Source organism: Haloarcula sp. CGMCC 1.6347 (genome assembly GCF_037078395.1).
GTDB lineage: Archaea > Halobacteriota > Halobacteria > Halobacteriales > Haloarculaceae > Haloarcula > Haloarcula amylolytica.
The window spans coordinates 1,334,874-1,391,830 of sequence record NZ_JAYMGX010000001.1; the positions used below are offsets into that span (position 1 = coordinate 1,334,874).

52 protein-coding genes and 1 pseudogene (2 of these 53 cut by a window edge) are annotated in these 56,957 nt (G+C 64.6%); 19 read left to right on the forward strand and 34 right to left on the reverse strand.

Going from position 1 to position 56,957, the window contains the following annotated elements:
* Together VI340_RS07070 and VI340_RS07075 are read left to right on the forward strand one after the other, a co-directional pair.
* Nucleotides 1-454, forward strand: partial view of a polysaccharide deacetylase family protein gene (locus tag VI340_RS07070; RefSeq protein WP_336358075.1) — the 3' portion only. Its footprint begins 404 nt before the window's first position; 454 of the gene's 858 nt are visible here — the last part of the coding sequence; its start codon lies beyond the left edge, outside the window; its stop codon occupies nt 452-454.
* Nucleotides 451-1,473, forward strand: coding sequence for a lysylphosphatidylglycerol synthase transmembrane domain-containing protein (locus tag VI340_RS07075; RefSeq protein ID WP_336358076.1), 1,023 nt, complete (start codon nt 451-453; stop codon nt 1,471-1,473). The genes VI340_RS07070 and VI340_RS07075 overlap by 4 nt, the downstream gene beginning before the upstream one ends.
* A 36-nt stretch (nt 1,474-1,509) precedes the next feature.
* Here the strand turns inward: VI340_RS07075 and VI340_RS07080 are convergent, their stop codons facing one another.
* The 3 genes from VI340_RS07080 to VI340_RS07090 form a co-directional block, all read right to left on the reverse strand.
* Nucleotides 1,510-3,297 carry an ArnT family glycosyltransferase gene (locus VI340_RS07080; RefSeq protein ID WP_336358077.1) on the reverse strand — a complete coding sequence of 596 codons (1,788 nt, stop codon included), beginning with the start codon at nt 3,295-3,297 and terminating at the stop codon, nt 1,510-1,512.
* 42 nt (nt 3,298-3,339) lie between these two features.
* Nucleotides 3,340-4,026, reverse strand: a complete 687-nt coding sequence (locus VI340_RS07085; RefSeq protein ID WP_008309091.1) for a glycosyltransferase — start codon at nt 4,024-4,026, stop codon at nt 3,340-3,342.
* A 70-nt stretch (nt 4,027-4,096) separates the two neighbouring features.
* Nucleotides 4,097-5,446, reverse strand: coding sequence for an MFS transporter (locus VI340_RS07090; RefSeq protein ID WP_336330409.1), 1,350 nt, complete (start codon nt 5,444-5,446; stop codon nt 4,097-4,099).
* 74 nt (nt 5,447-5,520) lie between these two features.
* On the opposite strand from VI340_RS07090, the gene VI340_RS07095 reads away from it, so the two are divergent.
* A complete protein-coding gene (locus VI340_RS07095) occupies nt 5,521-5,748 on the forward strand; it encodes a ribbon-helix-helix domain-containing protein (RefSeq protein ID WP_004518043.1) in 228 nt (75 codons plus the stop codon).
* On the opposite strand, the gene VI340_RS07100 is transcribed toward VI340_RS07095, so the two are convergent.
* On the reverse strand, nt 5,745-6,065 hold the full coding sequence (locus tag VI340_RS07100; protein WP_336358078.1) for a hypothetical protein: 321 nt from the start codon (nt 6,063-6,065) through the stop codon (nt 5,745-5,747). The genes VI340_RS07095 and VI340_RS07100 overlap by 4 nt on opposite strands.
* Nucleotides 6,066-6,120: 55 nt before the next feature.
* The gene (locus VI340_RS07105; protein WP_008309085.1) at nt 6,121-6,666 is read right to left on the reverse strand and encodes a hypothetical protein; all 546 of its coding nucleotides are present in this window, start codon (nt 6,664-6,666) and stop codon (nt 6,121-6,123) included.
* A gap of 163 nt (nt 6,667-6,829) precedes the next feature.
* On the opposite strand from VI340_RS07105, the gene VI340_RS07110 reads away from it, so the two are divergent.
* Both VI340_RS07110 and VI340_RS07115 read left to right on the forward strand, forming a co-directional pair.
* Nucleotides 6,830-7,219 carry a DUF2237 family protein gene (locus VI340_RS07110; RefSeq protein WP_336358079.1) on the forward strand — a complete coding sequence of 130 codons (390 nt, stop codon included), beginning with the start codon at nt 6,830-6,832 and terminating at the stop codon, nt 7,217-7,219.
* A 69-nt stretch (nt 7,220-7,288) separates the two neighbouring features.
* Entirely contained in the window at nt 7,289-10,081 is a 2,793-nt protein-coding gene (locus VI340_RS07115) for an AAA domain-containing protein (RefSeq protein WP_336358080.1), read from the forward strand.
* On the opposite strand, the gene VI340_RS07120 is transcribed toward VI340_RS07115, so the two are convergent.
* A complete protein-coding gene (locus VI340_RS07120) occupies nt 10,082-11,767 on the reverse strand; it encodes a PH domain-containing protein (RefSeq protein WP_336358081.1) in 1,686 nt (561 codons plus the stop codon).
* Complete coding sequence (locus VI340_RS07125) at nt 11,764-12,225, reverse strand: PH domain-containing protein (RefSeq protein WP_336358082.1); 462 nt, start codon at nt 12,223-12,225, stop codon at nt 11,764-11,766. Before VI340_RS07125 ends, VI340_RS07120 begins: the two co-directional genes overlap by 4 nt.
* A 149-nt stretch (nt 12,226-12,374) precedes the next feature.
* Here VI340_RS07125 and VI340_RS07130 point away from each other — a divergent pair, with 149 nt between their 5' ends.
* On the forward strand, nt 12,375-13,442 hold the full coding sequence (locus VI340_RS07130) for a hypothetical protein (RefSeq protein WP_008309077.1): 1,068 nt from the start codon (nt 12,375-12,377) through the stop codon (nt 13,440-13,442).
* Nucleotides 13,443-13,464: 22 nt separating this feature from the next.
* Here VI340_RS07130 and VI340_RS07135 read toward each other — a convergent pair whose 3' ends face one another.
* A complete protein-coding gene (locus VI340_RS07135; RefSeq protein WP_336358083.1) occupies nt 13,465-16,215 on the reverse strand; it encodes an ATP-dependent helicase in 2,751 nt (916 codons plus the stop codon).
* A 97-nt stretch (nt 16,216-16,312) separates the two neighbouring features.
* Between VI340_RS07135 and VI340_RS07140 the strand changes: the two genes are divergently transcribed.
* Both VI340_RS07140 and VI340_RS07145 read left to right on the forward strand, forming a co-directional pair.
* A complete protein-coding gene (locus VI340_RS07140; RefSeq protein ID WP_336358084.1) occupies nt 16,313-17,185 on the forward strand; it encodes a dihydrodipicolinate synthase family protein in 873 nt (290 codons plus the stop codon).
* A gap of 148 nt (nt 17,186-17,333) precedes the next feature.
* Nucleotides 17,334-18,158 carry an ArsR/SmtB family transcription factor gene (locus VI340_RS07145; RefSeq protein ID WP_336330781.1) on the forward strand — a complete coding sequence of 275 codons (825 nt, stop codon included), beginning with the start codon at nt 17,334-17,336 and terminating at the stop codon, nt 18,156-18,158.
* 23 nt (nt 18,159-18,181) lie between these two features.
* Here VI340_RS07145 and VI340_RS07150 read toward each other — a convergent pair whose 3' ends face one another.
* Nucleotides 18,182-18,796: a class I SAM-dependent methyltransferase gene (locus VI340_RS07150; RefSeq protein ID WP_336330780.1), complete on the reverse strand. Its 615-nt coding sequence runs from the start codon at nt 18,794-18,796 to the stop codon at nt 18,182-18,184.
* Nucleotides 18,797-19,070: 274 nt separating this feature from the next.
* Between VI340_RS07150 and VI340_RS07155 the strand changes: the two genes are divergently transcribed.
* On the forward strand, nt 19,071-19,823 hold the full coding sequence (locus VI340_RS07155; protein ID WP_336358085.1) for an MBL fold metallo-hydrolase: 753 nt from the start codon (nt 19,071-19,073) through the stop codon (nt 19,821-19,823).
* Here the strand turns inward: VI340_RS07155 and VI340_RS07160 are convergent.
* From VI340_RS07160 to VI340_RS07200, 9 genes are all read right to left on the reverse strand, one after another.
* Entirely contained in the window at nt 19,820-20,977 is a 1,158-nt protein-coding gene (locus tag VI340_RS07160; RefSeq protein ID WP_336358086.1) for a sensor histidine kinase, read from the reverse strand. The genes VI340_RS07155 and VI340_RS07160 overlap by 4 nt on opposite strands.
* Nucleotides 20,978-21,096: 119 nt before the next feature.
* Nucleotides 21,097-22,164, reverse strand: a complete 1,068-nt coding sequence (locus VI340_RS07165; RefSeq protein ID WP_004592649.1) for an mRNA surveillance protein pelota — start codon at nt 22,162-22,164, stop codon at nt 21,097-21,099.
* A gap of 76 nt (nt 22,165-22,240) precedes the next feature.
* On the reverse strand, nt 22,241-22,939 hold the full coding sequence (locus VI340_RS07170) for a DUF4013 domain-containing protein (RefSeq protein WP_008309068.1): 699 nt from the start codon (nt 22,937-22,939) through the stop codon (nt 22,241-22,243).
* Nucleotides 22,940-23,088: 149 nt separating this feature from the next.
* Entirely contained in the window at nt 23,089-24,120 is a 1,032-nt protein-coding gene (locus tag VI340_RS07175) for an AIR synthase family protein (protein WP_336358087.1), read from the reverse strand.
* Nucleotides 24,121-24,162: 42 nt separating this feature from the next.
* The gene (rqcH, locus tag VI340_RS07180; protein ID WP_336330776.1) at nt 24,163-26,316 is read right to left on the reverse strand and encodes a ribosome rescue protein RqcH; all 2,154 of its coding nucleotides are present in this window, start codon (nt 26,314-26,316) and stop codon (nt 24,163-24,165) included.
* A gap of 36 nt (nt 26,317-26,352) precedes the next feature.
* Nucleotides 26,353-27,387 carry an NAD(P)/FAD-dependent oxidoreductase gene (locus VI340_RS07185; protein WP_336358088.1) on the reverse strand — a complete coding sequence of 345 codons (1,035 nt, stop codon included), beginning with the start codon at nt 27,385-27,387 and terminating at the stop codon, nt 26,353-26,355.
* Between the two features lie 89 nt (nt 27,388-27,476).
* Nucleotides 27,477-28,988 (reverse strand): hypothetical protein, encoded by a 1,512-nt coding sequence (locus VI340_RS07190; protein ID WP_336358089.1) that lies wholly within the window; start codon nt 28,986-28,988, stop codon nt 27,477-27,479.
* Nucleotides 28,989-29,102: 114 nt separating this feature from the next.
* Nucleotides 29,103-32,588, reverse strand: coding sequence for a CARDB domain-containing protein (locus VI340_RS07195; RefSeq protein ID WP_442905117.1), 3,486 nt, complete (start codon nt 32,586-32,588; stop codon nt 29,103-29,105).
* Between the two features lie 379 nt (nt 32,589-32,967).
* A complete protein-coding gene (locus VI340_RS07200) occupies nt 32,968-34,623 on the reverse strand; it encodes a tRNA uridine(34) 5-carboxymethylaminomethyl modification radical SAM/GNAT enzyme Elp3 (RefSeq protein ID WP_008309056.1) in 1,656 nt (551 codons plus the stop codon).
* A gap of 107 nt (nt 34,624-34,730) precedes the next feature.
* On the opposite strand from VI340_RS07200, the gene VI340_RS07205 reads away from it, so the two are divergent.
* Together VI340_RS07205 and VI340_RS07210 are read left to right on the forward strand one after the other, a co-directional pair.
* Nucleotides 34,731-34,865 (forward strand): hypothetical protein, encoded by a 135-nt coding sequence (locus tag VI340_RS07205; RefSeq protein ID WP_336358091.1) that lies wholly within the window; start codon nt 34,731-34,733, stop codon nt 34,863-34,865.
* 148 nt (nt 34,866-35,013) lie between these two features.
* Nucleotides 35,014-36,906, forward strand: a complete 1,893-nt coding sequence (locus VI340_RS07210; protein ID WP_008309052.1) for a methyl-accepting chemotaxis protein — start codon at nt 35,014-35,016, stop codon at nt 36,904-36,906.
* A 3-nt stretch (nt 36,907-36,909) separates the two neighbouring features.
* Here the strand turns inward: VI340_RS07210 and VI340_RS07215 are convergent, their stop codons facing one another.
* From VI340_RS07215 to glmS, 7 genes are all read right to left on the reverse strand, one after another.
* A complete protein-coding gene (locus VI340_RS07215; protein ID WP_008309050.1) occupies nt 36,910-37,398 on the reverse strand; it encodes a cupin domain-containing protein in 489 nt (162 codons plus the stop codon).
* Between the two features lie 40 nt (nt 37,399-37,438).
* Nucleotides 37,439-39,637 (reverse strand): DHH family phosphoesterase, encoded by a 2,199-nt coding sequence (locus VI340_RS07220; protein ID WP_336358092.1) that lies wholly within the window; start codon nt 39,635-39,637, stop codon nt 37,439-37,441.
* A gap of 64 nt (nt 39,638-39,701) precedes the next feature.
* Nucleotides 39,702-39,965 carry a hypothetical protein gene (locus VI340_RS07225; protein WP_336358093.1) on the reverse strand — a complete coding sequence of 88 codons (264 nt, stop codon included), beginning with the start codon at nt 39,963-39,965 and terminating at the stop codon, nt 39,702-39,704.
* Between the two features lie 26 nt (nt 39,966-39,991).
* Nucleotides 39,992-40,624 (reverse strand): YIP1 family protein, encoded by a 633-nt coding sequence (locus tag VI340_RS07230; RefSeq protein WP_336330767.1) that lies wholly within the window; start codon nt 40,622-40,624, stop codon nt 39,992-39,994.
* A gap of 152 nt (nt 40,625-40,776) precedes the next feature.
* Complete coding sequence (locus VI340_RS07235) at nt 40,777-41,355, reverse strand: NADPH-dependent FMN reductase (RefSeq protein ID WP_008309043.1); 579 nt, start codon at nt 41,353-41,355, stop codon at nt 40,777-40,779.
* A gap of 109 nt (nt 41,356-41,464) precedes the next feature.
* Nucleotides 41,465-41,626, reverse strand: a complete 162-nt coding sequence (locus tag VI340_RS07240; protein WP_008309042.1) for a hypothetical protein — start codon at nt 41,624-41,626, stop codon at nt 41,465-41,467.
* Nucleotides 41,627-41,762: 136 nt separating this feature from the next.
* Nucleotides 41,763-42,209: a methylaspartate mutase subunit S gene (gene glmS / locus VI340_RS07245; protein WP_008309041.1), complete on the reverse strand. Its 447-nt coding sequence runs from the start codon at nt 42,207-42,209 to the stop codon at nt 41,763-41,765.
* 248 nt (nt 42,210-42,457) lie between these two features.
* Here glmS and VI340_RS07250 point away from each other — a divergent pair, with 248 nt between their 5' ends.
* On the forward strand, nt 42,458-42,997 hold the full coding sequence (locus VI340_RS07250) for a GNAT family N-acetyltransferase (protein ID WP_336330766.1): 540 nt from the start codon (nt 42,458-42,460) through the stop codon (nt 42,995-42,997).
* Between the two features lie 103 nt (nt 42,998-43,100).
* Here VI340_RS07250 and VI340_RS07255 read toward each other — a convergent pair whose 3' ends face one another.
* The 3 genes from VI340_RS07255 to VI340_RS07265 all read right to left on the reverse strand — a co-directional run bounded on the left by VI340_RS07255 (nt 43,101) and on the right by VI340_RS07265 (nt 47,083).
* Complete coding sequence (locus VI340_RS07255; protein WP_008309039.1) at nt 43,101-44,108, reverse strand: sodium:calcium antiporter; 1,008 nt, start codon at nt 44,106-44,108, stop codon at nt 43,101-43,103.
* A 47-nt stretch (nt 44,109-44,155) separates the two neighbouring features.
* A complete protein-coding gene (locus VI340_RS07260) occupies nt 44,156-45,091 on the reverse strand; it encodes an A/G-specific adenine glycosylase (protein WP_336358094.1) in 936 nt (311 codons plus the stop codon).
* A gap of 126 nt (nt 45,092-45,217) precedes the next feature.
* A complete protein-coding gene (locus VI340_RS07265; RefSeq protein ID WP_336358095.1) occupies nt 45,218-47,083 on the reverse strand; it encodes a sensor histidine kinase in 1,866 nt (621 codons plus the stop codon).
* 158 nt (nt 47,084-47,241) lie between these two features.
* Here VI340_RS07265 and VI340_RS07270 point away from each other — a divergent pair, with 158 nt between their 5' ends.
* The gene (locus tag VI340_RS07270) at nt 47,242-47,568 is read left to right on the forward strand and encodes a hypothetical protein (RefSeq protein ID WP_008309033.1); all 327 of its coding nucleotides are present in this window, start codon (nt 47,242-47,244) and stop codon (nt 47,566-47,568) included.
* Nucleotide 47,569: 1 nt separating this feature from the next.
* Nucleotides 47,570-47,788 (forward strand): annotated as a pseudogene (locus tag VI340_RS07275) (histidine kinase N-terminal 7TM domain-containing protein); the annotation flags it as partial.
* Between the two features lie 105 nt (nt 47,789-47,893).
* Here VI340_RS07275 and VI340_RS07280 read toward each other — a convergent pair.
* Nucleotides 47,894-48,169 (reverse strand): PadR family transcriptional regulator, encoded by a 276-nt coding sequence (locus tag VI340_RS07280; protein ID WP_004518082.1) that lies wholly within the window; start codon nt 48,167-48,169, stop codon nt 47,894-47,896.
* Between the two features lie 185 nt (nt 48,170-48,354).
* On the opposite strand from VI340_RS07280, the gene VI340_RS07285 reads away from it, so the two are divergent.
* Nucleotides 48,355-48,720 (forward strand): amphi-Trp domain-containing protein, encoded by a 366-nt coding sequence (locus tag VI340_RS07285; protein ID WP_336358096.1) that lies wholly within the window; start codon nt 48,355-48,357, stop codon nt 48,718-48,720.
* 177 nt (nt 48,721-48,897) lie between these two features.
* Here the strand turns inward: VI340_RS07285 and VI340_RS07290 are convergent, their stop codons facing one another.
* Nucleotides 48,898-49,044: a hypothetical protein gene (locus tag VI340_RS07290; RefSeq protein WP_004961170.1), complete on the reverse strand. Its 147-nt coding sequence runs from the start codon at nt 49,042-49,044 to the stop codon at nt 48,898-48,900.
* 59 nt (nt 49,045-49,103) lie between these two features.
* Here VI340_RS07290 and VI340_RS07295 point away from each other — a divergent pair, with 59 nt between their 5' ends.
* Nucleotides 49,104-49,823 carry a DUF7117 family protein gene (locus VI340_RS07295; RefSeq protein ID WP_336358097.1) on the forward strand — a complete coding sequence of 240 codons (720 nt, stop codon included), beginning with the start codon at nt 49,104-49,106 and terminating at the stop codon, nt 49,821-49,823.
* Nucleotides 49,824-49,827: 4 nt separating this feature from the next.
* Here the strand turns inward: VI340_RS07295 and VI340_RS07300 are convergent, their stop codons facing one another.
* The 4 genes from VI340_RS07300 to glyA all read right to left on the reverse strand — a co-directional run bounded on the left by VI340_RS07300 (nt 49,828) and on the right by glyA (nt 53,201).
* Complete coding sequence (locus VI340_RS07300; RefSeq protein ID WP_336330762.1) at nt 49,828-50,310, reverse strand: NUDIX hydrolase; 483 nt, start codon at nt 50,308-50,310, stop codon at nt 49,828-49,830.
* On the reverse strand, nt 50,311-51,204 hold the full coding sequence (locus VI340_RS07305; protein WP_008309025.1) for a bifunctional methylenetetrahydrofolate dehydrogenase/methenyltetrahydrofolate cyclohydrolase: 894 nt from the start codon (nt 51,202-51,204) through the stop codon (nt 50,311-50,313).
* Nucleotides 51,205-51,279: 75 nt separating this feature from the next.
* A complete protein-coding gene (locus VI340_RS07310; RefSeq protein ID WP_023843272.1) occupies nt 51,280-51,870 on the reverse strand; it encodes a hypothetical protein in 591 nt (196 codons plus the stop codon).
* Nucleotides 51,871-51,953: 83 nt separating this feature from the next.
* On the reverse strand, nt 51,954-53,201 hold the full coding sequence (gene glyA / locus VI340_RS07315) for a serine hydroxymethyltransferase (protein ID WP_336358098.1): 1,248 nt from the start codon (nt 53,199-53,201) through the stop codon (nt 51,954-51,956).
* A 153-nt stretch (nt 53,202-53,354) separates the two neighbouring features.
* Here glyA and VI340_RS07320 point away from each other — a divergent pair, with 153 nt between their 5' ends.
* The 3 genes from VI340_RS07320 to VI340_RS07330 all read left to right on the forward strand — a co-directional run.
* A complete protein-coding gene (locus VI340_RS07320; RefSeq protein ID WP_336358099.1) occupies nt 53,355-55,442 on the forward strand; it encodes a hypothetical protein in 2,088 nt (695 codons plus the stop codon).
* Nucleotides 55,443-55,813: 371 nt separating this feature from the next.
* Entirely contained in the window at nt 55,814-56,632 is an 819-nt protein-coding gene (gene tbsP / locus VI340_RS07325) for a transcriptional regulator TbsP (protein ID WP_008309020.1), read from the forward strand.
* 31 nt (nt 56,633-56,663) lie between these two features.
* Nucleotides 56,664-56,957: the 5' end (the start) of a YcaO-like family protein gene (locus VI340_RS07330; RefSeq protein WP_336358100.1), read on the forward strand. Its footprint extends 1,416 nt past the window's final position; 294 of the gene's 1,710 nt are visible here — the first part of the coding sequence; its start codon is at nt 56,664-56,666; the stop codon falls past the right edge of the window.

The window sequence follows — 56,957 nt, forward strand, 5'->3', positions numbered from 1 at the left end:
TGGGTACACGTACGACTCGAGCGTCGTCTCGAGCCGGTCGATTCCGGGGTGGTACGGCGGCGAGTACGACGTCCACGAGCCGGTTCCAGCGACGGCGGTCCGTCCGAACGCGCCGGACACCATTACGGAGTTCCCGGCGAGCGTCATGCCCGGCCTGCAGTTGCCCCTCACCGGGACCTGGCTCCGGTTTTTCGGCCCGCGGTACACGGTTCTGGGCATGAAGCTGCTGGCCCGCCGGGGCATCACGCCGATGCTGTACGTCCACCCGTGGGAACTGGTGGACCTGCCGGCTGTCGAGGGAGTGCCGACACGGGTGTACGTCAGGACCGGCGACTGGATGCGACGGGCCGTCGAGCGGATATTGCAGCAGGACTTCGAGTTCACGACCGCGCGGGCGGTGCTGGCGGATGGCGAAACGGTCGCGACACGGCTACACAGGGGCGAGACGCCGTGACGAGCCGGGCTCGTGATCTGGGGGTCACGGTCGCCCAGTACGGTCTCGCCGTCGTTGCGCTGGCGTGGCTGCTCACCCAGTTCGACATCGCCAGCGCGGTCGACCTGCTCGCCGGTGTCGATAGCGAGACGGTCCTCGCTATCCTTGCTATCAGCGTCCTCGGCATCTGTGGCCGGGTCTACTCGTGGTACGCGGTGATCACCCCGCTCGCACCGGTTCAATTCCGGACAGCCGCCGGGACGACGCTCATCGTGAACTTCGTCAATCAGTTGCTCCCCTCGCGGCTCTCGGGACGGCTGGCCGCGCCGTTCGTCCTCCGGAGCCAGACCGGAATGGCCTACAGCGACGCCGCCGCGGCGTCGGCGCTTCACACAAGCATCTTCGCGATCTACTACGGTGTCGCGGCGACTGCAGGCCTTATTTTGGCGATTCCACTGCTCCGGCTCGAACTAATTTTGCTATTGGCGCTTGCGACAAGTCTCTACTTCGCGGCCGGCCTCGCGATACTGTTTGGCGGCCTCAATCTCTCCTATCTGGATCGGCTCATCGGCTGGCTGTCGGGAGTCGCGGTCCGGGTTCCACGCGTCGGTGAGGGACTCGCGGCGCGGCTCGACGGCCTGCTCGAATTTACTGACAGTTCGACCACGACGTTTCGGTCGCTCGCGAGCGAGCCGGCAGTGTGGCTCCGCTACGCGGTCGGCTGGGCCGTCGACCTCGTGCTCGCGCCCGGCGTCCGCGTCGGCCTGCTGCTGGGGAGTTTCGGCGTCGCGTTCGAACCGCTGGTCGCGTTGCCGCTGTATCTCCTGGTCGCATACACCGTGACGCTCCTGCCGCTGACGCCCGGCGGCATCGGCATCACCGAGGCGACGGCGACGGCGGTGTTCGTCGCGCTGGGCATTCCGGCGGAGGTCATCATCCCCATCATCTTCGTCGACCGGTTCCTCAGTATTTACCTACCCTCGCTCGCGGGCTGGTATCCCTCCGTTCGACTCGATGTTACGTCATTGACGACGGAGTAGTCGGCGGAAAACGGAGCGGGAAGTCGAGAAAACGGCTCAGAACGGCGGATGCCGGCTCGTGTCGCACTCGCCGTCACGTTCCAGAATGAGAGTGTACTGGTTCGCCGCGAGTTCCTGCTCGTCGGCGAACTGGTCCGTGTGCGGGACGACGCCGAGTCGGAGCAGGTCGGTGAACGAGCCGGGAGTCGGTCGCTGTGGCACGAAGTTCGGCGGCCGTTCCCCGAACTCGGCGGCTATCCTGTAGTTGTACTCCTCGTTCAGGAGGGCCCGGAGGTAGGTCGCCTGTGCGTCGCCGTTCCGGTAGTAGGTGTCCTCCTTGAGATACAGCAGGTCCCGATATCCGACCTGAATGTATCGCGGACACGCCATCGCCTCCTCCGCCTCCGAGTCCTGGCCGGCGACGTGTCGGGCGGTCAGCGAGTGCGGGATGGCAGTGTCTTGGATGTGGACGCGATACGTCTCCACCACGTCGCCCTCGTCGCTGTTGTCTTCGAGCCACGCCGTCGCCTCGTCTCGGGGCATCGACGCGAATTGGGCCGTCCCGATGCCGGCGTAGACGGCCGTCGTCACCAGCAGGACGGCCATCACCGGCCGAGCCAGAGACGACGAGCGCTCGCGGAGTTGCACCAGTCGGCCCCCGACGAGTAAGGCGATGAGCGGGAACGTCGGCAGGAGGTGGTGCACGCGGAAATCGTGCCACTGGGAGAACATCGCGATGTAGGCCACCAGTCCCGTCAGAACGAGGACGGTGCCGTGGAAGGCGGAACCGCGGTCGCGCAACGTGGCGACGGTCGCCACGACGCTGGCCGCGGCCGCGGCAACCAGCGGCAGTCCCAGCGCGCTGAAGTAGCCACGGAGGAACCACCACCACATCGGGGCGTCGGGGCCCGTCGGATGGCTCATCCGCGAGGTCGAGCCGCCGAACACCCGCTCGATGAACGGTTCGGCCCCCGCCACGAGCGCGGTCGGGAACCCGAGTATGATCATGACGAACCCGAGCAGTGCGCCACTCAGCAGGAGCTTCGGCCGGTACAGCGTCTGCATCAGCGGTGCGTCGGCGGCATGGGCACGCAACAAGAAGGCGACGCCGATGAGGAGGATGACCGGCGCGGCCGTCAGCTTGAACGCGATGGCGACGCCGCCGGCCGCGCTCGCCGCCAGAAACAGCGTCCCGTCGTCCGTCTGGACGTAGCGGACCAGCAGGTACAGCGCCAGCAGGACGAACGCGAGCGCCGGCATGTCCTCGCCGGCCTCCTTCGAGATGGTGAGGAAGCCGAAGGTCAGCGAGAGCACGACGGCCGACAGCCGGCCGGCGTTGCGGCCCTCGATTGCAACGCCGAGGCGGTACGTGAGGTAGACGGCACAGAGTGCGGCAACGACGTTGGTTAGTCGGATGAAGACCAGACTCCATGTCCATATCCACTCGGGCGTGGCGGCCCAGACTTCGTAGTGGCCGAACTCCCAGCTAGGGAAGGCAATCGTGGTGAATGCGCCCAGGTCGCCGGTGATGGCGGCGACGAGCACGACGGGGAGGATAGCCAGCGCATAGAGGTACAGCGTCGCGCCGAAGGGGGCCCGGCCCCACTCGACGCCGGCTTTGAGCCCCTCGAAACTCGGTTCTTCGAGGAGCGAGCCGTAGACGACCATCGCGTCGAGCAGACGGCTGTACTCGTCACGGGTCGCGAAGTTTGGGATGCGGTGCCAGAACCAGAACCCGACCATAACAGTCGACAGCAGGAGCACGTAGCGGAGATAGGGGTCGTCCCGGAAATCCGACCGTACCTGTTCGACAGCACGTCGGGACAGTGACCGCCAGCTACTCATCGTGTCACTGCTCCGGGGTGTGCGTTGAAAAGGCTACCCTTCTCAGAAGTAGTCGGCATCGAACTCCCGACGGAGGATGTAGTGGTTCGCGTACCCGCGGACGTACTTCGCAAACAGCGAGAGATATCCCTCGTCGGCCTCTCTGCGGGCCGACGTAGCGACACAGGAGTCGGCGTCGTAGACGATTCGGCCGTACTCTTTCATCCGCAAGGAGAGCTCCGTGTCCTCCATGAACGGGATGTCCTCGTCGAAGCCGCCCGCGGCCTCGAAGGCGTCGGCCCGGAAGCTACAGTTGAAGCCCGGTTGCTGGACGAAGCCCAGCGGCCACGAGACGCGATACCAGTAGTCCGACAGCAGTTTGAACAGCACGCGGTGTTTGAGGCTGTCTTCGAGCGGGCGTGCGGGGCCGCCGACGCCGACCACCTCGTCGTCGGTGTAGTGCCTGAGATGCAGGCGGACCCAGTCCTCGGGGACGACTGTATCGGCGTCGGTAAACAGCAGAATCGGCGCTGTCGCGGCCGCCGCTCCGCGGTTTCGGGCAATTCCCGCCCCGCCCTCGTCGCACCGAACGACAGTATCGACGAAGGGCGTGTCACGGGCCACCTGTTCTGTGCCGTCGTCGCCGCCGACCACGACGACCAGTTCCACGGGCTGTGACTCGAAGGGAGCCAGACAGCGGGCCAGCGACTCCGCCTCGTTGTAGGCCGGGACGATGACTGCGGCGTCCATCTGAGAGGCAGGTACATCGCACAGACAGAAATAGCAAGCGATGCGACGGCCTGTCCCCGGTCTCAGGCAGTCACGAACGCCGCGCGAGGGCGGTTCCCGCGAGGACGGCGACAAGGGCGATGCCGGCGAGCGTCCCGAACAGCGCCGTCGCGTTCGCAACGGCCAGAATCGACCCGGCCAGCCCGCCGCCGAGCGCGCCGACGCCGAACACGCCCAGATACGTGTAGCCGTACGAGAGTCCGCGCGTGCCGGCGGGCGTGTACTCCGCGACTGCGGCCTGATACATCGGCTGAACGACGAAGAGGGCGACGCCCAGAAGCGCACCAAGCACCGCTAACGGACCGAATCCCATGGCAGACACCGGAACGAACAGCACTGCAAGGAGGGCAAGCACCAGGAACGAGCCGGCGATACCGTACTCGACGGGAATTCGGTCGCTCAGTTTCCCGCCGGCGTACTGGCCGAACACGCCGATGAGCAACAGGCCGGCGTAGAAGTAGTCCTGTGGCTTGAGCGTCTGGCCCGTTCCGGCCTCGATACCGAGCGCCGACAGGACGCCGGGCGGCAACAGCGTCTCTATCGGGATCGGTTCGAAGCCCGGCAGGTCCCGCAGGAGTTCCGGGAGGAAGGTGAGGACGCCGCGGTAGTACAGCCCCGAGCACATGACGACGACGAACACGAGCAGGAAGCTCCCTGTCAGCAGGTGCTTGCTCTCCGTGAGGAACTCCCCGAGCGAGTCGATACCGCTGCTGGCTTTCGACCCGCCGTCAGTTGCGGCCGTCACCGCCGCCGTCTCGTCGAAACTCGCTCGCGAGGCGTAGACGGCGGCGAGCAACGCGGGAACGCCAAGGACGAGCGCGACCGTCCGCCACTCGGCGACCAGCAGAAGAATCGCGGCGACGAGCGGGCCGAGGCCGATACCGAGGTTCCCGGCGACGCCGTGGTAGGCCAGCCCGGTTCCGCGCTGTTCGACGCCTTTGCTGATGAGCGAGAGCCCCGCTGGATGGTAGACGCTGGCCGAGAGGCCCCAGAGGACCAGCGCCAGCGCGATAACGACCATACTCGGGGCCAGTCCGAGTAGGATGTACGAGCCCCCCATACCGAGCAGACAGCCCGTGATGAGCCGGCGGGAGCCGATACGGTCGACGACGATACCGCCCGGGAGCGCGCCGGCCCCGAACAGGCCATAGCCCAGCGTTACGATGACGCCCACGGTCGCCGTCGTCACGTCGAACTGGGCGATGCCGAGGTTGATGAGGTCGAACTCGGTGAGCCAGATGACGACGAATATCGGGACCGCCATCTCGTAGGTGTGGACGAGTCCGTGTGCGAGCATGACCAGCGCGGTGATCGCTCGGTCGTTCGCGTTCACACTCTGGTTCGTGTCGGCCGCCGGCAAGTGTGTGACGGTTCCGCGCATCTGCGCGTGCGCCTTTTTCACCCCTCCCAAAACCAGGGGTGGGTTTTTATGTCCGAACAGTATAGGCGGCAAGTGTGAGCAAGATCAAGGTGTCACTTCCGGACCAGGTGGACTCGGACATCCAGCGACTCGTCGAACAGGGCGAGTTCCTCAACCGCGACCAGGCCGTCGAAGACCTCCTGAAGCGAGGGATTTCGGCCTACAACACTACGACGGAAGAGACCGAGACACTCGACGAAGAGATTTTCGACCAGACGGCATCCGAACAGCAGGACCCCGCGATGCAGGACGATTTCCTCTAGTCGCGGTTCTGTGAGAGTCGGCCGTCGTCCTCGGATGCCCGCTGTCCGGAGCCGTCGTTTTCCTGCCGACGTTGCTTCATTTTTGCGCCGGGTTTCGGACCCCTGTCGAACGACTCGTACGGCGTTTCCGCGATGCTCTCCGGGATGATGTACCACGCGAGCGCGCCGCCGGCAGCGGTTCCGCCGACGAAAATCCCGAGTACGGTCAGCAGTTCGGCACCGCCGTACATCGTCACCAGCCCCATCGAGACGCCGATCAGAAGTGCGAATCCGACCTGCGTGTATCTGAGAAAGCGTCGCCGGTCGGCGTCCGTCATCGAGGGGCCGACCATTAGCGCCCCCCGAAACCGGTGGCGCGCGTCGGTTCGGCCATCAGTAGAAGCCCCGCGCTACGTCTTCCTCGATGACGTCCTCGAACTCCGCGTCGAGTAGTTCCTCCGCTTCCTCGAACGTCTCCGTGAGTTCGGTCATCTGGTCGGGCCGGTCGTGGTGGTCGAACTCCATCGGGCCGTAGGCCGGGGAGTCCATCGCGTCCATCATGTCCTCAAGCAGCGCTTGCGGCGACGTGGGTGCGTCCGCGTGGGTTTCGAGTACCGTTTCGAGGTTCTTGGCCTTCTCCTTGGCGTCGTCCTCGTCTGCCGGTCCCTGCTGGACGCCGAAGATGCCCGACCCGTCGTTCGGAAACAGCGGGTCGATGTCGTCGTCGATACGGCGGGCCACCTGGGACCCGACGCCCTGTACCTCGAAGGGGTTCTTCGCGTAGGTCTTGAGCTGGTAGACACCGGCGTCGGGGTGACCGAAGTAGATGTCCTCGCCGATACCGTTCGCGCGGTCGCCCCCGACGGCACGCCAGTCCCCCGGATTGGCATTGCTCTCCATCACGTCTTCGAGAATGTCCTGCCAGTCACGAACGCGCATTGTCAGTTTCCCGTTCGGCCTGGGCCAGAATGAACCCATCGGTCCTGACTGCCACAGATGCCGGACGATGGCTACCGAGAACGGCGACGAAGCAGCGGCGCGAAAGTCGGTGAACGAGCCCCGCAGGCGAACGGCTTTACCCTGCGGAACAGCCAGACGTAGTATGGAAAGCGAACGCAACGTCCTCGGCGGGGAGCTGGCCCGCTGCTCGATGGACCCGGAGACGGGGTTCATGCGCGACGGCTACTGCTACCCGCTCCAGCGCGACCCGGGCCGGCACGAGATCTGTGCCGTGATGACGGCGGAGTTTCTGGAGTACAGCAAGGCCCAGGGCAACGACCTCGTGACGCCGCGGCCGGAGCTGAATTTTCCGGGTCTGGACCCCGGCGACCGCTGGTGTGTCTGTGTCCCGCGCTGGATAGAGGCCCACGAGGCCGGGCGTGCCCCGCCGGTGAACCTCGACGCGACGAGCGAGGACGTGCTCGAAGACGTCGACCTGGAGACGCTGAGAGAGTACGCTGCTGACTCAGATGTCGATGCGACCGGCGAGTGACCTGCGGCGCGAACGACTTTTGAGGGTCCGCCCCCTCGCTTGGGCCGTGCAACAGGGGAGGGCCAACCCGTGAGCGCGGACCGCGTTCGCGGCGTCGTCGTCGACATCGAGGAGCCGAAGACGGTGAACACCCAGTACGGCGAGAGCGATCTCTGTGAGGTGACGATTCGGCCCGACCGCGGGGCCGGCGAGCCCACGACGGTGACGCTCTGGGGGAAATGGACCGAGAACGCCGCCGTCATCGAGACGGGGATGGAGATCGCCGTCTACAACCCCGACGAGCGGGAGTACCAGGGCGAGCAGCAGTACTCCGTCGGCGGCGACGCCACCCTCGTCGTCCAGCCGGATTTCCTCGTCGACGTGACCGACATCCGGGCGTGGGTGCAGTGCCCGCGGATGTACTACCTCCGGAAGCTCGACGGCGCGGAGCACGCCTATCCGCTGGTGAAAGGGACCGTCGTCCACGAGGTGTTCGGCGACCTGCTCCGTGGTCGGGACCTCGACACCGCTATCGAGGAACAGGTCGACGCCGCGGGGCTAGACATCGGCCTGCTCGGCCGGGAGGCCAACGAGGTGGCCGGCGACGTGCGCGACCACGCGTCGGCCATTCAGGGGTGGCTCCAGCAGGGGACGCTTACAGAAACCGATGAATGGCGCTCCGAGATGACGCTCATCTCTGAGCGATTCGGCATGAAAGGGCGGGCCGACGCGGTCCGACGCGGGATGCCCGTCGAACTCAAGACTGGCAAAAACACCAAGCGGGAGCCACGGTTCCAGGACAAGATTCAGGCGACAGCCTACGCGCTGATGCTTGGGGAGCGCGCGGCCGGTGCGGGCAGCGCTGTCGACGCCGCGCCGGACACGGGCACGCTCCTCTACACCAAGAACGCCGCCGTCGACCGAAACGAGGAGAGCGGCGACCTCTCGCCGGCCAAGGAGTTCTCCATCGGGAGCGGCCTGCTGAACTACGTCGTCCGGACCCGCAACGCGATTGCGGCGCTGGAGTACGACTCGGGCGTGCCGACAGGCTACGAGGCCAACGCGAAATGCGAGTACTGCTTCGAGCAGGACACCTGCATGGCCGTCTCCGGCCGACTCGATCAGGAATCCAAGGCCGGAACGGTCGGCCGAGCGGTGCCGGAGGAGGAACTGGACTACTTCGAGCGGTTCTACACGGCAATCGAGGCCGAGCGCCGTGCTGTCCACCGGGAGTACGCGAAGCTCTGGGAGCAGACGCCCGAGGAGCGGGCCGACAACGACCGGGCGCTCATCGACCTAGAACCGACCGGTCGCCGGGAACTCGACGGCGGCCGCTGGGAACTCCGGGCGACCGGGACGGGAGCCGTCTCGAAGATCCGCGAAGGCAATCTCGTGCTCGCCAGCGACGGCGACCCGGTGACCGGCAACGCCGAACTGGCCCGCGTCGAGCGACTGGGCAACGAGGCACCACGCGCTTCGGATAGCGGGAACGGCACCGCCGTGAACGAGGAGATCGTCGTCACGGCCGACGAGCCGCTGGACCTCCGCCGGCTGGACGTGTATCCCTCCGAACTGACGACCGACCGGCTCCAGAACGCGCTCCACGACGCCGTCCTCCTCCAGTCGCCCGAGCAGAAGGACGTGCTGTTCGGCCGGCGAGAGCCGGAGTTCGATCCGGTCGCGGAGACCTTCATCGACAACAACGCCGCCCAGAACGAGGCCGTCCAGCTAGCCGTCGGCGCTGAGGACTTCGCGCTCGTCCACGGGCCGCCGGGGACCGGAAAAACGTACACGCTGGCGCGGATGGTTCGTGCCTTAGTCGAGGGAGCGGGGCAGCGCCCCGCCGAACAGGCGAGCGGGGAGCAGGGCGACCCGCGAGACCGAGGCGACCGCGTCCTGCTCTCGGCGTTCACCAACCGCGCCGTCGACAATCTGCTGGAGGCGCTGGAGGACCAGGGCTACACCGACATCGTCCGCGTCGGGACGAAGAGCGGCGTCCGCGAAGATATGCAGAAATACCGACTGGAGACCAGCGGCGACCCCGGCGAATGTGCGAGTCGGCTCCAGAGCGCGCAGGTCGTCGCGGCGACCACGGCCACCTGCGGCGGGAGCACGCTCCAGACCCAGGAGTTCGACGTCGCGGTCGTCGACGAGGCCGGCCAGCTGACCGAACCGGGGACGCTCGCGGCGACGACGCTCGCCGACCGATTCGTGCTCGTCGGCGACCACCAGCAGCTCCCGCCGGTGGTCCAGTCCGAGGACGAGACGCTGACGACATCGCTGTTCGAGCGGCTCATCGACGCCCACCCGGACGCTGGCGTGATGCTCGACCGCCAGTACCGGATGGCCCAGCACATCCAGGCCTTCGCCTCGCGGGAGTTCTACGACGGTCAGTTGCGGCCGGCGACCGGCGAGGTGGCCGCCCAGCGACTCGACGACCTCGACGGCGTCTCGACGGCAAGTTTGCCCGAGTGGCTCCGGGACCGCGTGGCCTTCGTCGACCCGGACGGAAGCCAGGTCGGCAACACCAACCCCGACGAGGCCGACCGGATCGCCGACATCGTCGCGTCGTATCGGTCCGCGGGGGTTCCGGCCGACGACATCGGTGTCATCGCGCCGTACCGCGCCCAGGTCGCGGAGATTTCGAAACGGCTCCCGGACGTGACCGTCGACACGGTCGACCGGTTCCAGGGGTCGAGCAAGGAGGTCATCGTCATCTCTTTCGTCGCCACCGGGACGCTCGACAGCCCCATTTTCGAGGATTACCGGCGCATCAACGTCGCACTCACGCGAGCGAAGAAGGCGCTCGTTCTCGTCGGCGACGGCGACGCGCTGGCGACCGACGAGGTGTACGGCCGGATGGTCGAGTGGGCGCGGGGCTGACTACGCGTCCGCGTCGCCGGCCCTATCGCCCGTCCGCAGCCCTGCAACGTGTGCGGTGAGGCGCTCCCGAAGCGTGTCTCTGAGTTCTTTTGCGGTGTCTTCGTCGATGTCGTACACCCGAGCGACGCCGCCGAGAAGGCTCGACGAACTCGCCGTGTCGGCCCCCACAGTCGCCAGGTCGCGGCGCCGCTGGAACGGCGACCGCGTGACGAACACCGTCTGGAGCCGGTAGTACGGGACGATGCGTGTCGTTCGCCGCCAGAACCCGCTTCGGGTCGCCAGCACGGACTCGCCCAGATCGAACCCACGGTGTCGCCAGCGGAGGTGGGCTGCCGGCGCAACTGTGAGGAAGAGGAGGGCGGCGACCCACCAGTAGCCAGTCTCCAGCAGCAGTGTGTCGAGGGCGTAGGCGACTGCGGTGAGGCCGGCCGCGGCCAGCGAAAAGCGGGCGAGATACCGTCGACGGGCGCGTTTCGGCGACCGGTCGAAGTCGAGGTCGCCGAAGGGCTCGATATCGCGGGCCAGTTCGTACACTTCTTCGCGGGGCGCGAGCGGGACGGCGACGCCCTGCGTGGACTGCTGGTTCCCGCCGCTGTAGCCGGCCGTCTCGACGGCCAGCGTCGCGTAGCCGAACCGCCGCATCAGGACGTTCTCGCGGATGGTAACCGTCTGGACCTTCTCCAGCGGGATGTTGCCGCTGTAACGCCGCAACAGTCCACGCTCGTACCGGAGGTCGTCGTCGGCCTGCGTGAGCTGGAAGCCGTAGTATTCGATGACTGTCAGCGCCACGCTGACGACCAGTGCGAGCAGGAGGAACTGGACGACGGAGAGCGCAGCAAAGACCGCGAGCCGCGTGGTTTCCGGTGAGCCGGTCAGCCAGCGAACTACCGGCCCGCTCAGCGATGCGCCGGCAAGGGTCGCATTGAACCGCAGAACCGCCCAGACGACGTCCATCCCAAGCGGGAGTGACGCCAGCGTCAGGACCGGCGCGGCCGGCCGAACGGAGACGAGCGCGTACGTCAGGAGTTCGCGCTGGGTGAACGCGAACAGCAGCGACCCGTCCGGCTGGTCGCGTTCCGCCGTGTCCGATTCGGAAACCGGTTCCCCGAGGTCATTCCTCGCCTGAGTGTCGCCAGCGTGTGTCGGTTTGGGGCCGGTCACGCCGGGCAGATCGGCGTGGGCCGACCGGCCAGGTGTCGCAGCTTCGGACACCGCGTCGGCGGTGGCTGTCTCTGCCTGGGCGGCCTGGTCCCGGTCGTGGGTCCGCACGTAGTTCCGCAGGCGTTTGACCTCGGCCTCGTCGACTGCGTCCAGCGTAGCCTCCGTCGCGCTGCCACCGGCCGTCTCGAAGCGGACGATTGCGAGTCCGAGCAGGCGGTTGAGGATGTTCTGCTCGACGTCTAAGTTCTGGACGCGGCCCAGCGGAATCTGGCGGGACTGCCTGGCGAAGACGCCGGATTCGACAGTAAGCGTGTCGCCGTCGAGTTCGTACTGAAAACGGAAATAGCGCGCCAGCGCGTAGCCGCTAAACGTCAGCGCGCCGAGCAGGCCGAGTAACGGAACCGCGAACGCTGGCAGTCCGAACATTCCGGTTCCCAGTGACCCGCCAAAAAAGCCGAAGAAGCCGCCTTGCAGCGCTGCTCGGGCGACTCGCAGGACGGCACTTCGGGGGTGGAGCCGATTCATACCGCGTCCGTGGCCTCGCTCTCGTTCGCGAGGTCACGGAGCTGCTCACGCAGTTCGGTGGCTCGTTCGGGCCGCAGTCCGGGAATCGTGATGTCCGCGCCGCGGGTCCCAGCGGTGTAGACGACGACGCTCGCCAGCCCGATAGCGCGCTCTATCGGGCCGCGCGTGGTGTCGACGTGCTGGACGCGGACGTAGGGGACCGACGTGTCGGTCCGGGTCACGACACCGCGGAGGAGAAAGAGTGCGTCGTCCTGCAGGTCAAAGCGCCAGATTCGGTGGGCAGCGATTGCGTGGACGATACCCAGCACCACGAGCACGACCCAGCCGCCGACGACCACCGTCTGTGGCAGTGAGACCGCGAACCGGTCGACGAGATAGGCGATAACACCGAGTACCGACGCCTGGATGACTGTCGACAGAACCCACAGCAGTCTCACCCGCGGGTGGAGCGACTCCATGTCTCACCCGTGGGGCCGGCCGCGGATTAACGGTTTGGCTCAGGGGCGAAATTGGAAGAATTTTGACCGAGACACTGGGTCGAGTAGGGCCTGAATTGTCCGAAACTTCCAAAAATCTCCTTGTATAGTCCCGACGCCGGACAAAGCGTATGTCACGAACCCGACGGACGTTTCTGACGACGCTCGCTGCTGCAGGTGTCACGCTCCCGCTCGCGGGCTGTACGGGAAGTGACGACGGCGGCGGCGCAAGCACCGAGGCAATGACCGAATCGATGACAGCGGAGGACGCGATGACCGAGGGCGATGGCGAGTCAATGGGAGCGGAAACTGACGCGATGGACGAGGAGATGACTGAATCGATGGACAGCGAGATGAGTCCGACCGACCCCAGCGAGGCGCCGCGGGCCAGCATTGACCGGTTCAGCGACAGCGCCGGGATGTTACACCGGCGCAGCCAGAACGACGCGCTGCCCGGCCCCGACGAACCGATCGACTTCGATTCGCTGTTTCTGACGCAAGGATATGGCCCAGGCGGGGACGGCATCGAGTACTACGACTTCGACGTGCAGTCGACCCAGCCAGCGCCCATCTACGCCCTCTTCTACGAGAACGGCGATCCCGTCGAGGGACAGTTGAACATCGTCGACGTAGTCCCTGGCGACGAGGGGTACAACGACTTCTGGCAGGTCCACATGGTGACTGTCCCCGACGACTACGAGGCCAACACGGTGACGAGCGTCGATGAGATTCAGGCTGCCGGCTTCGATATCTCGCCGACGAGCACAGTCAAGAACTGTCCAATCGTTCCCGACGGGTCAACGGCGTCGATGCGTCACAGCGCGGATGAAAGTCCCGCGTCGCCTGTTGAGGGCTGGTACGAGGGCGAAGTCGTCTCGTACTTCCTGTTCGAGGAAGCCAGCCTCTCGCTGCGTGACGGCTCCGTTCCGCTGTCCCCGATTTACGTGAGCTTCAACACGAACCCCGGCGAGGACGGTGGTGGCCCGGCCTCCGGATTCATGTCCGAGGAAGGCAACGACCAGACACACAACGTCACGGCGACGGTGCCCGGCGACGACGCATACTCGCCGCTGTGGTCGGTGAACATCTACGACAACGCCGATTTCGCCGCCGTTTCCGACCTCGACTCGGCCAGTTCGGCGACTGTCCTGAACGCCGGCGCAGCCACCGTCAACTGTCCGGTCGTCTCCGAAGAGTGAACGCGACCCGGGCCCTCTTTCGTCAGTCGTCGGTCGCAACGACTCCGTCGTCGGCGTCTCCGTCCGCAATTTCGTTCAGCACTCGCTGGTGGAACTCCTGTAAGACGGCCGACTCGTCCTCGGCGAGCACCACGTCGCTGGCCATCAGCGTCGCGAGGCCGAAGGCGCGCGGCGACGGCGAATCGACGCGGGTCCGGACCACGTCCACGTCGCCATCCTGTATCGCACGCAGAACCGTCTCGATGCCGTCGACGTTGAGCTTGTCTTCCAGAATCTCGCGGTAGGTCTCCTCGACGACGGCGAAGTCCCCGAGGTCCTCGGCGAACCCCAGCAGCATCTCCGAGGACACCTGCTGTTCGCTGGCCGACTTCTCGTACCCCTTGTAGCGTTTGAGTATCATCAACGACCGTGTGGCGTTGATGCGGAAGTACCGCTGGAGGAGGTCGGTCCCGTCGAGGCTGGCCCGCAGGTCCTCGCGGGCCGTCTCCGGGTCCAGGTCGTCGACGATCCGCGCGATATCGACTTTGCGGTTCAGCGGCATCGAGAGCGTGAAGCCGTTGTCGGCGACGGCGACCTGGACGTTCGCGCTGGCCGCCTGCGCGATGTGATACGCCAGCAAGCGCGAGAAGCCGTCGTTGAACCGTCGGCCGTAGTTCGAGTGGACGTGGTAGTGACGCTCGTACTCGTCGTGGTCCAGCGTCTCCTCGATGACGAGTCGGTCGGTCGTAGCCACGCTGTCCGGTCCGGCGTACGCCACCTGCTCGCGGAACATCCGGGCGATAGCTCGAACGCTGTTCTCGTCGATGGGAAACTCCCGGAGCCAGTTGCGGACTTCGGACATTCCCCCGTCGGCCAGTCGGTCAAGCAGTTGTCCCTGAAAGTCGAGAATTTCGCGGCCGAGGTCATACGACAGCGGGAGGCGCTCGGAGAACCACGACGGGACGGTCGGGCGGGCGGCGGTCCGGTCGACGTACACCTTCGACCCGCGGCGGTAGCGGTACTCGAAGTTGTCCCCGCCCAGCACGAACACGTCACCTTTCTCCAGCGTGTCCAGATACGACTCGTCCAGTTGGCCGACCCAGCTATCGTCGCTGCGGGTCACCACGTCACAAGTAAAGGAATCCGGAATCGTCCCGATGTTGGTCATGTAGATGACCCGCGCGAGCCGGCCGCGTTTGCCGATGAGGTGCTCACCCACGTCGTACGCGTCGTAGTGGTGCTCGCCGTCGGGCGCGTCGTTGGTGTCCCGCCAGATTTTGGCGTAGACGTTCTTGTCCTCCATCCCGGGGTAGTCGGCGGTCATGTACCGCATCAGCTGTTCCCAGTTCTCGTCGTCGTAGTCCCGATATGGGTAGGCTCGCCGGAGGACGCTTTTGAACGTCTCCTCTGGGCGAACATCGTTGATTGCCATGCCGTAGATTTGCTGGGTCGCCACGTCCTGGGCGTTCTCGGGGATGAACACGCGGTCGACGAAGCCCCGCTCGGCTTTTTCCAGCATCACCGCACACTCCACGAGTTCGTCGCGGTCGAGTGCGATGACGCGGCCCTCGACAGTCTCGCCGAGCTGGTGGCCGGCGCGGCCGATGCGCTGGAGCAACGCGGCGACGGACTTGGGCGACCCCACCTGCACGACGAGGTCGATGTGAGGCATATCGATTCCCAGCTCCAGGCTGGTCGAGGTCGTCACCACATCGAGTGACCCCTCCTTCAGCGACTCCTCGATGTCGCGGCGCTTCTCCTTCGAGAGCGAGCCGTGATGACAGCCGGAGTTCGATTCGTCGTAGTCGTCGAACTTCTCGCGGAGATTGTGGAGGACCCGCTCGGCTCCCGAGCGTGTGTTCGTGAACACGAGCGTGTTCGTATGCGATTGGACGTGCTCGTGGAGCTGTTTGTAGAAGCGCTCGGTGACGATGTCGCGGGGCGTGTTGATGAGGTCGTCAGCCGGACAGGACAGCTCCATGTCGAAATCGCGGGCAAAGCGCGTGTCGACGATTTCGTAGTCCCGTGGGTCGCCGCCGGGCTCCTCGCGACCCACGAGGAACTCGGCGACGGTGTCCAGCGGCTCGACGGTGGCCGAACAGCCGATGCGTGTCGGCGGTTCCTCGACCATCTCCTCTAAGCGCTCCAGGGACACCGAGAGGTGTGTCCCGCGCTTGTTCTCGGCGAGGCTGTGAATCTCGTCGACGATGACGTACTCGATGGTTTCGAGTTTCTGCTTGAACTTCGGGGAGTTCAGGAGGATAGCGAGGGTCTCCGGCGTCGTATTCAGGATGTGGGGCGTCGTCTCCAGCATCGCCTGGCGCTCGCTGTCGCTGGTGTCGCCGTGGCGAATCGCGTGCCGGATTTCGACGTCCTCGCCGCGCTCGTCGAGTTTGGCCGTGATGCCGTCCAGCGGCTGTCCGAGGTTCCGGTGGATGTCGTTGGCCAGCGACTTCAGCGGCGAGACATAGAGGCAGTAGACGGAGTTCTCAAGCTCGTCTTCGCGGGCCTTCCCGAACAGTTCGTTGATGATGCCGGTAAAGGATGCGAGGGTCTTGCCGCTCCCCGTCGGCGCACAGATGAGAGCGTTCTCGCGCTCGTGGATGAGCGGGATGGCCTCCTTCTGTGGCGGCGTGAAGAAGCCGCCGTTGCCGGGGACGAACTCCCCGAACTGCTCGACCCACCACTCCTGGACGACGGGCGCGAGGCGGGAAAACACCTCGGCGTCGTCGATGTCGACCGCCTCCGGGTCGAAGTCCGGGTCTGTCGCTGCGAGACGCTCGCGTCCTCCCATTGTCGGCTCTTACCGACCAGTAGGACTGCCGCGGCAAGTGGGTTCCGCCCTATCGACGGGGAAAACGCCTAAGCGACCGCCGCGTCTGGCCTGGGGCATGGCCGAGTCCTTCGACGTGCTGACGCCGCTGGTGACGCCGTTCGACGCCGACGGTGACCTCGATGTCGCCGGGCTGGAATCGCTGGTCCGGCACGTCGCCGCGGCCGGCGTCGACGGCATCGTTCCCTGCGGGACGACCGGGGAGTTCGAGACGCTGTCGCCACAGGAGTACCGAACTGTCGTCCGAACCGCGACGGAGACAGCCTCCAACGATTGCCGCGTCATCGTCGGGACGGCCGCGACCGACGTCGAGACGGTGCACGACCGAATGCAGTTCGCCGCCGAGCAGGGTGCGGACAGTACGCTCGTCGTTCCGCCGTACTACGGCGGCCAGGCCAGCGGGGCGGGCAACGAGGCGTTCTTCGAAGCAGTTCTGGCCGACGCACCGCTGCCAGTCTACCTTTACAACATCCCCGAGGCCGTCGGACAGGAGCTGTCCGTCGAGACGGTCGCCGCGCTCGCCGAATCGGACACCGTTGCGGGACTCAAGGACTCCTCGGGCGACCTGCCGTACGTCACCGCGGTCCTCAATCGAACGCCGGAGGACTTCACCGTCTATCAGGACCACGACGGCCTGTTCGTCCCGTCGCTCGTGCTGGGCGGCGACGGCGGCGTCAGCGCGCTCTCCCATCTACTGTCCAGCGAGCTAGAACGGGCGGGCACCGCCGTCGCCAACGGCGACGTGGCGGAAGCCAGAACGGTCCAGCGGGAGATCCTCTCACCACTCTCAGAAGTGTGTGCCGAGTTCGGCTTCGCACCCACCGTGAAGGCGCTGCTCGCCGACCGCGGCATCATCGCCCACGCGACGGTGCGGCCGCCCCGGGACTCGCTCTCTCCGGACGCAGTAGAGTCCGTAACCGGGATGCTGTAGTGGCAATCAGACCGCACTATACTGCATATCGAACGTCCCGCTGTCACCAGAAGGTGTGTCGTTCGCCTTCGATAGCGGGCTCTGAGACTCAAATGGGCCTGTGAGGTTCCACGAGATTCATTACGCTGGGCGGCAGTGAACGGAATATATGTCGTTGCTGCCCTCCCGCGGTCCCGACACGAGCACCTCACAGGACGGGGAGCTACAGGTCGTCGGGGTCGACGAAGACGTCTCAGATGTCCTCGATGCCCTCTCCTCGGAAACGGCCAGAGAAATCCTCAACACCGTCTACGACGATCCGGGAACACCCTCTGAACTGGCCGACCGGCTCGATATGTCAATCCAGAAGGTGTCCTATCACCTGGAGAAGCTGGAAGACGAGGAACTCATCACCGTCGCCGGGGTCCAGTACTCCGAGAAAGGCCAGGAGATGAAGGTGTACGAGCCCCCGGAGGACCCGCTTGTGTTGTTCGTCGGAACGCAGGAGCGCAAGCAGTCGCTCCGGTCGCTCGTCCGCCGCGTCCTGCCTGTCGTCGGTATCCTCACCGCCGCCAGCGTCATGCTGCAACTCCTGCTCGGGCAGTTCCCGATTCAGTTCGGAAGTTCGGGGGCCGGCGATTCGGGAGCCGCCGGTGACGGTGCCCAGGGCGGCGAGGACGCCGAGAGTCTCGAAGCGGCGAACGAGACGGCCGCGACGGCCGAACCCACGCCAGCCCCGACGGAGACAGACGACGGCGGGTTCCAGATAGCCGAGGCGACGGAGACGCCGGAAGCCACGCCGGCTCCGGAAAGCACTCCGGCTCCGGAAGCCGACACCCCGGTCGAGGCGATGACCGAGGAAGCGCGGCAACTGACGACCGACGCCGCGGCCAGTGGTGGCATCGACCTCGAACCCGGCGTGGCCTTCTTCCTCGGTGGGCTGCTGGTCCTGACACTGTACGTCTCGTTCTGGGCGTACAGGAACTACCGCTGAGCCGGTTTAGCGGGCCAGTCGATTCAGTTCGAATCGATCCGTTCGGCGACCAGCACGCCAGCCTGCTCGGTGACCATCTCGACGCCCGTCAGTGCGTAGCCGGCGTCGGTGAAGGCGTCGGCAAGGACGCCGACCGTTGCCGGGTCGTCGACCTCGGGGCTGTAAAACGGCGCGTCGGGGTCGTCGTCGCCGAACAGCATCACGTCCCCGAGGACGATACGTCGCGGCCCCAGGTCGGCGATGGTGTCGATTGCCTCGCGTTTCTCGTCGTCGCCGAGGTGGTGCATCGCGAAGTTCGACGTGACGATGTCCACCGGGCGGTCGACGTTCGGTGCGCGGAAGCGACCGTTGCCGAAGCTCACGTTCTCGACGCCTCGCTCGTCGGCCTTCTCCCGGGCTTTGTCTAACATTCCGTCGCTGATGTCGCGGCCGATAATCTCACGCGCGTCGGGCGCGAGCGCGAACGCAATCGCTCCGGTCCCCGTGCCGAGGTCGAGGACTACGTCGTCGCTTTCGGGGGCCGCGTGCTCGACAACGAAGTCGACACAGGCGCGATACGCCGCCGAATCCTGGTCCTCGTCGTAGGCGTCGGCGTGCTCGGAGAACCGCTCGGCGTGTTCGTCGAGTGATTTCTTCATAGTCGCATCTCGTCGTGCTCGCACAAGTGTCTCCCGCTCCGTTTCGCGGTTTTGTCGCGGCTCGGGTTCGCTTAAAACGCGTTTTGAGCCACAGGTGGGCTTTTGCTATCCCCGTCCAAAGCATGAACTGCGCCGTCGACGGGTGACCTGCCCCCGAGCCGCCCTGACCCCGTCCCCGCCGACGGCCACCGCCCTCACTCCGCTGACGCTCCCTGGTGGTTTTCCCCACCCCCAGACACCAACGCCTTTGTCCGTTCGCTCGCTGTCGTCCGGTATGCGTCTCACGTTTCTCGGCACCGGCAGCGCCATGCCCACCGGCTCTCGGATGCAGTCCGGCTATCTGCTGGAACACGACGGGAACCGACTGCTCGTCGACTGTGGCAGCGGCGTGTTACACTCGCTGGCCCGAACAGACGCGGGTTACGAGGGCGTCGACACCGTCTTGCTGACCCACCACCATCTGGACCACGTTTCCGACCTCGACGTGCTGATGAAGGCCCGCTGGCTGGCCGGCGAAACAGAGCTCACAATCGCGGGGCCACCGGGCACGAGCGACCTGGTTCGGGACCTGCTCGAAACACACGACTACATGCAGGACCGACTGGACCTGACGCTCAGAGATCTCGATAGCGCACCGTTCGAACTGGCTGGCTTCAGCGGCGACACCTGCAAGACGCGCCACTCGACGCAGTGTTTCGCCTACCGGCTCTCCGTCGATGACGGCCCGGCGATAACGCTCGGCGCGGACTCCGAGGCGTTCACCGACCTCGTCGAATTCGCCGACGGCTCGGCAGTGCTCGTCCACGACTGCTCGTTCCCGGACGACGTGGACGTGTCGAACCACCCGACGCCGACGAGGCTCGGCGAGACGCTTCGTGATGCCGACGCCGAGGTCGGACGTGTGTATCTCACCCACCTGTATCCACACACGGAGGGACGACACGAGGAGATGCTGGCGTCGATAGCGGACAGCTACGACGGCGACGTGCAGTTCGCCGAGGACGGTCTGACGATAACAGTCAGCTAGACGCGTTCGAGCGTGACGCGGAACTCGGCCCCGCCCGCGTCGCTTTCGGCCACGCTGACCCTGCCACCGTAGGACTCGGTCAGCGCCCGGACGAACCCGAGACCGAAGCCGGTCCCGGGACTCTCCTGTCCTTTCACGCCCATCTCGAAGATATTCTCGCGCAGGTCTGGCGAGACACCCGACCCATCGTCGGCGAAACAGACGGTAACCTCATCAGGGGTGACCTCCGCCGGTGCCACTCGCATATGGACCTCGTCCTCGTTGTGGACCGCCGCGTTGGACATGATGTTCGTGAACACCGAGTCGAGCAGGTCGCCGCCGTACACCTGATACTCGAACGCTGACGGCTCGAAATCGATAGTCAGTGACCCGTAGTTGGCTCTGACATCCCGGACTGTGTCCCCGAGGACCGTCGCGAGGTCCTGTGGCTCCGGGTTGTCCTGTGCTTCGAGCGTCGAAACGAGATCGCCGACGCGGTGGATGAGGTCGGCGGCGCTCTCGGCCGCACGCTGTATCTTGCCGGCGTACTCCTCGGTCTGGCCGTCGACCTGTCCCGCGACGACATCGGCGAACCCGGCGATGACCTGAAGGTCGTTGCCCAGGTCGTGGCGGAGAAGCCGGTCGTACATCTCGATCATCTCCTTTCGCCGTTCCAGGTCCCGGTGTGCCCGTTCTAGCCGTTCGCGGGAACGGATGTTGGAGATGGCCGTCGCGGCGTGGGTCGCCAGAATTTCCATCGGCCTGACGTACTCGTCCCCGAACTCCTCGACAGTTTGGGACCGAGTGACCAACACCGCTGTCACCTCGTCACCCATTCGGGCCGGGACAGCCAGCGCACCCGTCACGTCCGAGTCGGCCGTGACAGCGGCGTCAGTGCCCTGTTCAACGACCGTCTCGCCAGCCTCCTGCGCCCGTCGAGCCAGGTCACTGGGTGACTCGCCCTGAACGAGATTCGGGTTCGTGCTGTGGACGACCCGGAGGTCGTCGTCACGAACCTCGACGAACGTAGAGTAGGAGAACTCGAACAGCAGCGACATCGCTTCGAGCGTGAGGGAAACGACCTCGTCGACGGACTCACACCGATTGAGCGCCTGCCCGTACTTGTTCAGGTCGGCGACCTGTCTGGCAAAGTCCTGTTGTTCTTCGAACGACATATCACCCACTCCTCGCAGACATTGGAACGACGTAGCAATAGTGAGCGGGGCAAAAAACGGTTTCGGGAGTTTCACCGAGAGAGTGACTGGTAGCAGACATATACCGCAAATCCGCGGTCTCAATCGAGTCGGTACCGAAGTAGCGCGGCGATGCCACCGAGGTTCGAGAGCTGCTGGCCGGGCGCGAACTCCGCGGAGAAGACGGTCACGTCGCCCCCCTTCTGCTCTGTCGTCTCGATGATCTGGTCGACGTCGATGTCCCAGTCGCCCTCGCCGGCCCGCTCCAGTCGGAGCCGCTCGTCGAGCACGAGCAGCGTCTCGATAGCGCCGTAATCGGCCGCCTTGGCGACTTCCTCCGGGCCGTACGCCACTTCCGAGCCGGAGCCGATGCGCTCCATCAGTTCGTCGATGTAGTCGGCTTCCTCGGCGATGCGGGTCTGCTGTTGCACGTCCTCGACAGCGCCGCGTTTGAGCACTTCGTGGACGCCTCGGTCGCCGACAGCAGACGTGTCTACGACGGTAATCTGCTCGGCGACGTCCGGAATCTCGTCCTGGAAGTGGTCGAGCGCGTCCTGCTTAGTGAAACCGGGGCCGGCGAGGATGTAGGCGTCCACGTCCTGGCGTTTGAGCACTGACGCCAGTTCGTCGAACAGTTCCTTCCGCGGGCGGGCGTACTCCCCTTTGCCAGTCGTCGAGGTGATGGTCGCCCGCTCCTCGGTACCGTACTGGGCGACGGTGTGGACGTGGGCCTCACCCTCCTCGACGGTCGCGATTGCCACGTCGGGGTTCTCCGTCGCTTCGACGGCTTCCTCAAGGCGGTCGGCCTGGTCGGGCTTGAGGTGTTTCTCGACGGTGAGTTCGGTGTGTTCCTCGACGTTGAGCGTGTGGTGAAAGCCCAGCTGGTCCTCGCGGGAGCAGTCGACGATTTCGCCGCCGACCCGGAGGCGGTTGGCGAACTTCGCGAACTCCACGTCGGTGACTTCGATCTGAATCCACATCGGCTCGCGCTCGCCGCCCTTGTCCCGGAGGTTGTCGTCGTTGCGCTGGATGCGCCGCGTCGTGTCGCCGGAGACGAGGTCCCCCGGCTCGATGACGTACGAGAGATGCCAGAGGTCGTCCAGCGTCTCGGGGACCACCTCGATGCGCTCTGCCCCTTCGGCGGTGGTCTCCTGACTCTGTATTTGCATACTGAAGCGTCCGCTTCAGGGACACAAGTGTTCTGCCATTCGATTCGCTGGGACAGGAAACCCGTGACCGAACTAATCAGGCGACCGAGCCTGCAGCGGGCGTCGCGGGTTCAGAGGCGATATCCGGCATCTCCCTGACAGCGGTCCCGATAGCGTAGGCCCCGGCCACGTACGCGTAGAACACTACGAAGGGGGTCAGGACGGAACCGACGACGGTGGCGCTCAGGACGCTGACGACGACGCCGGCGAGGAGGCTGATACCGAACGCGACGACCCAGCCAGTAGCGTAGGTGCGGCTGAACAGGAGCGGGCGGAGGTCACTCGGCGAGAACGCCGCGGCGACGCTGTCGGTCCGAACGTAGGCGACGACGGCGGCCGGAACAATGTACACTGCGGCCAGGGAAATCGCGAGCATTCCGAGCGCGGCGACTGTGAGGAGCAATCCCGTGATTACGCCACTGAAGACGGTCTCGCTGGGTCCGAAGGTGGCAACAGTGAGAAACAGTGCTGTCCCTGTGATCACCGTCGGGACCAGCGAGTAAACGAATCCGATAGCGAACGCCTTCAGCCCGTCTATGCCCAGGTCGCCCCATTCGTCGAACTCCGGCGGCGTCGTCTCCCCGTTCATCACGGCCCGGAGTGACCGGACGACGTACCCGAACACGAAGAACAGCGGAACGACGAGGAAACTCAGGAACAGCAACGCACCCCCGATAGCGATGGTTTTCACTGCGCTGTCGCCGTCCCGCGGATACGATATGGCTTCTTGGAACATGATGAGTCTCCGTGACAGTAGCCTGGCTGGCGTGGTCGCTGCCACGTCAGTCACGACGATATGTCACATTGAAGTATAATACGCCTTACAAGCATATATAGCAGTAGGTGTGACGTGCTGTCAGTTCGCGTCGGGAGGGGCTCCGTGTCTCACCGCTGGTCTGTGTCGCCCTCGGCAGCCGCCTGCAGGCGCCCAAAGGCATCCCACGACGGGTCCGCCCCGGGGTGGGATTGTCGGGTGCCGTCGACGTACAGCCCCGAGCCGTCGGTCACCTCGCCGACGACGGCGGCCGGCGTCCCACGGTCACGGAGCGCGGTGACGACGCTATCGGCGTCCGCAGGATCGACGGCAGCCAGAAGCGTCCCGCAACTGCTGACGTGCCAGGGGTCGATGTCGAGCGCGTCACAGAGCGCGCCGACGCCTTCGGCGACCGGCATCACCTCGCTATCCACGTCGAATCGTGCCGACGCACCGTCGGCCATTTCGATGAACGCGCCGGTGATGCCGCCCTCGGTGGCGTCGTGCATCGCCGTCACGTTGCCGGCGTTCGCCGCGGCCATCGCGTCCTCGACGAGCGCGGTGTCGGCCAGTCGCTCCTGTGCGATAGCGGTTCGGTCGGGCGACAGCCCGACCTGCTCCGGAAAGAGGGTCGCGAACAGACCCGTGACTTCGGCCCCGGGGCCGGTACCGACGACCAGTTTGTCGCCCGGCCGAGCGCCGTCCGGCCGGACGATGTCGTCGTGGGACCCGACGCCGAGCACCGTCGCACCACCGACCCAGGAGTAGTCGACGCCGGCGTAGCGAGCGGTGTGGCCGGTGACGACGCTCACGCCGACTTCCTCGGCCCGCCCCGCAAAGCCGTGCCACATCGCCGCCAACTCGTCGTCGCTCATCTCTGGCGGGAGGGTGAACGTCACGGAGAGGTGTGACGGCGGGATACCGGAAACGGCGACGTCGGCCAGGACCACGTCGAGCGCGAACCGGCCGGCCCGCTCGAAGCCGAGGTCGGGCAGCACCGACAGCGGGTCGGTGGCTGTGACCAGCGCCTCCCCGTCAACGTCGATGACCCCGAAGTCGACGCCGTGTGTCGGCCCGAGGACCACGTCCTCGCGGTCTGCCCCCAGTTCGGGGTAGATGACACCATCGAACACTTCACGGTCGATTTTCCCGAGGTCACTCATGCGGACAGCCCCCTCCAGCGTAGCGTTTCTCTCCCGGCATCGTCACTCCTCAGTCATTCGGCTGCCGCCGGGCGGCAGGAACTCCTGTATCTGGTCCGGGCTGGCGACCTTGCGGACGAACGTCTCGTCGGCGAAGCGGTCCTTGAACTCCCGGTACAGCCGCTTGGCGATGTCGTTCTGGGCGTACTGGCCCGGTTCGACGGTGATGCTCGTCGCGGCCTGGCCCTCGATGGCCGCCGGTGGGCCGCCGATGACCCGCGTCTCGTCGTCACAGGTGATGCCGACGGCGATGCCGGCCGGCGTGGACTCGAAGTACGTCCGGTCGCCGCGGATGGCGAAGCCGCCCTTCTCCAGATATTCGCCGCTTTCCGGCGTCTTCGACACCTGGTCGGGGTCGACCATGTACACGTCGCCGGCGAACTTCCCGTCTTTCCAGACAGAGGAGTACGAGACAGCGAACTGTGCGGCCTGGTCCAGTGAAGACTGTGGGAAGTCCACCTCTTTGGACGGCTCGCTGGGACCGGTGGCTTTGAGGACCGTGACCGGGCCGCCGTGGGCCTGCGCGTGGAAGAACTTGTCACCGCCCTCCAGATACTTCTGGACGAGTTCCTCGTTGTCGTCGGCGTCCCGTCCGCCGATGACGAGGAAGCCGTCCGAGGTGTGGAACCAGCGGAACTGCTCGTACCAGTGCTCGGTCGAACGGGTGGGAATGGACTGCATCGAGAGCCAGTCGGTCGGTTCGTCCTCGCCCTCGTCCTCGTCGGCGTCGCCTTCGCCGTCGTCGGCCTCCCACTCGTCGCGGCGCTCCTTGACCGCTTCGAGGTCCTCGCGGGTGTTCTCGATGGCGGCGAGCGCGCCCTCCTTTTTCTCCTCGATGCGCTTGGCCTCCTTGTACAGCTCGTCGGCGTTCTTCTCGACGCCGGTGAAGGCGTCGACCGTGACGCGCGTGCCGTCGATGTCAAGGGTCACCGTCCCCTCGCTTCCGTCCAGTGAGACGACCGCTTCGGCGGCTGCGATGCCGCGGTCAGCTCCCTCGTTGAACTTCGCCTCGATGTCGTCCCAGGACACGTCGTCCGCGCGGGCGGCCTGAACCGTCGAAAGCACGTCGTCGACGAGGTCGTAGTTCGCGTACAGCAGTTCGGCCTTCTCCCGTTCGACCTCGGCGTCGGCCTCGAAGTCCTCGATGGCCTGTTCCTGCTGCTGGATGATGCGCCGCTGTTTCTCGATTTCGGCCTCAAAATCCGGGCGCTGGGTCTCGCCGCCCTCGACTTCCTCCTCCCGCTGGAAATTGAAGAAGTAGTCGTCCAGCGCGGGGTTGAACTCCGTGAAAGACTCGCTGTAGAGTTCTTCATACTCTTCCAGCGGGATCGGTGTCACATCGACGCGTCGGCGGTCCGGTTCGTCGTCGGGGTCTGCACTGCCCGCGCCATCACCGTCATCGAGCGCCTCGTAGTACACCCGTGGGTCCACGTCCCCCTCACGTAGGCGCGTCCCCATCTGGTCGATGAGCTCGTACAGCCGCTCGAAATCAGACTCGTCGAGTTCGTCGACGGCGACGTTGTAATCGATGCCGGCGCGGGTACACAGCTCCTCGCCGTAGAGGCCGCCGAAGTTCAGTTGCGTCGCCAGCGTCCGGACGAGGTCGGCATCGGATTCCTTGATTCGAGCGACGAACCCGTCGTAATCGACGGTCATCGGATTGAACCGCGCCGAGGGGAACTCGTAGGGCGTCCCCGGCGCGACGGTGCGTGATTTGAGCCTGACCGTCTCCAGACAGTCGATGACCTCGCCGTGTTCGTCCAGCACGGCGACGTTGCCGTCGCCGAACAGCTCCGCGACGATTGTGGTCGAGGCGTCCTCGCGGTCGAACTCCAGTTCGATGATGCGGTCGAACTCGAACTGCTCGACGCGGACGAGGTCGGCCCCCGACAGCCGGTTCCGGAGCATCATCGCGAAGTCCGGCGGGCGGCCCGGTGCGTCGGGGACGTGTGCCGGATCGGCGGCGTGGGCGCGCTTGACGTCGCCGACCTCGATGAGGAACTCGACGCGGCCGCGGTCGAAGTCCCGGAGCTTCAGTCTGACGAGGTCGTCCTCGGGGTAGAGGTACGCCTTGTCGAGCTTCGCGCCCTCGTAGCCGGCGAGTTCGCCCTCCAGGGCGGCGAGGTCGACGCTCGTCAGTTCCCGCTTGTGGTCCATGTCGGTGGCTGTCGGCGGGCACCCAAAGGCGTTCCGTTAGCCGCCGTCGGCGATTGCCTCGCCCGTCTCCAGTCCGCTCCGGAGTGCCGCGTGGAGCCGCCCCTCGCCGGCCACCCAGTCGCCGGCGAAGTGCAGGTCGTGCTCGGCCGCACACGCCAGCAGGTCGTGGTCGACCTCGCCCTCGGGCTGGGAGTAGCGCCAGTGCTGATGGTCGGTCCAGTCCGGGTCGGCCAAGCGGTCGTCGTCCAGCAGTCGAGCCGTCCGCGTCGCGATGTCGTCGACGAGCGTGTCCGGGTGTTCGTCGTAGTTCGCAATCGACCACGGCTCGTTCATCTGGACCAGCAGCAGGGAGTCGCTGTCGGGGACGTGGCCGTCCTTGCACTCCTCGCGGCCGATCCAGCCGATGTCGTGGTCCTTGTCGCTGTTGACCGCGGCGTACCACGGCACGTCGAGTTCGAAGGGGTAGTGCAACACTCCGGCGATGACCGTTCGATAGGGGACTGAAGCGATCTCCTGCCGAAGCTCCCGGCAGTCGTCGTGGTCCCACCGCGACTGCCCCAGCAGGTCAGCCGTCTGCGGGGCCGGCGGTGTCAGCAGCGCGGCGTCGAAGTGCCCCAGATCCGCTCCGTCGTCGTCCTCGAGCCGCCAGCCGTCGCGCTGGCGCTCCAGGCGCTCGACCCGGACGCCGTTCTCTACCTCGGCGTCGGTCTCGCCGAACAGCCGCTTTGCGAGCTGTGTGATGCCTGCCTCGTACGTCCATTTGTGTTCGTCAGCGTCCCGTCCGGCGTTGATTTCCCCGGTCCTGTCGAACGCGTACACCGGTTCCTCGATATCGACGAGTCCCTCGGTCGGGAGCGACTCCGTGACCAGTTCCGTCACGCGGCCGTCGTCCGCCTTGAGATAGTTCGCCCCGTACTCGTACGTGCAGTCGCCGTGCCGCCGGGTCGCAGCGCGCCCGCAGACGCCGCGGCTCTTCTCGAACACTGTTACGTCGACGTCCGCATCACGGAGTGCGTACGTTGCCGCCGCGCCGGCACCACCGGCACCAACGACTGCGAGGTTACGAGCCATACTGACCAGTCGGGCGGTACGAGTAAAAATCCACCACACAAGCAGTTCGGACCGCCCGCCAGTGGTCCGATTCAATGGTCCCGCTGCCGTCAGAAGCCCCGACGCGTCCAGCCGACGACGGCGAGTATCGCGACACCGACGCCCGCTTGTGGGAGAGTGAACCCGGGGCCCTGTGCCGCGGTCGTTGCCCTGTCGTCGCTGTCAGTGGCCGGAACGGATTGGTTTTCGACTGTGAGCGGACCCGCCGTCTCGCCGTTGACCCGGACGGTTCCGTTGACCGCCTCGAACTCTGTCTCGACGACCGTCTCTTCCTCGGGATCGAGCGCCACTTCGTCCGTCGTCACCGGTTCGCCGTCGACCGTCACCGTCAGTGTCTCGTTGACTGGCCGCGGACGGGCGTTCTTTACTGTCGTTCGCACGGTCGTATTGAACCCGGCCCGAACCCAGTCAGCCGACAGTGAGGCCTCCCTGATCCGCAAATCGGCGTTCCCCTGTCCTTCGGGAATGGGTTCCCCATCGGTACCCACTTCGGTCCCGAATCCGGCGGTTTCGTTCCCGTCGCCGGCCGTGTTGCCAGCGGGCGCGCCCCCGCCTGCTGTTCCGTTCCGCGCGGTTGCGTTCGCCCCATCGGTCGCCGTCCCGTTGTTATCGCCATCCGTCCCCGTGATCTCGTCATAGATTCCACCGTCAGACCGGGAGTCATCGTCGTTGTCCGAGCCGTCAGAGTCCTCGGAGCCGCTATTGTCGGAGTCGCCTGAGTCGTTCGAACCGTCTCCACTGGAGTCGGTATCGTCGTCGGAGTTGCCACCTGAGTCGTCAGTGTCGGCAGCGCCGACATCGCTATCCGCCTCAGTTTCCTCCTGTGTACCGTTCTCAGTTCTTTCACTGTCCGTCGGTGCCTCGGTCTCCTCACGGTCAGTGGGTTCCTCGGTCTCTTCACTGTCCGTTGGTTTCTCAGTCTCTCCACCGTCCGTCGGTTCTTCGGTCTCCTCACTGTCCGTTGGTTCTTCAGTCTCTTCACCGTCTGTCGGTTCTTCAGTCTCCTCACGGTCGGTGGGTTCCTCGGTCTCTTCAGCGTCTGTCGGTTCTTCAGTCTCCTCACGGTCGGTGGGTTCCTCGGTCTCCTCACTGTCAGTCGGTTCTTCAGTCTGGGTCTGTGTCTCGGCCTGTTCTCTATCTGTGGGGTCCTCGGTTTGCGTCGGCTCTTCCGTTTCTTCGTTTTCGGTCGATTCCTCCGTTTCCTCGCTCTCAGTCGGTGTCTCCGGGCTCTCCGTGGGTTCCTCCGTCTGGTCGCTCTCAGTCGGGTCTTCGGTTTCTTCGGAGTCTGTCTGCGGCTGTTCCGTCGGCGTCTGTTGGGCCTCCGCAGTCTGCTCGCCGTCGGTCGGTGTGTCCGTCTCGTTCGCCTGAAAGAGTAGTCTCTCAGAGTCGGATTCGATAATAGATTCGACGGCGGCTCCGGGTGTGCTCACTGCGGCGTCCGATACACCGTTCTGGGGGCCGGCGCCGGAGGCACCCACGCTGCCGACAGCGAATACGGACGCGAGCGCAGCGGTGCCGAACACGATAGTGACAGCAGCAAAGAGTTTTTTGACCTCGCTCATACAGGGAGGTACGCGAGTAAAGGATTAGTTACCCAGCAGCCAAACCATCGGTAAGGTCGACCTTCATACACAGAACCGGTAGTGAGGCCGGAAAATCCGTCGTCCGTACGACCTCTACACTCTACGATGGACTCGGACGAGACCGCCGATTAACGCCAGCACAAGTGCGACCAGCTGAACGGTGAATCCTGGCCCGGAGGCCGAGACCGTCTCGGAGGCTGGCTCCGCACCGCCGCCGCTTTCACCAGTCTCGTCAGTCCCGGACCCGCCTGTACTCGGGGCCGAATTCGAGCCAACGCGGAGGTCACCGGCACTGACGCCGTTGACCGCGACTGCACCGTCGACAGCCTCGAACTCCATCGTCACGGTAGTTTGTTCGCCGGCGTCGAGTCGAACGGTCCGAGAAGCGACCGAATCGCCGTCGACAGTGACCGTCAGCGTCTGTTCGACGGTTTCGTCGGTCGGGTTCTCGACGGTCGCTCGCGCCGATGTGTTGAAGCCGGCCCGGACCCAGTCAGCCATCAGGGATGCATCGGCAACAGTGAGTTCTGCGGGCGTCGGCGTCGATGCATTCGTATTCGACGGGCTGGCTGTCGTCGTCGGGATGGACGTATTAGCGACCGGGGAGACGACAGCGATAGTCGAGATATTTGATGATGTCGCCCGAATGGACCTGTTCGTCGCGTTGGCGGTACTGGGTAGCTGACTCCAGGACCCGTTGTGGTACTGGAACACTCGGACGGCGTCCATCGATCCGTTGGTCGGCAGCGCCGATTCGTTGAGCCGTAGGGTGTACCTCGCCCGACTGATGGCAGACGCATTTGCGCCGGAAGTGACGGTCACGTACCCGTGCACACCGTCTGCCTGAACTTCGGTCCTGTCGTTCGGCGTGGCCTGCGGGCCGAGCATCGTCACGTTGAATCCATCACTGTCGTTGGTCACGTCGAGCGAGAGTGCAGAGAGGGTGAACGCCGGCGCGGTCTCGGACGGCCCGGAGCGGTTCAGCGACTGGGTGACCGTCGAGTTCGCGGCGTCGGCAGTCACTCGGACAGTGACTCCGTTGTCGATCTGGGACTGCGAGATCGCAGGAGCCTCTGCGCCGCCGCCGTCGTCGGTCTCGTCCGACTCGTCGTCGAGATCGAAGCCGCCACCTCCACCGCCTCCGCCGCCTCCACCGCCTCCGCCGCCTCCGCCACCGCCGTCACTACTGCTTTCGGCTTCGACGGCAAGCGTTTCGGTGGCGGCGTTGCCAATAGCGAGCGAGCGGTTGCCCTCGTTGTCGAAGGAGATACTGAAGGAGACAGTTACTGTTTCACCGCCGACAATCGGGCCGATGGTTCTGGACTTGAGCGTCTGGTTGGTCTCTGTGAGCGCCGCGGTGTAGTTCCCACTCTCTGTCCCGACGTTTGCGACAGTCGCTGACACGTCCACTGACTCGCCGGTTTCGGTGGACGAATTACTCAGTTGTGCGTCGCGAACCTCGAACGTCGCGGGTTGGGTCACTGAGATGTTTCCGCCGGAGTCACCGTTGACCGCCACGTCGTACTCTCCGCCGCTCTCGAAGACGTAGACGAAGGAGACCTCGGTCTGTTGCCCGCCCGAGAGCGTGACGTTCGTCGTGTCCACGATGTCGTCGTTGGTCTGGAGGCGCACCGGGGAGGTCCCTGTCTCGTCGCCGTTGTTGACAACGGTGGCAGTCACCTCAATCGGCTCCCCGGTGACGACGTCCGTTCGGTTCAGGTCGACGCTAGTGGTTTCGAACGTCGCCGCCTCAGAGACCCGGACCGTCCCGACCCGCTCGCCGTCGAGGTCGATAAGGTACGTTCCGACGGCAGTGAACGGCTCCGTGAACGAGACGGTCGTCGATTCCCCGGGGCCAAGTTGCAGTTCCGTGGCGTTCAACCGCTCGTCAGCGACCGTAAGCGGAACCTCGTAGGTACCGGCCTGGTCGCCGGTGTTCGTGACCGTCGCGGTGACCGCGACGCTCTCGCCCTCGCCCACCCTCGTCGTGTTCAGCGCCCTTTCGGAGACCTCGAACGTCGCTGGCTGCTCGACCGTGACGGTCTGAGTCTCGCTACCGACCGTGAACTGGTACGTGCCGGGCTCCTCGAACGTGTGCACGTACGTGTCCGTATCGGATGCATCGGGTTCCAGATCGAACGAGACGGCGTCGACGGCTTCGTTCTCCGTTTCGATCCAGAACTCCTGCTTCGCGGTCACGGTCCCGTCGTTTCTGGCCGTCACCGTCAGTTCTGCCGTGCCGCCCCGAGTGACCGTTGTTCTGTTCCACCTCGCGTCGGTGACCTGAATATCGGGCTGGCCGACAGTCAGGGTGCCGGCGGTGACGCCGTCGACCGTGACCTCGTGGTCGCCCTCGTCAACAGCTCCTTCGAGTCGATAGAGGAGCGTCTCGTTGACTGTCTCATCGGCCGGGACTGTTACCGACTCCTGGCCAACCTGCGTGCCGCCAACTTCGATAGGCAGCGTAATCGTTCCGGTCTGTCCGCCAGTGTTCTCCACCGTCACCCACAGCTCCGGCTCGCGGGTCCCGATGCCACCCGTGTCCGTGTCAGTATTGACTTGCGTGTCGATGAGCCCGGCGTCCTGAATCTGGAGCGAGCCCTCGTCCGCAACGTCGACGGTCCCGACCGATTCGCCGTTTATAGTCAGGTCGTAAGTACCCTCGCTGTCGAAGCTCGGTGAGAACTCCAGCGTCTCCGTATCGCCGTTCTCGATTTCGACGGTCCGGGTGGCGATTTCGGAGCCGTCAGTCTGCAGAACGACGCCCTCTGTCGCCGACCCGTCCCCGCCTCTGGGGTTTTGCATCCGGACCGTCAGGTCGACGGGCTCGCCGGTGACCGTCGAGTCGTCGCTTAGCTGCGAGTACTCGACGGTGAACTGCTTGGATTCCTCGATGGTGATGGTCGGGTTCGAGCCGGAACCGTCCCGCAGTTCGTACGCCCCGGCAGGCAGCTCGTCGAGGCTCCCGGTGTCCAGCGTCCACGAGGTCGTCTCCGTGTCGCCGCCACCGACCTCGACGGCGAGTTCGTTGACCATCCGGGACGCTCCGGTGTCCGTGTTCTCAAGCTTCGGGATGATCGTCAGTTCGCCGGTTTGCCCGCCAGTGTTTTCGAGCGTATGAGTTACCTCGATGGTTTCGCCTCGCGTGACAGTAGCCCGGTCGACTGTCGTCTCGGTGACCGTGATGTTCGGCGGTTCGACGACGGTTACCGTTCCGGCCGGGACTCCATCGACGGCGAGGTCGTACTCGCCGGTGTCGTCGAGGGTGACGGGAACAGTCTCCGTCGTCTGCTGGTCGCCGCCGACCGCGACGTCGACCTTCGCAACTCGCTCGCCGTTTGCCGTGACGGCCACCTGTTTCGTCCCATCGCTGTCTCCGGTGTTCTCAGCCGTGACCTCCACCTGGAACTCCATCCCGGAGACGACCGAGAACGGCGCACTGGTCGTACCGGAACTGTTGGTCTTTGTCGCCGAGGCGTCGGTCACCTCGATAGCCGCTGTCTCGTGATTGGACGCGGCTGCGACACCCGGCCCGAACACCGGGGCCGTCGACACCGCAACCACAGCCAGTAGCGTCATCGCTGATAGCCACAGGCCCGTAATCTTACCCATGGCTGGGCCGATGATAGTATGCTAATTAGTTAGCGGGAGCGAATCGCAAAGTAAGGTACTCTTATCACGTATCTCGCCCGCTACCGCCGGTTCTACTCTGATAAGGGCCGACCCCCGGCATTACAGGTACAGGTCTGTTCGGCGCACCCAGCCCACTCGGCCGGTGTGTCGATATACATATAGTACCTCAAACGGCGGCCGTTCTTTCGGTCAGCGCCTGTCACTTGTCGCGCGATGAAAGCATCTCTCGCTGGCGGGACCCACAACAGTGCGGCTGTAATCTATCGATGAGACGCTCAGGGACACACCTGAGGCCGGTAAGGATTAGACTGCAGCTGTGTGGCTATCAGAGACGCTTGCTCACGTACGGCCCGTCCTGCTTGTACCCCAGCTTCTCCCGGTAGTACTGCCGGACGCCGATACCGGAGATGACGGCCAGTTTCGGGTAGCCGGCGTCCCGGGCCAGTGTTTCCGCTTTTTCCAGCAGTTTCTTGCCGTAGCCTTTGTGCTGGTGGTCCTCGTCGTCACCCTGCTGTCCGACGCCGACGGCGTTGCCGTAGACGTGGAGTTCGCGCACGATTGCGGTGTCCTGTAGCTCCCGGCGCACCGGGTCGTTGGGGAATCGGAGCCGACAGAAGCCGACGAGGACGTCGTTCTCGAAGTCCTCGAAGGAGATGAAGTGTTCCGTGCCGCCACAGGCCTCGTAGGTCATCACGTCGAGTTCGATGTTCTCGGCGGCATCGTCGCTGTGGCCGGCCTCCCGACAGCGGATACAGTCACACGTCCAGTCGTGCTCTTCCATCCGCTGCCAGGCGAGCTGGCGGAGGTTCGACTTCCAGACGCCGCCCTCGATGAAGTCCGCCGGGATGTCTCGCTGGACGCGCTGGAGGCGGGTGTAGCGGGGAATCATGTCCTTGATTTCGGCGACCAGCTCGGCGGCCTCGTCGTTGTCTAACGGGTCGAACTCGTCTTTGCGCCACCAGTCGTAGGTGACGGTCCCCTCGACGATCAGCGTCGGATAGATTTTGAGGTAGTCGGGCCGCCAGTCCGTCTGGTCGAAGATGCGCCGGAAGTCCTCCAGACACATCTCCCTGGACATCCCGGGCTGGCCCGGCATCATGTGGAAGCCGACTTTGAATCCCGAATCGCGGAGTCGGCGGTTGGCATCGATAGAGGCCTGGACGCCGTGGCCGCGGTGCATCTCGCGGTTGATCCGCTCGAAGGTCGTCTGGACGCCGACCTCGACTTTCGTCCCGCCGAGGTCGAGCATCCGGTCGATCTGTTCCGGATCACACCAGTCCGGCTTCGTCTCGAACGTCGTGGCGACGTTGCGGACGTCAGCGGTCTCGTTTTCCGCGATGACGTCCTCCAGATAGCGGAACTCGTAGTCGTCCTCGGCGAAGCTCACGTCCTCCGCGGGCGTCGGTTCTCCGTCCACGTCGAAGTCGTTCATCGCCTCCAGTGCTCGCTTGACGAACCACTCCTGATAGTCGTGGCTCCGGGCCGTCATCGTCCCGCCCATCACGATGAGTTCGGCCTTGTCGACGGGATGACCGATCTCCCGCAGTTGGTTGAGCCGGAGGGTGACCTGACCGTACGGATCGTAGTCGTTCTGTTCGCCGCGTGCGGCCGCTGGCTCGTGGCCGGTGTAGGACTGCGCGGAAGAAAACTCCGAGTCGGGACCGCCGGGACAGTACAGGCACTTCCCGTGGGGACACCGCTCGGGTGAGGTCATGATAGCGATGGGGGAGACACCCGAGGCAGTCCGAACGGGCTTGCGCTGGAGGACCTCCTCCAGCACCTCGCGGTGCTCCTGTGGCGCGTAGTCGAGCAGTTCGGAGTTTTTCGGCACTTTCGGCGCGGAGTACTCCCGACAGACGTCGATCTTGGCCGATTCGACGTCGTCGCGCTCGACCTCGCCTGCGAGAATCCGGTCGACCAGCTCCGCACACACCTGCTGGAAGGTCTCTGTCTCGTCTGGGTCCGGCGTCTCCGTGCTCATCGGCGTTGTGCGAAATCGGCGTCTCGGCCGAATAAGCGTGTCGCTCGGGTATCGTCAGCGACCGGGGTGGCCGTGGGGTTCATTGTGCTGTCACACCAAAGAGTAGTATGAGCAGTGAAATGGACGACACCGGGAGCCTCGACCGGCCGACTTTCCGCGGCTGCGTGTTCTGTTACAGCGCGGAGTGGGCGTACTACGGTGCGAAGAAGGCAGCCAGGTCCGTCTCGGCGACTGATACGTAGCGGGACCCGGGTCGCAGTCGGCAGCGAATGAGCCGTCTGAAAACAACTCCAGAGTCGTTGAAGGTCCGTCTCAGACCCTCTACTCCGTTATTTAGAATGATACTGCCGGGGGAGTCTTTTAGTCGCTGCTCTCCTCCAGTGAGTCTATATGCCAGACACGACCAGTGGGTCTGCACAAACTCGTTCCCGGGAACTGACGCCGACGGAACGGTTTCAGGAGTTCATTACGTACATTCCGAGCGGCGATACGATCCCGGACGAGACGTGGCGCGGCCGACACCGTAATATCCTCATTCTGCTGCTTGCGCATGTGCCGTTCCTGCTGGCACTCGGGCTGTATTCGGGAACTGAATCGCTCGTCACGGGCGCGACGCTTCCCGAGATCGACACGCTCCACGTTCTCGCAGAGGTCGGGGTCGTCGTCGGCCTCGCCGTGTTGGCGAGGTTGCCCTGGTTCGGTCGGCGAACGCGAACCGCGCTGGCGACGATGGGACTCGTCACGACGTCCGGGTTCCTGGTCCACTTCTCCGGCGGGTACATCGAGGCTCACTTCCACTTTTTCGTCGTGATGGCTGTGGTCGCCGTCTACGAAGACTGGCTGCCGTTCTTCCTCGGCATCGGGTACGTGTCCGTCCAGCACGGGATTTTCGGCATGATCGACCCGAGCCGGGTGTACAACCACTCAGCGGCGATCAACAACCCGTGGGTGTGGGCGTTCATTCACGCGGGGTTCGTCCTGATGCTGGCTGCGGCGCTGATGGCGCACTGGTCGTCGACCGAGCGGTCCCGTGAAGCGGCAGAAGAACAACTCGAACAGGCCAGAGCGAAGACCCAGGAGGTCGAAAACCTGGAGGAGAAGAAAGCCGAGATGGAACAGGCTATCGCCGAAGCAGAGGAGGCGAAAGCCGAGGCCGAGGCCCGACAGCAAGAGGTCGAAGAGTTCAACGAGCACCTCGAAGCCACGGCCGACGCTTACAGCGCGGCGATGTCCCGCGCGGCCGACGGAGACCTCACGGTCCGGATTGACCCCGACAGCGAGAGTGACGCGATGGCACAGATCGCAGAGTCGTTCAACAAGATGATGACGGAGACGGAGTCGGCGATGGAGGAGATACAGACATTCTCCGAAGAGGTTGCATCGACAAGCGACCAGGCCACGGCCGGTGCCAACGAGGCAACGGGGGCCAGCGAGGACATGAGCGAATCGATTCAGGGCATCGCCAGCGGGGCGGCCGACCAGCGGGAAATGCTCGAAACCGTCTCGGGCGAGATGACCGACCTGTCGGCAACTGTCGAGGAGGTCGCTGCCTCCGCCGAAACCGTCGCGGAGCGGTCCCGCGAGACGGCCGAAATCGCGGACGCCGGCGAGGAGACGGCACAGGAAGCGATAGCGGGCTCCCGAGAGGTCCAGACAGCGATCGATTCGACCGTCGAAAACGTGGAGCGGCTGGACGAGAAGATGGCAGAGATCGGTGAGATCGTCGATCTCATCGGCGACATCGCCGAGCAGACGAACATGCTGGCCCTGAATGCCAACATCGAGGCCGCACGGGCCGGAAACGGGTCGGGCGGCGACGGGTTCGCTGTCGTCGCAGACGAGGTCAAACAGTTGGCGGAGGAGACGCAGGCCTCTGCGACCGAAATCGAACAGCTCATCGCGGAGACCCAGGCCCAGACTGAAACCACGGTCACAGAGGCACGGGGGGCAAAGCAGGATATGCAGGAGAGTACAGAAGCCGTCGAAGAAGTCGTCGACACGTTCACGCAAGTGGCCGAGAACGCCGAGGCGACTGACAACGGGATTCAAGAGATAAGCGACACGACCGACGACCAAGCCGCCACGACCGAGGAAGCGGTGTCGATGGTCGAGGAGGCCGTGGACATCAGCGAGGCGACCGCCGCGGAGACCGAGACCGCCTCCGCGACCGCGCAGGAACAGGCCGCGTCCATGTCGCAGGTCAGTGCCAGCATCGAATCGCTCGCCGAGCAGTCCGAACGGCTCCAGACGATGCTGTCGGAGTTCGAAGTCGGCAGCCGCTGAGGCTCACTCCTCCCAGTACTCTTTTTCCGCGTTTATGTCGAGATACGTCGACAACGTCCGGTCCGCCTTCTCGCCGCCCGGCGGTGACCCGGCGTACAGCCCGACCATCTCCCGGTCGGGGTAGACGGTGATATCCGGTTCCTCCATCGTCGAAACCATCAACAGTCGGAGTTCAGACTCGCCGGCTTCGATTTCGTGCGCACTCTCCTCGCCGGCCGGAAGCGCGACGAAATCGCCCGGCTTGAGTGCGTGTTCCTCAGCATCGGGGCCGAGCCAGAGCGTGCCGGTCCCGGCCTGGACAAATATCGCTTCCTCGTTGCCTTCGTGGTAGTGGCGCACCCAGAGCCGTTTCCCCGGTGGGACGGCATAGAGGCTCGCGCCGAGTTGTTCGCCCCCGGCGGCGTCACCAAGCTGCTTGCGCCTGAACGTCCGGTCGCCGTGGTCGTGGTCGGTCCAGTCGAGGTCGGCTTCGTTGACGGGGCCGTCGCTCATGCCCGGTCAGACAGCCGGCGGGGAGAAAAAGCCTCTTGCGCTACAGTTCGTCGGCCAGCACGTCGAGCGTGGCGTCGAGGACGGCCGGTCGCTCGCCGGCCAGGTAGCGGATGGTCCCCTCGCGGACGCTCCGCGTCGCGACGCCGCCTTCGGGAACTCGCTCGCTGACTTCGCTGACCAGCTCGTGCAGGTCCAGGTCGCCGGTGGCCCGGACGTACATCGTGTCCGTCGAGATGCCGAGCACGGCGTCACTCTCGTCGCGGACATCCCGGTGGAGTTCATCGAGCAGGAGTGACTCCGGCGGGAACTCGTACTGGTGGGTGAAGGCGTCCGTGTCGAGGACGGCGATGTCTACGCCGTCGACGCTCCGGTGGTCGAGGTTGGCCCGTGCGGTGGCCACCTCTTCGTCGACCTTCTCGCGGAACTGCTCGGCGATGTGGCCGGCGAGGCCGCCCACGTCTTCCTCGTCGTCGCCGAACACGAGGTCGGTGATGAGTTCGCGCTTGTCCTCGTAGGACTGGTAGTGGGCCTCCAGCGCGACGGCTTCGCGGAGCTCTGACACGGCGGTCTCGTCGTAGCCCGCCTCGCTGGCTGCCTCCAGATACGGCTCCGGGATGTCCTCCCAGAAGCTCACGGCCGGAAGGTGCTGCAGGTCGTCGCGCACGTCCTCGTTGACGTGTGCGGCGACGTTGGCCGCGAGTGCCGTCGACGTGGTCTCTGAAACAGCGTCGGCCGAGGGGGAGACAACGGCGTCGACCGTGTCGACGACCGCGCCGTCGACGTCGATGTCGTCGATGACGACGCTCGGCGCGCCGTAGACGTTCAGCAGGTCGAAGCCGTCGAGGCTCTCGCGCGTGCCGCCGGCGGCGACGAAGACGAACAGCGGGAGCTTCTCCTCGTGGCGCTCCCGGTTGTCGAGCATCGTCGTCGTGTCCTTCGTCGCGTCGTCCATGTCGTAGACGCCGCCCTCGATGGGTCGCCGGTCGAAGTAGTGGTACTTCGCGTCGGCGCGGCGGTGCTGCTCGGTGACCAGCGGGAGCGCGGCCCGTTCGAGCGCGCTGCCGGCGAGGTAGCCGTCCGCGGTGTTGGCGTGGCGGACGATGACCGGCCGGTCCGTCAGCACTGCTTTGCGGATCTGAGTCGCGGCTTCGACCAGATCATCGGAGAGGGCCGCGACCGCCGTATCGTCGGCGAGCGGGTCGACCGTATCAGGTCGGGCCTCGTCGTCGAGGGCGTCGGCGAGTCGCTGTTCGACTTCCTCGCGCTCCTCGGCTTCGAGTACGTCGAGTTCCTCGGTTTCGACCTGCAGTTCACCGCGACGTTCGCGGACCTCGCCCGACAGTCGGATGTAGTCGTCTTCCTCGACCTCGGGGTAGGCGCGGACGCCTGCCTCGACGAAGGCCGCACAGTCGACCGTTCCGGTCTCGTCCTGCAGTTCGAACACTGTCGGTCCGGAGGTCTGTCGGATACCGACGACTTCGCCCTCCAGTCGAACGTCCGCACCGACGTGGTCGTCGAGGTCGCCGATAGCCGCGGCGACCGGTTCGGCGGTGGTCGCCTCGTCCGTCTGCTCCTCGCTTTCGTCGCTCTCTGCGTCGGTTTCCTCATCGGACTCGGTAACGACGGCAGTGTTGGACCCGCCGTCGTTGCCGCCGACGGCCGCAGTGCCTTCGACGCGGTCGGCGTCGCTGGCCCGGCTGACAGCACCGGCGCTTGCGGTACTCTCGGATTCAGACTGGCTTGCGCCGGCGTCGTCGTCCGAACTCGATTCGTCGTCGCTCTGGCTTGTTGACTCGTCGGCTGTCGATTCGGACGCTGCTTTCTCGTCCTCCTCGTCGTCTTCGTCGTCTTCGTTCTCAAGCAGGACGGAGTGACCGATTTCCGGGTCGTCGACGAGGACGCCGCGGAACTCGCGTTCGGACTGGCGGATCGACCAGCCGAGGTCGACGTTGCCGTTGTCCCGTACGTTCTTGACCTGGACGTAGACGGTGTCGCCCGAGTCCCAGTCGAGGGAGTCGAGCCGCTGGTCCAGTTCGCTCCGGTGGAGCAGCCCCGTGACGCTGTCGCCGATGTCGACGAACACGCCGAACTCAGCGAAGCCGTCGACACTGCCGCGGTAGTAGCGGTCGACCGATAGCTGGTCGGCACGCGAGCCACGGAACTCGAACAGGGCGTCCTCCTCGTGGAGGTCACAGATGCGTCCTTCGACAGATTTGCCGCAGATGATACACGAACCCATTACACGGTGCAAGCATGTCGGGCCTAAAACGGTTGTCGAATTCCGGACGAACTGAACGGGTCCGCTATTCGAACATCTCGCTCTCCTCTTCCAGCAGTTCGAGCCCTGAAACGACCGCTTTCGCCTGTTCCGGGAACAGTGCGACCTCGATTTCGCTCCCCTGTTCGTCTTCGAAGGCAATTTTCACGCGCTTGTCGCCGTACTCGCGAACGTCGACGCCCTCCACGTCGTACATCTTGATCGTCGCTTCCTTGTTCGACGGCCCGACGCTCTTGAACGCGCCGTCCTTGAGTTCCAGCATGAACTGGTCGATGTCGATACTGAGCATCGTGCGATAACGCACGCCGGCGGACCCTAAAACCCGTAGTTAGCGGCCAGCACTGAGACGGCCTGAAAGCCCCGGAAGCCGTAGCCAAAGATGATCGCCGCGGGAACGGCTCCGACGACTGCGGCGACCGGAAGTCGGATATTGTGGACCACAGCGGTTCCCAGCAGATAGAGGCCCGCACCCCAGGCGGTGACGAGCACCCGGACCTCTGCGCTCGGCAGCCCCGCCAGCAGACAGGGGGCCATCGCGTAGCACATCACCTGGACGGTTTCGCTCACGCCGCCGCGGTCCGACGCGACGGGGAGCAACAGCAGGGTCTGCAGTGCGGCCGTCAGATGCACTGTCGCCGGCGTGACGAACACGAGAATTGCAAACAGCGCCAGCACCGCGACGCCGGGCGAGAAGCCACCGATGGCGGGGTAGTCGAACGGCCCCGTAGACAGGAGCCCCCGTTGGGCCAGTTTGACGACGGCGTAGCGGCTCACTTCCTCGAAGAGGACTACTGTCGCCGCGAACACCAGCCCCGGAGCCTGGTCGCCCGGCGCGACGCCGGTGCGGAAAAAGCGCCGCGGACGGCTGAGTATTTCGACCCACGCGCGCACCAGCGCGACTGGCCCGCGGTCCCGGCCACCGGTCGGATTCTCGACCCACTGAGTCACGCCGGAAACTTGGGCGCGAGCCGGTTTGACCGTTTCCTTCTCTCGATCAGCGGTCCCTTTCGGCTCGGACACGCACGGCGGTCCTCACCGCTAATCATCTGCTCCTGCGGACCGGACCCTCACGGCTCGGACACGCGCGGCGGTCCTCACCGCTAATCGTCCGCTCCGACGTTCTCCGTACTCTCGAAACACGCCGGGTCCGGCTCGATGTTCGCGTACTGGACCGCTTCCTCGCCGAGCGTCGTCACGCGTTCTTCGATGTCGGCGTCGGTTATCCGGCCGTCCGCGATGTGATTTCGCGCCTTCGGGATTGCGGCCTGATGCGGGATGACCCAGCAGTTCAGTGCGCGGCAGACCGACCGGAGGTGTTCGAGCGCAGTAATCGGAAAGCTCCCGCCGGCGACCGCCAGCAACCCTACGGTCTTGTGTTCGAACTCGTCGAAGCCGCAGTAGTCGAGTGCGTTTTTCAGCACGCCGGAGTAGGACCCGTGATACACCGGCGTCCCGAGCAGAATCGAATCGGCCGCGCGGACGCTGTCGGCGAACTCGACGGCGTCGCCGGCCTCGCGGTGGTCGGCATCGAACACCGGTAGGTCGAACTCCTGAAGGTCCAGCAGTTCCGTCGTCGCACCTAACTCCTCGGCAGCGGCGAGCGCGCGCTCGATACCGACCCTGGTGTAGCTCTCCTCTCTGAGGCTGCCGACGACACCGACGACGTGTGATTCGGACATAGCGGCTCTATGGAGTGGGGCCGGTATATCGATGGGGGAGACGAGGCGCGGCGCTAGTCCCTTTCCCGCTGTCGGTTTGTCAGGCCATGGAGGTCGCTCTGGCCGACGCTCAGTTGTCGTAGTATACGTAGAGGAGATTTGGGTACGGGATGTACGCGACCCGTTCGAGCCCGCCACTGCCGACCTCCTTCTTCAGATGGACGCCGTTCGACCCTTCGACCACGTCGTGGATGTTCTTGATTTCGGTGCCGTCACTCAGCTCAGCTGTCATGTGTGACATTATACACCATACGCGCCCTGGTCGTAAAGCACCCCGGGCTGTGCGTGGTCGCCGACGGCAGTAGCTGAGCGTATTCCGGATGGCGCACGGAGCGCTGGCGCTAGCGGCAAGAAAAGGAGCCCGTGGCTCAGGAGCCGAGCTGAACCTTCTCGGACGACGCCTCCTCGCGGGAGCGGTGGCCGAGGTCGGCTTTCAACGCCTCGATAGCCTCCTCAGGGTCGGTCTCCGAATCGAAGACCCGGTCGAAACCGAGCGCTTTGAACGTCTCGCGCGTCTCCTCGAAGGAGTCCTGTCCGACGGCGAGGTTGCCGCCGATATACGTTGTCACGTCCAGCCCGGCCTCGTTGATCTCTTGCTGGAACCCCTGGCAGTCCTGCTCGGCGTGGCCGTACAGCGACGAAACGAGTATCGCTTCGGCGTCGTGTTCATCCGCGGCGTCGATGAACTCCGACTGGGACGACTGGACACCGAGGTTGACTACGTTGAACCCTGCCGCTTCGAACGCTCGTTCCAGAATAGTAATCCCAACGACGTGCGCGTCGGAGCCGATGACACCGAGGATGACTGTCCTCATACAAGACAACCAATGGGTGTCAACTACATAAACCTAATGATAAACCATGATAGATTATGAGAATGGTTCACACACCGGGGAGAGGATATTAGCCATGATAGCACAAACGAACCGATAGACACAGCATCTATGGTACGCGACACGCCTCAGCATCTGGCCGAGCCTCGGGTACTGCGTCGCCTATCACGTCAGTCTACCCACTGTAGCAACCGCTCGGAACAATCTGTCTGTCCGTCGTCGGGACTCGCATGACGACCATCCGCCGAGCCTTCGACGCCGACGCCGACGGCATACGCCGGGTCGCACGGGCAGCGTGGCACGACGCCTACGACTCGCTGGAGTCCGACGTCATCGACGAGACGATATCCGACTGGTACGCCGACCCGCTGGGCAGCGCGCTCCACGGGTGGGCCGGCGGCGTCCCCGCCAACGACCTCGACGACATCGAGGCGACGTTACTGGTCGCCGAGCAGGACGGCGAGATCATCGGCTTCACCCAGGGCATCACCATGCATACGATGGGGACGATGCTGCGGCTGTACGTCCACCCGGACTACCACGGGGAAGGTATCGGGACGGCGCTGTACGACCGACTCGAAGACATCTTTCTGGAACACGGCGTCGAGCAGTTCCGGGCGCTCGACCTGGCCTCGAACGACCGGAGCCGGGAGTTCTTCGAGAACCTCGGCTTCGAACAGACCAACACTCGGATGCTCACTATCGGCGGCGATCCCCACGACGAGGCCGTCTACTCCCGCAAAATATCGCCCGAGGACAGCGACGAGTAGCGCGAGCGGGACGCCGATAGTCTATCCTGACAGCCATTGGTATCACTCCCGCTGTCCGAAACTTGTACTGGCTCTCCGCCAGTGACAGCAATGTGGTCCCGCCTCAGATGCCACTGACCGTCTCGATGAGCCCGACCGATTCGAGGGCCATCCAGCAGACGAACACCACGTACAGACCAAGCAGCGTGTACGCCTCGCGGTCAGAGAGCTCGAGGTCTGTCCGGATGAACACGATGAACACCAGCGTCACGAACCCCAGAAACCCCATCGTCGGAATCGCCACGAGAAAGTCGATTGTCGCCCGCCCTGCCAGGAGGACGCCGACAGGAATCGCCACCAGCAGATTGAACGTATTGCTTCCCAGGACGTTCGTCAGGCTCGTGACGCTGTCGTCGTTTTTCGCGGCCCGGACGCTGACGAAGGCATCGGGGAGGCTTGTCCCGGCGGCAATGACGGTCAACCCCCAGAGGAACGTCGGCGTGTCGAAGATGACACCGAGGGAGAGCGCGCCCTGGACCATCGCCTCGACGCCGACAGTGATGATGAGGAGCCCGACCCCGAGCATCCCCCACTCACGGCCCGGTCGGACGCTATTGGTTTCGTCCGCGACGTGCTCGCTGGCGTCCTGCTGGTGCAAGAAGACGTAGATGCCGTAGGTCACGAGCGGAATGGCCGCGAGCGTCGGAGTCAGGATAGCCGCCCGATTGGTCCCGCCCGGAACGTACGTCGCCCCGAGCGCGAACACGATGAACAGGATGAGGATGCTGATGACGTAGAACTGGGCGTCTTTGTGGACGATGTCACGCGTCGACCGGAGTTCTTCGCTCGACAGCGCCGCGAGGGCCGGGATCACCAGGAGATTGAATATCGCGCTCCCGACGATGGCACCGACGCCCAGCGAGAACTCGTCGTGGACGACGGTGCTGATGACGACCGAACTTATCTCGGGAAAGCTCGATCCGACGGCGACGACGATTGCGCCGTGGACCGCCACCGGCAACCCGTAGTACTTGCTCAGCCGTTCCGCGGCCCGTTCGAAGTACGCGCTCCCTTTCCAGATGACAGCGGTTGCGACGACGATGAGAGCGACCGAACCGAGCAAGCCAGCCATTGGCACCGTATTGACCGCATGGGTTCAAGGGTGTATGCCACTGGCGGTCAGCGCTGGAGGCGCGCGACCGTCTCGCCGTCGCTGTCCTCGACATCGACCAAGCCGTCGTCCGCGAGGTCTTCCAAGAGCCCGCGGAGCCACTCGCGGCCGTACTCCCCTTCGGGCGCGTAGTCCACGCGCACACGCGGCCCCAGCTGGTCCAGTTGCAGTTCGTCGTACTCCTTGAGCGCCGAAATGACGCGGCCGCGCATCTGTCGACGGCTCCCCTCGAACTCGGGCTGGGTCGGGACGTCCGGCGCAGTGAAATCGCCCGTCTCGTAGGCCGAACACCACTCGCGCCAGGGGCACTGTGCGCCGTCACAATCCGGCGTCTTTTCGCAGGCGACGCCGCCCAGTTCCATTATGGCGTTGTTCCAGACTCGCGACTGTCCCTCGGGCATGAGCGTGCTCGCAGCCGCTTCAAACGCCGAGTCGTCGTCGGGCACGTCGAAGGCGCGATACAGGACGCGCTTGACGTTCGTGTCGACGACGGCGTTCCCGTTGTTGAACGCGAAGGAGGCGACGGCGTTGGCGGTGTAGGGGCCGACGCCCATCAGGTCGCTGAGGCCGTCCGGGTCGCGGGGCCACTCGCCGTCGTGGTCATTGACAATTTGACCCGCGGCCTCGTGGAGATACTTCGCCCGGTTGTTGTAGCCCAGCGAGTGACTGGTCCAGAAGCCCACGACATCCGAGCGGTCGGCCTCTGCCAGCGCCGCCGCGGTCGGCCAGCGGTCCAGAAAGTCCTCCCAGGCGTCGACAACGCGGTCCAGTTGCGTCTGCTGGCTCATCACCTCGGAAACGAGAATCTCGTAGGGGTCGGTCGTCTCCCGCCACGGGTACGAGCGGTGGTCCCCCTCGTACCACTCCACGAGCGCGTCCTGGACAGCCGACGGGTCCGCGGGCACGCCTCCCGAGCGGTCCGTCGCTGTCGACTGGTCAGTCATACCCCCGTTTAGCCCTGTCCTGATTTGTGCGTGGCGGTCGTTGCCGCCCATACTGTCGGCTGTACGTCCGGAAAGAATCGCCGCCCTGAGATGGCGGATCTCTTGCAGTAGTTACAGCCAACAGTATCAGTCGTCGACTTCGGACCGTCCCCACTCGAACTCGGTCCCGTACCAGTCCGGCTCGTCCTCGCTGAACACGTCCGCGAACACGAACATCGCGCCGTCGGGGTAGGTCGTATCGATGTACAGCCGCCAGCCGTGGGCCTCCGCGATGGTCTTGACGATAGAGAGGCCGAGCCCGGTACCGTCCGCGCTCGTCGTGTGACCGTACTCGAAGATGTTGTCGACCGCTTCGCTCGGAATACCCGGTCCGTCGTCGGCAACGTAGAAGCCGTGTTCCGTCAGCCCGACCGTGACGGTCACCTCCGGGCCAACGTGGTCGAGGGCGTTGCGAAACAGATTCTCGAGGGCTCGCAAGAGCCGCGTCCGGTCGGCGTCGATGGTTCGGCTGCCCGCGACTTCGATGCTGGCGCTTTTGTTGTCGATGTTGTCCCACGCATCGGTGACGACGGCCTCCAGCGGAACCGGGGCCGTCTCCTCGACGCTTGCGCCCTTTCTCGTCAGCGTCAACACGTCGTCGATTATCGACTCGATACGGTCGTGTGCGTCTTCGAGTTTCTCAATGTGGGACTGGAGGTCGGCCGCATCCGTCTCCGGATCCGACAGCCGCGTCGCAAGCAGTTCGACGTGTCCCCGAGCGACTGTGAGCGGGTTTCGGAGGTCGTGGCTCAGCGTCGACGCGAACTCGTCCAGCCGCTCGTTCTGGCGTTCGAGTTCGTGGCTCGACCGCTCGGCCTCCTCACGGGCCGCCTGGGCCTGGCGGATCTGACGCCGGAGCGTGTCCCGCATATTTCGGAAGGCGTCGTACAGCCTCCCGATCTCGTCCTGCCGAGTCGTCGAGATATCGACGCCGAGGTCACCCTGTTCCATGGCCTGCGTCCGGTTACGAAGCTGTCTCAGGGGCCGAACCGTATGCCGTCCGAAAAGATATCCCGCGATGCCCAGCGAGGCGACTGCCGTCCCGATGACAGCGAGGAAGCCCCAGCGGACGAGCCGACCTGTTCCGTACAGTGTCTCTCGCGTCGAACTTGTCGTGACCACCCACGACGTACCGTTGACGGGAGTGTACGTCGCGACATGGGACCCCGTTTCGATAGTCGTCGTTCGGCCCGCTGTTGCGGCCCGGAGGCCGTCCTGACTGATCGGCGCGGAACCGCCCTGGCCCCCGATAAGCGGGTCTCCGTCCCCAGTGAGCAGTTGCGTCTCGAACCCGTCGCGCCCGTCCTGAAACTGCTCGACCGGGACCCGGGCAACCAGCACTAGTGCTCCATCGCCATCGGAGACGGGAGTCACGAACGCCATCGAGTGGTTGTCACCGTCCGCGTATGCTGTCGAGTGGATCACTGTGCCAGTGTCGGTGGAGCCGTTCATCGTCGCCATCACGGGGGACTCCCACGCGGGTTCGACCGCCCACGGTGACCGGCCTTCTGTGTTCGTCCCAGTGCTCGCGACGACTATCTGAGAGTCGTCGACGGCGGAGACGTAGTGGAGCGAACGAATCTGTGACGACTCTGCCGTGGCTGCTGTGGTGAGGTACTGTCTGATATCTGCGGGCGTCCCAGTGCCGTACACCCCTGCGGCTGCGATAGCGATGGCCTCCGTCTCGGTGGTCGTCCGCCACTGCCCGATGCTGTCGGCGCGATGCGTGGCCGACGTTTCGAGGTCCGTCGCCGCGTCGCTGACGACCCGGTCCTGTATCTGCAGGTAGCTGCCGAAGCCGACGGCTGCGAGTACGACGACGATTACCGCCAGCGCGACAGCGAACTTCGCCACGTAGTTACGCGTGTACACGTCCGGGAGGACTGTGTGAAGCCGCTCTAGCAGCCCGTCGGGCTGGCTGGACGCTGCTGTCTCGTCCCCACCACCTGTCATTATCTAATCTGAATCCTTCGGTAGTCGACCGCTACCAATCGTTATGTTCAACCCATGATATAATTTATCATATGTTATAATCGTAGTGGTCTGCGTTTCGATGGAGCGGTCCCAGACGAGTCGTAAGGGGTTTCCTCGCGCTCATCGTTCCCGTTCGTATGAGCCTCGACGACCTACAGGAGGATATCGAAGCGGCGTACGGCGACTTCGACGACGAGTTCGAACTGTCCATCGACCGCGAGACGCGCAACGAACTCGCGATGCTGTCAGTCGCACTCGACCCGGACGACCCCGACGAACTCGTCAGGCGCGCGGTACATATGCTGTTTCAGTCGACCGTGGACCGCGGGACGCTGGATTTCCACCTCCGGTCGAGCTACGACTGTACGTACGACGAGTACCTCTCGGGGATGACCTTCGACCAGATGACCGGGAACGACTTCCCCCAGCAACAGGACAAGGACGACCGGCGCTACCAGTTTTAATCCGCTGATTGCGAGCGTAGTGTTCGGTAGCGGTCCGATGGGGTCCGCCGACCAGACGGCGTTCGCGTTCACCTTTACGGGGATTGTCTTCGCGATCGCGCTCTTTCGATTTGACCTCCTCGACTTGATGCCCGTCGCGCGGCACACGCTCGTTGAGGAGATGTCCGACCCTGTCTTCGTCGTCGATAAAGACGAGCGGCTTGTCGACGTAAACGACTCCAGCGACGAATGCCGTCATCGTAGGGTTACCCGCTCTCATCACTGAAGACGGACCCACCGCTACCGGCGAAACGACGGTCTCAGCACAAGGGGCGGTGCGACACTCTTACAGGTCGACGTACTGGTCTTCCCATTCGCGGCGGGCGTCGATCTCACGACGCCCGCGGCGCGTAAGCGTATAGAAGTTGGTCCGGCGGTCGCGCTGGCCCTTCTCGACCAGTCCCTTGTCGACCAGAGTGTCGAGGTTCGGGTACAGACGACCGTGATGGATCTCCTTCTCGTAGTACGCTTCGAGCTCCTCCTTGATAGCTAAGCCGTGGGGCTCTTCCCTGCCAGCGATCACGTAGAGAAGGTCACGCTGGAATCCTGTCAAGTCGTGCATCGATTTTCCTATGTAATGATTTAGTATCTATACTGTTAAATATATCGGCCCAGAGAACTTGATGTGGTTTCGGTAGTCCGGAGTGTCGAATTTTCTGTATTTAGGCCCTCAGTCATCGTTTTGTTCAAATGGTAAATACAGTCAGTATATCATCATTCTTCGGAAACTGATGGCGACAGTATTATTTGTCACTGGAGGACACAGAGAGGATTGTAGAAACAGTCCTGCTCGAAAGCGAGCAAGGACTCGACCACAGCGCCGTCGCAGCATATCTCAGAACGCTGGTCGACTCTCCAGGAGACGGATCTGAGATCACGCTCAGCGCAGGGAGGGGTCGGGGCCACGTCGCGCCGCCATCACAGGCGGAGTTCGAGGTGAACGCCGAGCGCGAGAGTCCGGAGGGAGCGACGGTAACTCAGCATCGGAGTCGAACCGGAGTGGCCCGAGAACGCGACAGACACAGAGTGGTCTATCGAGTACGTCGTATCGTCCAGCAGTTCCTTTTCGGATGTACAGCAATCGCTCGTATCTGGTCGTTAGCAGCGAAGTAAGTGGAAAGCGGTCGCGAAAAACGCGACCGCTTGCCGCCCTGAATTGGTCCCCGCTGACGCTTCGGCCCTCCAAGCGAAGCGTCACTTGGTCGAATGGGGCAGAATAACTTAAAAGTACCGGCCCCGTCCAGCAGATGTTAGTTATCGAATTAGAAGCGAATGTAAGCTGTAACTAACCTAGATATGTTCCTCCTCGAGCACCCATCCAAGTGCCCGCTTGTAGTGGGTGAACATCATACGGACCCGCTCGTGATCCATCTCCTCGTCGTCTAGCTGTTCAGCAAGGAACTCGTACTGCTCGCGGATCTCGTCTTCCGAGCGCATACGTTGGCGTAGACAGCCCTCACGGAACAATCTTGAGGGCTGGCCTCTCAGCATCACGTATGAAAGTCCGCGGGGAGCGCGAGTGCCAGGACTGTGGCACGCGATGGCGGTACTACGAGACGGGGAGCATCGCCTGTCCGGACTGTGGCAGCATCCACAGCGTCGGCATCGACGAGCACACCGAACACACCGACGCACCGGCCACCCTCGACCTGACGCCGGTCCGGAGCCGGATCGACGCGGATCCGACCCGGGAGATCGCTGACGCGGCCGCCGAGCGCTGTCGGGAGTACACACGCAAGCGGGGGTTCATCGACGCGGGCGAGCTTCGCTCGCTCGACCCGACGTTCGTCGCCGCGGTCGAACTCCAGCACGTCGGTGCACACCTCTCCCGGGAGTTGCGCAGCGGCGACCCGGCGGAGCGGTACTTCTACGAACTTCTCGGCGGTGCTGACGACGGCGACCGTCCGGCTGTCGAGTCAGTCCCGTCGGAGCTTCGAGTGCCATACGGCCTGGCGATGGTGGCCGCCGTCGATAGCTATCAGCGCGACGTACGGACGTATCTGGACGCCAATTCGGACCCTACTGCGCGACAGCTCTCCGGACGGATTCGCGACCATCGAAAGCGGATCGAGGCGCTGGACGGCAATGTCGACCCCGCGGACGCCAACCGACTCGCCCACGCGGCGCGGGACCTGGGCTCGTACATTACCGGCGACGAGAGCGCCTTCGTCAGAGCCGAGAACTGGCTCGCCGGAATCGAGGACGGCACGGTCTAAGCGGTCACCGGAGCCGCCGCACGAGGGTTTCGTCCAGACAGTTTTCGGGAACCGCATCCCGCCACGCGACGGTCTCTATCGACTCGCTGTCGAGTCCGGGGTCCGACGCGAGCGTCGTCGATTCAGCCGTGCCGCGATACGTCCCGAAGAAGAACGTTGCCTCGCGGTCGTCGTCGGTCACTGTGACCTCGGTGACGGCGGCCAGTTCGTCGACCGTAATCTCGACGCCCGTCTCCTCGCGTACCTCACGGCCCACTGCTTCCTGGCGCGTCTCACCGGCTTCGACGCCGCCGCCCGGGAGCTTCCATATCTCGTCCTCGTAGACGAACAGTATCCGGTCCGTTGGGTCGGTGACGAGCGCGCCGACCGCCCAGTGGAGCCCCCGGTCGGAACGAGTGCGGACCCCCTCTACACCTGCTCTGTCGGTCTCTCTGGTCACCCGGCGGGTGACTACATCACGGTCCTCAAAGGCCGCGAGTTCCGGCATTCAGGGGAGTTCCACGTCGATGTCGTGCTGGAGGCCCGTCGCTTTCACCGTGTTGTACAGCAACATCGCGCGGGTCATCGGGCCGACGCCGCCGGGGACCGGCGTGATCGCGCCCGCGACCTCTTTCGCGCTCTCGTACTCCACGTCACCGACGAGTTCGTACCCCTTCTCGGTGTCGGCGTCGACGCGGTTGATGCCCACGTCGATGACCGTTGCGCCCTCGCCAATCATTTCGCCGTCGATCATCTCGGGGACGCCGGCCGCGGCGACGAGGATATCGGCGTTCCGTGTCCGTTCGGCGAGGTTCTCAGTCCGGGAGTGACAGACTGTCGTCGTCGCGTTGCCGCCCGGTGCCTTCTGGATGAGCAGGTTCGCCATCGGCTTGCCGACGATGTCGGAGCGGCCGACGACGACGGCGTCCTTGCCCTCGGTGTCGACGCCTGCGCTCTCGATGAGTTTCTGGATGCCGTGGGGCGTGCAGGGCTTGTAGCGCGCGTCACCGGCGACGAGTCGGCCGACGTTCTCCGGGTGGAAGCCGTCGACGTCTTTCATCGGGTCGATGGCTCGCAGGACCGACCTGTCCTCGACGTGGTCGGGGACCGGCATCTGGACCAGGATGCCGTTGACGTCGTCGTCGGCGTTGAGATCCTCGATGGTGTCGTACAGTTCGGCGGCGTCCGCGTCGGGGTCGATGTCGATGTCGATGGCCTCGATACCGACCTCCTCGCAGTCGTTCTGTTTCATCGAGACGTAGGTCTCGCTGGCCGGGTCTTCGGACATCAGGACTGTCGCCAGCGACGGGCGCTCGCCCGCGTCGGCGAGGTGGTCGATGGACGCGACCAGGTCGTCCCGAATCGACTGTGCGACGGCGTTGCCGTCGATAATCTCTGTCATTAGGTACAACGGCGGCGCGGGGCGGTATGAACGTCCCGGATTTCGGCCGGCCGCGACAGGCAGGCGCGCTCTCGCTCAGGGACAGTCCGATTCGCTGACTGACTGGCGCTCCGCTCCCTGCTCGACGGCCCGCGTCTCGCCGTCCGGGACAGTTACGGTCATCGCCTGGCCGCCGTAGCCGTGAGTCTGGTCGTGGCCGCGGACCACGACGCAGGCCACCTCGTCGGGAACCGGGAGCGTCTCCGAGCGGGTGAACGGGTCCGTCGAGTGGGCGTGCCGGAGGTCCCGGCGGCCAAGTCGGTCGCCAGCCAGCGTCTCGACCTGCCACCAGTTCGCGTAGCCGTCCTCGCCGTCGTCGTCGTGATAGAGTGTTACGTCGAAGCGGTAGTCGCCGCCGCTCTCGTCCGTGAGTTCGACCCCGACGACGTTGGCCTCCCGCAGGTCGAGCTCTGTGGCTGTTTCGGTCTGTCCAGCAGTCGACTCCTGGTCTGTCGCAGTAGCGGCGTCTGTCTCTGCCGCCGTGGCCGTCGCTGTCGGCTCGCTCGCGCCGCCGTCGCTTTGCCCGGTTTCCGCCCCCGATTCGACCTCGAACTGCGTACAGCCAGCGAACACCGACAGGGAGGTACCCAGAGCATAGAGCGTCCGGCGTCGGGTTGTGCGGGGCATACCGGATGTGTCGGGGAGAGATGTCAAAAAGGGAGATGCCAGTGGGCGGACAGCGGAATCCGCGCTACAGGGCTGGCCTGTCGCTACTCGTACAGCGTGTACTCGTCGGTCAGTTCGTCCACGCGGTCGCTGACTTTCGCCACGACATCGTCGTCGTGTGGAGCGTCGACGACTTCGTAGATGAGATCGGCGACCTCGCGGCAGGCGTCCTCGTCGAAACCGCGGGTGGTGAGTCCGGGCGTACCGGCGCGGATGCCCGAGGGGTTGAACGCCGAACGAGTCTCGCCGGGGACGGTGTTGGCGTTGAGGACGATGCCGGCCTCTTCGAGCGCTTCCTCGACTTCCTTGCCGGTGGTGTCGGGATGGGACGGACGGAGGTCGATGAGCACGAGATGGTTGTCCGTGCCGCCGGAGACCAAGTCCAGGCCGTGTTCCTTGAGTCGGTCACCGAGGGCGACCGCGTTGTCGACGGTCTGCTGGGCGTATTGCTCGAACTCGGGGGCCAGCGCCTCGCCGAAGCCGACGGCCTTGCCGGCGACGTTGTGCATCAGCGGGCCGCCCTGAGAGCCGGGGAACACCGCGCTGTCGATGTCGTCGGCGTACTCCTCGTCGCACATGATGATGCCACCGCGGCCGGCGCGGATGGTCTTGTGCGTCGAGCCGGTGACGAAGTCGGCGACGCCGACCGGCGACTCGTGGACGCCGGCGGCGACGAGGCCGGTGATGTGGGCAATATCCGCGAGGTGGTAAGCATCAACTGCGTCGGCGGCTTCCTGAATGCGCTCGAAGTCGACTTCGCGCGGGTACGCGGAGTAGCCCGAGACGATGATGTCCGGCTCGAACTCCTCGGCGTGGTCGTGCAGTCCCTCGTAGTCGATGTAGCCGGTCTCCTCGTCGACCTTGTACTGTTCGACCTCGTAGACCTGCCCGGCGAAGTTCGCCGGGTGACCGTGCGAGAGGTGGCCGCCGTGCGTCAGGTCCAGCGAGAGGATCTTGTCGCCGGGTTCGAGCACGCCGAGGTAGACGCCCATGTTGGCCTGCGAGCCGGAGTGTGGCTGGACGTTGACGTGGTCCGCGCCCCACAGTTCCTTCGCGCGGTCGATCGCCAGCTCCTCGACGTCGTCGGCGTACTCGCAGCCGCCGTAGTAGCGTTCGCCGGGGTAGCCTTCGGCGTACTTGTTCGTCAGTTCGGAGCTCTGTGCCTCCATCACAGCTTCGCTGACGTGGTTCTCGCTGGCGATCATCGCCAGCGTGCCGTTCTGCCGGCCTCGTTCGCCCTCCAGGGCGTCTGCGACTGCCGGGTCCGCTTCCCGTACGGTTTCGTAGCTCATGTATCCGAGTCAGGACCGATACGACAATAATCTACCCTTTGGCCCACGCATGTGTAATGTTATCGCACATTGTCCGGTGCCGCGGGTACAGTTGGGGTGACGACGTCCTGACACCCGTACGTATATATCAGATGACGTTCCACATGTCTATGCATGGTCACCTGGGGGGTGGCAGGCGAGCGGGTGGACCGGAACAGCAGTAACCCGCCGGAGTGGGATGGAGAAACGGTCGACCCGAGCGCACTGGTGCGCCAGTTACACGATCGAGAAGGTACGGACGGCGAACAGTTACCACACCGTGTCGACGACTGCTACAGCGGGTCCGTCACCGAGTTAGCACTGCCGGCGGTGGATGCCACGGTAACCCGAGTCGCTACTGACACGAATACTGGAGTAGTTGATTCACCGACGACCCTAGAGGAGGGGGAGTACCTGCTGACGATGGAGGCCCGTGCTGCGGATAGCGACCGAGGGTCGCCGTTGGGCGTCGTTGACGACATTCGGATCCACGTCCGCTTCGACGGGCCGGCGTCGCTCCACTCGGCCGGCATTACCTCTGTCCTCGGTTTCCATGAGCCGACGAGTATTACCGTCGGGTTCGTCTGGGAGACGAGCGCGGAGCGACCGCATCTGCAGGTCCCCGCGACACCTGCAGGACTCGCAACGGCGATTACTCATCTGAGCGGGGCCCATCACACGATGCAGCCGTCCCGCTCACATCCGGAACTCCGCGGCCATCCGCCGATAGTCACGACCGGCGAGACAACCCGTATTCCCGAACCGGTTCGGCAGAACCGTCCGGAGACCGGCATCACACTCCGCGTTCCGGAGTGCGAGGCTGAACTACTCGTCAGCGCCCCGCTGGCGTACTATCTCGGGGCCGAAGTGGTAGTCGAGTCACGGGATGCGGCGCTGTTGACGGCCGACGGCACATCGGTACATTTCTCTTTCGACGCGTGGCCGTCGCTACAGACCGGCGTCGCGGCGCTGCTCCGGAAGGTGTTCTACCTCGACTGTCTGGTCAGACGCGTCGATCCGGCCGAGAGTGGCGCTCGTATCACGTCCGCGCTCTCGCTCGACCCGAACACAGTTCGGTCGCTGTCGCCGGCTGGACGGCTCGAGCGGTACATCGATGTCTCCGACGAGGCCGTGAACTCGATTCTGCCGGAGTGGCCCCTCTCGACGTACGTCTCACCCGAACCGGAACGGGTCCGCTGCCTGCCGTTCCTGCTCGACCGGCTCAGTCTCATCTACTTGCCGGACAGCTCCCGGCTCGACCAGGATGAGCTTCTCGACAGGACGCTGGCGGACTCGTATCTGAGCCGCGGTTCGGCCGAGCGCCCACCGGTCATCGAGCCGAACCTGCGCGAGGGCCAACTGCACTCGTGGCTCGCGCCGGGGAACCCGATAGACGCCTGCAAAACGCCGGCGGAGGCGTACGTGAACCGATACCGGAGTCAGAACCGAGACGCCGACAGCCAACGGGTCGCGGTCGTCCTCAACGACGAGGAGATGGCCGGCGAACACACGGAAGTCACGGAGATATATCGGGCCGCGGACCTGCCGATGGACGTCCAGGTCAGCGAACTGCTGTCGGTCAACGAACTGGCCGACGTGTTCGAACAGCCGGCCGATTTCGTCCACTTCATCGGCCACTGCGACGAGGAAGGACTGCGCTGTCCCGACGGTAATCTGGCGCTGTCGTCGCTGTCGGAAGCCCGAACGCAGACGTTCTTCCTGAACGCCTGTGGCTCCTACGATGAAGGGCTTGACCTCGTCAAACAGGGCGCGGTCGCCGGTGCGGTGACACTCACCGACGTGCTGGACAAACACGCCGCCCTGGTCGGGACCGCATTCGCGCGACTGCTCAGTAACGGATTCAGCATTCAGCGAGCGCTGGAACTCGCTCGCCGGCGGATAATGATGTGCAAGGACTACGCGGTCGTCGGCGACGGGACCTACTCTATCGTTCCCAATCCCGCACACCCCGCAGTCGTCTGGGTCTCCAAAGGGGAGACGGGATTCGACGTCCAGTGTACGGTCGTGTCCCCGGAACGGCCCGGTGAGAGCTACCGCCTGCCGTTCGACGACAGCGCCGCGCTGAACGGCGAACAGACGAGCCACTCGCTCGGCGCTACGGAGTTGGCCGACGCGCTGGGACAGACCTCACTGCCCGTCATCTTCGACGGGGAGTTTCACTGGTCCGACGACCTCGCTGCGCGTCTCCGGACGGACTTCTGACGAGCGCGAAGCTGTCAGACTCCGTGACGGAAGCCGAGACGCCCGCCATCTATTTTCGAACCGGCCACCCGAGGAGCCGTGTTGATGCGACACTCTCCGTACGCACTCAGGTACAGATTTGATACTGTGCTCCAGTCGTGGCTTCCGGCGGGTAGGAGACAGTGACAGTAACCACTGATTCGAGCGAATTCGCGCGACGACAGCGAGCAGAACAGGTGGTTCAGTCCGTGAGGCGAACGGCTTCTGCTTAGGACAACTGACCGATATTTTATCGCTGTCCGCCGGTGGGTGTTGTCGGAATGTTGGCGAAATCAACACAGTTTGGCCGGTAAAATTAAATATAATAATACACTATATACTGGCAAGGGACAATGACTGAAAATCTCCTGCAAGACGACGTCGGGTCTATGTTGACCACGGTGTTTGGGGCTACTGACGAGCCGGTGTACGTCGTGAACCCGTCGCGGCGGACCATCTCTGAGCTTGTATCGACACTGGACGCAGATTCGGGCGCTCCCGAAGTTCGGCTGCTCGCCGACGAGCGCGCACTGAAAGACGTCATGGACGACTTCCTCGTTGCGAGCACCGCAGCCGACCTCATCGACGAGGAGCGGCTCACGATGCGACTGCTCGACGACGTGCCGAACCACTCGGTCGCGGTAACTGTCGATACGGTGTACGCGCTCGTCACCATCAGCGACACGGTCGGCGGTCTCGGGACCGACGACGCGGCGTTCGTCGACAACGCCTACGACTACTACGGCTCGACCTGGGAAGACGCCGACGAGTACTCGCTCCGGACACCGCCGCTCAACCGCGTCCAGAGCACGCTGGAAGCCGATATTGGCCCGGAAACCGCGTCGGACTTCAACGACGTTCTCAGCTCTCTGTCGACGGCTCGCGGCGACGGCGACGGCCTCGACGAGGTCACCATCAGCCTGCTCGTGGCCGCACGGAACGGCGAACTGCTGTACGACATCAGCAAATGGGGCGAAGACGTCGGACTGGCGAGCAAGGCGACGTTCTCGCGGACGAAGACGAAGCTCGAAGACATGAACCTCATCGACACGGAGAAGGTCCCGATCGACGTGGGCCGACCGCGGCTCCGCCTGATGCTCGGTGACGACCGGCTCAAAGACGCCGAGCCGGACGAGCTGGCCTCCGTGGCTCAGTCGATCCTCGCCGCGTAGGTTTTTCCCGCTCCACCGCGAGGGGTTCGGCATGCAAACTGTCGAAGTCGTCGGGCGTGGACCGGCCGTCGACGCACTCACTGCGTTTCTCGCTGATATCGACATTACAGTAGCACAGCCGTCGACACCGGCGGACAGCAGTGGCGACCTCGCCGTCGTCGTCGATACCGTCGGGTCAGAGACGTTTGCGGCGTGGAACGACCGAGCGAAAGGCGATGACGTCCCATGGGTCGCCGTCGAACTGGGCGGCGTCGGCGGCGTCCCGGTGACCGACGCCGCGATCAGCGGCTTCGGACCCGAGACGGGCTGTTTCGACTGTCTGCGG

Coding starts and splice junctions, on each gene's coding strand:
- VI340_RS07090 (WP_336330409.1), bottom strand. CDS start 5,446: ATGCGCGGAACCGTCACACACTTGCCGGCGGCCGACACGAACCAGAGT.
- VI340_RS07215 (WP_008309050.1), bottom strand. CDS start 37,398: ATGAGCGACGGCCCCGTCAACGAAGCCGACCTCGACTGGACCGACCAC.
- glyA (WP_336358098.1), bottom strand. CDS start 53,201: ATGAGCTACGAAACCGTACGGGAAGCGGACCCGGCAGTCGCAGACGCC.
- VI340_RS07300 (WP_336330762.1), bottom strand. CDS start 50,310: ATGCCGGAACTCGCGGCCTTTGAGGACCGTGATGTAGTCACCCGCCGG.
- VI340_RS07110 (WP_336358079.1), top strand. CDS start 6,830: ATGGAAAGCGAACGCAACGTCCTCGGCGGGGAGCTGGCCCGCTGCTCG.
- VI340_RS07270 (WP_008309033.1), top strand. CDS start 47,242: ATGAGCCTCGACGACCTACAGGAGGATATCGAAGCGGCGTACGGCGAC.
- VI340_RS07145 (WP_336330781.1), top strand. CDS start 17,334: ATGTCGTTGCTGCCCTCCCGCGGTCCCGACACGAGCACCTCACAGGAC.
- VI340_RS07080 (WP_336358077.1), bottom strand. CDS start 3,297: ATGAGTAGCTGGCGGTCACTGTCCCGACGTGCTGTCGAACAGGTACGG.
- VI340_RS07220 (WP_336358092.1), bottom strand. CDS start 39,637: ATGGGTTCGTGTATCATCTGCGGCAAATCTGTCGAAGGACGCATCTGT.
- VI340_RS07160 (WP_336358086.1), bottom strand. CDS start 20,977: ATGTCGTTCGAAGAACAACAGGACTTTGCCAGACAGGTCGCCGACCTG.
- VI340_RS07155 (WP_336358085.1), top strand. CDS start 19,071: ATGCGTCTCACGTTTCTCGGCACCGGCAGCGCCATGCCCACCGGCTCT.
- VI340_RS07255 (WP_008309039.1), bottom strand. CDS start 44,108: ATGGCTGGCTTGCTCGGTTCGGTCGCTCTCATCGTCGTCGCAACCGCT.
- VI340_RS07135 (WP_336358083.1), bottom strand. CDS start 16,215: ATGGGAGGACGCGAGCGTCTCGCAGCGACAGACCCGGACTTCGACCCG.
- VI340_RS07310 (WP_023843272.1), bottom strand. CDS start 51,870: ATGCCCCGCACAACCCGACGCCGGACGCTCTATGCTCTGGGTACCTCC.
- VI340_RS07320 (WP_336358099.1), top strand. CDS start 53,355: ATGGTCACCTGGGGGGTGGCAGGCGAGCGGGTGGACCGGAACAGCAGT.
- tbsP (WP_008309020.1), top strand. CDS start 55,814: ATGACTGAAAATCTCCTGCAAGACGACGTCGGGTCTATGTTGACCACG.
- VI340_RS07280 (WP_004518082.1), bottom strand. CDS start 48,169: ATGCACGACTTGACAGGATTCCAGCGTGACCTTCTCTACGTGATCGCT.
- VI340_RS07125 (WP_336358082.1), bottom strand. CDS start 12,225: ATGGAGTCGCTCCACCCGCGGGTGAGACTGCTGTGGGTTCTGTCGACA.
- VI340_RS07265 (WP_336358095.1), bottom strand. CDS start 47,083: ATGACAGGTGGTGGGGACGAGACAGCAGCGTCCAGCCAGCCCGACGGG.
- VI340_RS07240 (WP_008309042.1), bottom strand. CDS start 41,626: ATGACAGCTGAGCTGAGTGACGGCACCGAAATCAAGAACATCCACGAC.
- VI340_RS07190 (WP_336358089.1), bottom strand. CDS start 28,988: ATGAGCGAGGTCAAAAAACTCTTTGCTGCTGTCACTATCGTGTTCGGC.
- VI340_RS07120 (WP_336358081.1), bottom strand. CDS start 11,767: ATGAATCGGCTCCACCCCCGAAGTGCCGTCCTGCGAGTCGCCCGAGCA.
- VI340_RS07210 (WP_008309052.1), top strand. CDS start 35,014: ATGCCAGACACGACCAGTGGGTCTGCACAAACTCGTTCCCGGGAACTG.
- VI340_RS07105 (WP_008309085.1), bottom strand. CDS start 6,666: ATGCGCGTTCGTGACTGGCAGGACATTCTCGAAGACGTGATGGAGAGC.
- VI340_RS07295 (WP_336358097.1), top strand. CDS start 49,104: ATGAAAGTCCGCGGGGAGCGCGAGTGCCAGGACTGTGGCACGCGATGG.
- VI340_RS07305 (WP_008309025.1), bottom strand. CDS start 51,204: ATGACAGAGATTATCGACGGCAACGCCGTCGCACAGTCGATTCGGGAC.
- VI340_RS07290 (WP_004961170.1), bottom strand. CDS start 49,044: ATGCGCTCGGAAGACGAGATCCGCGAGCAGTACGAGTTCCTTGCTGAA.
- VI340_RS07175 (WP_336358087.1), bottom strand. CDS start 24,120: ATGAGTGACCTCGGGAAAATCGACCGTGAAGTGTTCGATGGTGTCATC.
- VI340_RS07140 (WP_336358084.1), top strand. CDS start 16,313: ATGGCCGAGTCCTTCGACGTGCTGACGCCGCTGGTGACGCCGTTCGAC.
- VI340_RS07185 (WP_336358088.1), bottom strand. CDS start 27,387: ATGGCTCGTAACCTCGCAGTCGTTGGTGCCGGTGGTGCCGGCGCGGCG.
- VI340_RS07165 (WP_004592649.1), bottom strand. CDS start 22,164: ATGCAAATACAGAGTCAGGAGACCACCGCCGAAGGGGCAGAGCGCATC.
- VI340_RS07260 (WP_336358094.1), bottom strand. CDS start 45,091: ATGACTGACCAGTCGACAGCGACGGACCGCTCGGGAGGCGTGCCCGCG.
- VI340_RS07200 (WP_008309056.1), bottom strand. CDS start 34,623: ATGAGCACGGAGACGCCGGACCCAGACGAGACAGAGACCTTCCAGCAG.
- VI340_RS07205 (WP_336358091.1), top strand. CDS start 34,731: ATGAGCAGTGAAATGGACGACACCGGGAGCCTCGACCGGCCGACTTTC.
- VI340_RS07130 (WP_008309077.1), top strand. CDS start 12,375: ATGTCACGAACCCGACGGACGTTTCTGACGACGCTCGCTGCTGCAGGT.
- rqcH (WP_336330776.1), bottom strand. CDS start 26,316: ATGGACCACAAGCGGGAACTGACGAGCGTCGACCTCGCCGCCCTGGAG.
- VI340_RS07100 (WP_336358078.1), bottom strand. CDS start 6,065: ATGACGGACGCCGACCGGCGACGCTTTCTCAGATACACGCAGGTCGGA.
- VI340_RS07085 (WP_008309091.1), bottom strand. CDS start 4,026: ATGGACGCCGCAGTCATCGTCCCGGCCTACAACGAGGCGGAGTCGCTG.
- VI340_RS07195 (WP_442905117.1), bottom strand. CDS start 32,588: ATGACGCTACTGGCTGTGGTTGCGGTGTCGACGGCCCCGGTGTTCGGG.
- VI340_RS07225 (WP_336358093.1), bottom strand. CDS start 39,965: ATGCTCAGTATCGACATCGACCAGTTCATGCTGGAACTCAAGGACGGC.
- VI340_RS07235 (WP_008309043.1), bottom strand. CDS start 41,355: ATGTCCGAATCACACGTCGTCGGTGTCGTCGGCAGCCTCAGAGAGGAG.
- VI340_RS07150 (WP_336330780.1), bottom strand. CDS start 18,796: ATGAAGAAATCACTCGACGAACACGCCGAGCGGTTCTCCGAGCACGCC.
- VI340_RS07250 (WP_336330766.1), top strand. CDS start 42,458: ATGACGACCATCCGCCGAGCCTTCGACGCCGACGCCGACGGCATACGC.
- glmS (WP_008309041.1), bottom strand. CDS start 42,209: ATGAGGACAGTCATCCTCGGTGTCATCGGCTCCGACGCGCACGTCGTT.
- VI340_RS07170 (WP_008309068.1), bottom strand. CDS start 22,939: ATGTTCCAAGAAGCCATATCGTATCCGCGGGACGGCGACAGCGCAGTG.